Raw genomic sequence first — 57671 nt, 5'->3', positions numbered from 1 at the left:
TGACGATCGCGGAACCGGGGGCCCTCGTCGGATTCCTCGGCCCTCGAGTGTTCGAGGCCTTGTACAACTCACCTTTCCCCGCCGGTGTCCAGACAGCGGAGAACCTTCACGAGCACGGACTCATCGATGCAGTGAGGCCGCCAGACCAGCTCGCCGAAATCGTCGAACGCGCATTGCGCATCATCACCGGGGCGCATCGTGGGTACTTATTGCCCAGTGACCCGTGCTCGTACGATTGCCCACCCGATACGTCGGCGTGGGAATCCGTCGTCGCATCCCGGCGCGAAGACCGACCGGGGATACGGGAAGTGTTGCTCAATTCCGCCTCGGACATGCTCCCGCTCAACGGAACCGGCCAAGGCGAGAACGATCCCGGCATCATGCTCGCGCTCGTTCGCTTCGGCGACATGCCCTGCGTCCTTCTCGGACAGGACCGGCGCGGACAGACTGCTCACTCCCCACTCGGCCCCGGCGCTCTGCGGGAGGCTCGGCGAGGTATGCGGCTGGCCGCAGAACTCGACCTGCCGCTGGTGACGATCATCGACACAGCGGGCGCGGCACTGTCGAAGGAGGCCGAAGAAGGCGGACTGGCGGGCGAGATCGCTCGGTGCATAGCCGACATGATTTCACTCGAGGTCCCCACCATTTCCCTCCTGCTCGGGCAGGGCACGGGCGGCGGCGCCCTGGCACTGATTCCGGCCGATCGAGTGCTGGCGGCCCGCCACGGTTGGCTCTCGCCCTTACCTCCCGAAGGTGCGAGCGCGATCATGTTCCACGACGTCACGCACGCGCCGGACATGGCAGCCAGTCAAGGGATCAGGTCCTTCGATCTGCTCGCGGGCGGCATCGTCGATCGGGTCATCCCCGAATTTCCCGATGCCGCGGACGAATCCGCCGCCTTCTGCACTCGCGTCGGAGCGGTACTGCACTACGAGCTGAGCGTGCTCAGTGCTACCGATGCGACTGAACGGCTCAACACCCGCACCGAACGCATCGACCGTATCGGCCTGGTCGAAGCCAGTACCTCCGTCTGATCGATCAGTACCCAGAACACCGGAAAGGCCGGACATCCTCCGCGGAGGATGTCCGGCCTTCGTCGATCGAGCACACTCAGCCAAGCGTCACGTGAGTTGCTTGGCGGGTTCCTCCCGATCGCCGCCGGGAGTCTTCGAATCCGGCTTGTTCGGTTCCGGATTCTTCGCATTCAGTTCCGGGTTCTTCGAACCGATGAACTGGCACAGGTGGTACATCCCGATCACGACGATGGTGCCGAGCGCGATGCCGCTGAGCGAGAACGTGTCACTGAACTTCAGGGCCGTGTCGCCGATACCGATGATCAGACCGGCCGCGATCGGCATCAGGTTGAGCGGATTGCCGAAGTCGACGCCGTTCTCCTTCCAGATCTTGGCGCCGAGAAGGCCGATCATGCCGTAGAGCACCACGGTGATTCCGCCGAGAACACCGCCGGGCGTCGCCGAGATGACGGCACCGAACTTGGGGGAGAAGCCGAGCATCATGGCGACGATGCCGGCAACCGCGTAGGCGGCGGTGGAGTACACACGGGTCGCTGCCATGACACCGATGTTCTCGGCGTACGTAGTGGTGGGCGAACCGCCGACGCTGCTGGCGATAGCGGTGGCGAAACCGTCACCGGCGAGCGCACGTCCCATGTACGGGTCGAGGTCGTCCCCGGTCATCTCGGCCACGGCCTTGACGTGGCCCGCGTTCTCCGCGATCAACGCGATGACACCCGGAAGGACCAGGATGATGAACGTGAGGCTGAACGACGGAGCGTGGATGCCGACGATTCCGTTGGCCTCGTCCGAGAACGGCGGAAGCCCGAACCACGACGCCGACTGCACCGAATCCCAGTTGACGCGGAAGTGCTCGGTGATCTGACCGGTGCCTGCGTCGTAGGAGGTGATCGTCCCCGAGACCCGGTCGAGGATCCAGGAGAGGACGTAGCCGAAGATCAGCGCCAGGAAGATGGCGATGCGCGCCATGAAGCCGCGTAGCGCGATACTCATGACGATCAGGGCCACCATGACGATCAGAGCCACCCACTGGTCCTGTGGCCAGTACAGCCCCGCGACGACGGGTGCCAGGTTGAATCCGATCAGCATCACCACTGCGCCGGTCACCACCGGGGGAAGAACCTTGAATACGACCCGGCCACCGAGGAAGTGGATCGCGATACCGATGGCTGCCAGGACCAGTCCGGACACCAGGATCGCGCCGGTCACCTCTGCGGATGTTCCGCCTTGGGCACGAATGGCGGCGATACCACCGACAAAGGCCGCCGACGTACCGAGGTAGCTGGGGATGCGTCCCTTGACCACCAGCAGGAAGAAGAGCGTACAGAAACCCGACATCATCACGGCAAGTTGAGGATTGAGCCCCATGATGATCGGGAAGACGAACGTCGCGCCGAACATCGACACCACGTGCTGGCTGCCCAGCCCGATGGTTCTTCCCCAGCTGAGCCGCTCGCCGGGAGCGACCACTTCACCCGGTTTGATGTTCTTTCCATCTCCGTGCAACGTCCAAATCGGCATGATGGGACCTTTCGTGCAGAGGAAGGTGTCCGAACGCTGAGTGTGCTCCAGCTCACAAAACACCGTGACTGGAGTGAAACGCTATTACAGCGCAGGGGTATCGACGTGATGACAATCTGCCAGAACCCACGGACTCGGATTGGCAATATTAGTGATTGATGCCGCGCATCGCGGTTATCTTCAGTGCTAGAGACAGATCCAGCCGTAGCTCGGGTTGCGCCGTGAAGGGTCCCAGCATTTTCTCCAGCTTAACGACCCTGTAACGCAGTGTGTTGTAATGGAAGTGGAGCTTGCGCGCTGTCTCGGCGATGTTGATGTTGGTCGCGAGCAAGACTTCCAATGTCTTGCGCATGTCCTGCGCTTCGGCAGTTTCCTCCGTCAGTTCCCGCAGTGTCTCGCGGGCGAACGTCTCGAGCTCGTTTTCGTCCTCGACCAGACTGAGCAGTCTGTACACGCCGAGATCGTCGAACTGAGTCACCGTCCACGGACCGGAGATCCGTCGCCCGACGGTCAGTGCGGTGCGCGCCTGACTGTAGAGCGCGGGGACTGCGTCGATCGCCGCTGTCGGCCGGGACACCCCGACACTGAACGGCCTTCTCCCGCCGCCACCTTCACCGCGAACGACCGTGACGAGGTCCCGCACCAATGCCATCGTGTCGGTGCCGACGCCCATGACGATCACCGTCTCGCCCGTCAGCGCGGTCACCGCCGCACCGGGATCGCGGTGGGCGATCGCCCCGGAGAACGCCATCGCCTGGCGATCGACAACAGGCAGCCGAGCGGGCGCCGCCGAGGCCGGTTCGTCGACCGGGTCCGGCTCGATCGAGACGATCACCAGCGGGCGATCGAAGTCCCAACCGAACGTCTTGGCGTGGGAGACAACGTGATCGTGGTCCCCGGCACGGCCGAGGAGCAGGTCGTGAACGAAGTTGGCGCGATGGCGTTCTTCCACCGACGCAACGGCCTGCTCACGGGTGATGACCAACGCGCACACCGACGCGGCCCGCTCGACCAGGTACTGGTCGTAACTCGTCATGACGCGCTCACCGGTGAACAACGCGAGACGCCCGTGGTCGATGTGATTGGCGGAAATCGCGGACACCGCGATGAATTGACCGTCGAACTCGTGCAGACCCAATCCGCCCTCGACGGTGTCGGTCCGCAGACGACCGGTGGAATCGACGGCGGGACAGGCAGACAGATGCTTGCGCTCCGCGGCGTCCCCGGCGCGGCAGATCTCGCGTCCGTCCGAGGTGGTGATCAGGGCGGCGCCCTTCATCTCCCGAGCGATGACTTCGGTCAATTGCGGGAGGCCGCCGCCGCCCATCACGACGTCGACCAGCAGCCGTCGCAAGCGCTCGGCCCCGAACATGGCGTCGATCTGGGCCGACTCCGTCTGCTCACGGTCTCTCGCCGCAGGGTGATCACACGCACCGTGAAAAACCAGGAGCGGGAAGCCGGCGCTTTCGGCCGCGTCGACCAGCTCCGGCGCGAGAGTGTCCCCGTCTGCGCCGAATTGGACGGCAAGTGCCGCAACACCTCGCGTCGACAACCGTCCGACAAATGCTTTGAAGGTTTCGGTGACCCTGGCGAGGGTTTCCGGCGTGGTGATCAGCAACTGTCCGTGTCGCAGCCACGGTCCGATGTCCGGAACCGCCATGAATCCCACCCGGGCTACCGTCGGGTCTTCGCAGCCGCCGGCGACCTTTCGAACACCAGGAAGGAGCGGGGTTCGAAGAAGTTCGGAGAGAACAGCATTCACCTCGGATGCCGGTACGGCCGGGTTTGCCACTTGGCAGGCACCTCGATTTCATTCGGATCACGGAAGATGGTTCACGAAAGAAACGATCCTATCCCCACCGAACACAAGATGTCCGAATTCAGCTCAGTCGACTCAGGCCGTTCGATGCAGGGCGGTCGGATTCTCCTGAGGTGGCGGGTGGATCGGCCCCTGCAGATCCCGCAGTTCCAAACCGGAGGCATTGCGAAGGGTCTTGGTCATCTCGGCGAGGATCGACACTGCAGTCTCCTCCGGTGTCCTCGCGCCGAGATCCAACCCGATCGGTGAGTGCAGACGCCCCAACTCGGCGTCGGTGACGCCTCGCTCCTTCAACAGCGCCACCCGACGCTCATGCGTCGCACGACTTCCCATCGCGCCGACGTACGCAGCCGGCGAACGCAGCGCGATCTCGAGCAGGGGGATGTCGAACTTCTCGTCGTGCGTGAGCACGGCCAGGACGGTTTTGTTGTCGATCGGTGCGGTTTCGAGGAACTTGTGTGGCCACATGACGACCAGATCGTGGGCGTCGGGGAAGCGCGCCCGTGTCGCGAAGACCGGCCGTGCGTCCACGACGGTCACGCGATAACCCGCAAAGGCGCCCAACGTACACATCGAGGCCGCGAAGTCGATGGCCCCGAACACGTACATCCGCGGTAGTGGCGCGAAGATCTCGACCAGCAGGTCGTGCTGCGAATCGATGAGAGTTCCCGCCGGCGCGACAAAAGCGACGGACTCACCGGTGTCCATCGTGCGCAGCAGGATGGACACCTCGTCCTCCGTGGCATCCAGATCTCCGCTGCGTCGGCCGTGCTCGACGACGAGGTGCCGTGCCGGTGCTCCCGGACGCACTTCGGTGACCACGACGACGGGCATATCGGCCTCGATCCGTTCACAGACCTGACCGAACTCGGCGAAACCTGCTCCGACCGCCTGGACGAACACTTCGATGGTTCCGCCGCAGGTCAGCCCTACTCCGATGGCGTCGTCGTCGGAGACGCTGAAGACCTCGACGCGACTGGTGCCGTCGGCGAGAACCTCCTGGGCGATCTCGTACAGTGCACTCTCGATACACCCGCCCGAGACGCTGCCGACCACCTCGCCGGAGCGTGAGACGGCCATCGAAGCACCGGGCATGCGCGGTGAGGATCGCCAGGTACGGACAACCGTCGCCAGTGCAAAATCCTCGCCGCGGGCGTGCCACTGCGCCAGCTGAGTGGAAATGTCGCGCATCGCCTCGCCTCCCGCTTGCATCGCCGTCCGTAGAGAGTTCACGGTATCGGCCCACCGCAATCCTGCCTGTCACACAATGCGCCTAAATCCGGGCCCTGCAGTTGTGCAATGTCGCCGTCGCATCACCTTGCGCTCTCGACCAGTGTTGTCACCGAGCCCAGCCGAAAGCAGGCCTGACCTTCATTCTTCCCCTCTCCGACGATCACTGCAGCGGCAATTCACGCAGATGGTGCGACGGATCGAGTGGGCGACGTTGCACACCACAGAACCGAGGTTTCTCCCATGGACCAATTGCTCAGCGGTATCAAAGTTCTCGACCTCACCCGCGCTCTCGCGGGGCCTCTGTGCACGTCGCTGCTCTCGGACTTCGGCGCCGACGTCGTCAAGGTCGAAACCCGTGGCTCCGGCGACAGTTCGCGTCAGTGGCCGCCGTTCGACGGCGATCGAAGCCTCTACTTCGCTTCCGTGAACCGCGGCAAACGGTCGATCGCCATCGACATGCGCAGTGACCGCGGGCGGAAACTGCTTCGCAGCCTGGCCCTCGACGCAGATGTGCTGGTCGAGAACTTCCGTCCGGGAGTACTGGCCGACATGGGGCTCGATCCCGACTCGCTCGAGCAGGAGAATCCCGGGCTTGTCGTGATGAGCATCAGTGGTTTCGGCCCGGTGGGCCCTGACCAGTTCGCGCCCGGACTCGATCAGGTGGCCCAGGGTATGTCCGGGCTGATGTCGGTCACCGGTGCCGGGGAACAGACCCCGATGCGGGTCGGTATCCCCATCATCGACACGGTCTCGGGCATCTACGCGGCGCTGGGCATCACGGCGGCGCTTGCCTCTCGCGGTCGCGACGGTCGTGGGCACCGCGTGCAGACCTCGTTGCTGGAATCCGCGATCTCGATCATGACCTTCCAAGCGCAGGACTACCTGAGCACCGGGCGGGTTTCGACGCCGAACGGCAATACGCACCCGACGATCACGCCGTACGGCGCTTTCGACACTGCCGACTTCCCGATCAACATTGCCACCGGCTCGGACAAGCACTGGATCGCACTGTGCTCGGTACTCGGTGACCCCGAGCTCGCCTTCCGTACCGAATATGCCACGGGTAAAGAACGTTTGGCGCACCGAGACCAACTGACCAAAGAACTCGAGGACCTACTGACCACGAAGGGCGCAGCGCAATGGATCTCCGAGATCCGCGGTGCCGGAATCCCCTGCGGCCCCATCCATTCGATCGATCAGGTGTTCTCCGACCCGCAAGTCGAGGCATTGCAGATGGTCGAGCAGACCCAGAGCGCCGACGGATCGTCGATTCCCGTTGTCCGCGGACCGTTCTGGGTGGACGGCAAGACCCTTCCCGTCAGGAATGCGCCACCCATGACTCTCGGCGGTGACGCCGACGACGTACTCACCGACTTCGGCCTGCGCCCGGAGGAGATCGAGGATCTTCGCGCAAATTCGGTGATCTGACCGCACACTAGTAACAGAGCAGACGCTCTGTTACTGTGCGTTCATGCCTCGGCCACGCGTCCACGACCTCGACACCCTGCTCGACGCTGCCGAAAAACTTGCCGCCACCGCCGGGCCGAGCGCTGTCACGGTCCGGGCAGTCTCCGACGCCACCGGTGTATCCAACGGGGCGATCTATCACGCATTCGGCTCTCGCAGTGGACTGGTCGGTAGCGCGTGGCTGCGTGCTGCGCGACGATTTCTCGCGCTTCAACAATCGAGAGTGGACGACGCTCTCGCGGACCCGTCGCCGACTTCGGCGGTTTCCGCCGTCGTCACGGCCGCCGAAGTTCCGGCTGTCTTCGCGCTCGACTACCCACAATCCGCGTTGCTGCTGTTGACGATCCAGCGCGACGAACTGCTCGGCACCGACGTCCCTGCCGACATCGCCGAGCAACTCACACAACTCGACCGGTCTCTGGTCGAGTTGTTCATCCGGTTGTCGACCGCGCTCTGGGGCCGCAAGGACGGCAGAGCCGTCGAGGCAATCGAGGCCTGTGTTGTCGGCCTGCCTACCGGATTACTCATTCATCCCGCCAAACGCGCCGACGGTTGGCGAGTCCCCGACGCCGCAGCACGCGCGCGGTTGGATGCCGCCGTTCGAGCGGTTCTGCATCTCGACCCACCACTGCCCAAGCCACGCAACAGGAAAGGCCAATCATGACCGCAACTCTGCGCTTCGAAGACAAGCTCGCCGTTCTCGATCTCGGCGAGGACGAGAATCGATTCTCGCCGGAGTGGCTCGATTCCGTCGACAAGCTACTCGACCAGGCTTTGAGCGAAAGCGCACATGCCCTGGTCACCACGGCGACGGGCAAGTTCTACTCCAACGGACTCGACCTCGACTGGCTGGGCGCGAACGGCGACAAGGCGAAGTGGTATGTGCAGCAGGTGCAGTCGCTGTTCGCTCGGATGCTGACGTTCCCGATGCCCACCGTCGCGGCGATCAACGGCCACGCCTTCGGAGCCGGCGCCATGCTCGGCATCGCGCACGATTACCGCGTCATGCGCGATGATCGCGGCTACTACTGCTTCCCGGAGGTGGACATCAACATCCCCTTCACCGAAGGAATGGCAGCTCTCATCCAGGCCAAGCTCAGCCCGGCGTCGGCAATCGTCGCCATGACCACGGGGCGGCGATACGGCGGAAGTGACGCATTCGCAGCCGGTTTGGTGGACTTCACCGCATCCGTCGACGCTTTGACCGCCAAGGCCATCGAAATGGTTGCACCGATCGGCCCGAAGAATGCGGGCACACTGGGGGCAATCAAGTCGACGATGTTCGCTTCAGTGGTCACCGCTCTGAACACCGACGGCTAGAAGCGACGGACTGTGTTCTCGCAGAGCCGCTTCCAGATCGTCGGCAACACTCTCGGGATCGCGGCCTTCGGTGCTCAGAACCACGTCGACTCCACTGAGCGTCGGCATCGAACCGGCCAGCAGTTGTGACGCCTCCACCAACTCGTCCAACCCGGCCCAGCCGGCCGGTTCACGTTCGATGATTCTGGTACGCAACGTATCCGGATCGGCCTCGAGGCGCGCCAGCAGGTGCCCCTCGGCGCCGGTCGCGGCCAGCAGGGCGCGCCCGTAGTCGTCGTCTTCGACGGTCGCCGTGAGAAACAGGAGTCCGTACCCCGCTTCCCGGTACGACGCGGACAGCATCCCGACGTGTGAGATTGCCCGTTCGGCCCCCAGCGGCGGATAGCACCGCTCGAGTTCGTCCACCTCGATCATCGCGTTGCTCACCCCGGCCTCGCCGAGTCGATCGTGAAGCGCGGTCAGCACGGAACTCTTCCCCGCGCCCGGCGGGCCTGTCAGCAGTAGTACGAACACGTCCTCCACTATTCCAGAGCCTTGTGCAGGCGCGGGGCGGCGAGAAGGCTGAAGAAGACAGATTGACGTGTACAACAGCCCTGATCGGAGCACAGCGATGACCACCACGATCACCGAAATCGCGCCGGACATCTACCGACTGTCGACCTTCGTGGACGAAGCGAACCTCACGATGAACCAGTTTCTCGTCGACGGCGAGGAACCCTTGCTCTTCCACACCGGGCAGCGAGCGTTGTTCACCTCGGCTTCCGACGCACTCTCCACGCTGATCGACATCGACCGTCTGAAATGGATCACGTTCGGTCACGTCGAGGCCGACGAATGCGGGTCCATGAACTCCTGGCTTGCGGCGGCCCCCGAAGCGCAAGTTGCACACGGTGCGATGGGGTGCTTCGTCCAGGTCAACGATCTGGCCGATCGGGCGCCACTTCCCTTGCAGGACGGCGACGTACTCGAAACCGGCAGCCGCCGAGTCCGGCACATCGACACCCCACACGTCCCACACGGTTGGGACGCGGGTCTGATGTTCGAGGAGACGACGTCGACGCTGTTCTGCGGAGATCTCTTCACTGCGTTCGGGCACCACCCCGCGACCACCGAGCACGAAATCGTCGGTCCCGCTTTGGAAGCCGAGGACTTGGGCCACGCCACATGCCTCACCCCGGATCTCGAACCCACGATCCGCGCCCTGGCCGACCTCGAGCCGCGGATTCTGGCTACCATGCATGCACCGACGTACTACGGCGACTGCGTCACCACGCTTCACGACCTTGCCGACTCGTACGCAACACGTTTCGCAGCCGAAACCGAAAGATGGAAGTCAGACTAGAGCTTGCGCATTCGACGTGATTCGCGCCGCCACGGACAGCGCAACATACTCGTGGAACGGCCGGGCCACCACTTGCACTCCGACCGGTAAACCGTTGCGGGAGAGTCCTACCGGAACCACGACCGACGGAAGGCCGAGCACACTGATCGCCCGGCAACTCGCGAGCGCGTCCATCCACGTGAGTTTGCGACCGCCCACCTCGAAGCTCTCCACACCGAGCGGCGGAGCGAGCACCGACGCAACCGGCAGAATCAGGACGTCGCCCATCTCGTCGAGGAAGTCGGCGATCAACATCGCACGATCCGCCCACAGCGCTTCCACCTCGGCGGAACTGCGATCACGGCCTGCCGCAAGCATGGCGGTGATGTCCGCGTCGAAAGAGTGCGCTGAACCTGCGGCGAGAGAGTGGATGTCCGCGTGGGTCTCGACCGATCGCAACGCGCCGAAAAGCGCGTTGGCCCGCGGCAGAGCCAGACCGTCGTACTCGCTCGCGTCCAGGCTGATCGCCACCGTCCGAACCGCTGACCGGATTTCTTCGTCGACGGGAATCGTTCCCTCGCCGGTGGCCCAGCGGATGTCGAGGTCGTCGACGTCGACCGAATCAGGCTCGGTCCACGAGAAATGCGGCTTCGACAGGACGCGCAACGCAAGCGCCGCATCACCGAGGTTGCGGGCCAGTGGGCCGATGGTCTGGATCGTGCCGTGCATCGTCGCAGGGTTGGCGAGTACCCGTCCATCCGAAAGCACGCCTGGATACTGACCTTCCGGATCGACACGTCCGAGCGTCGGGCGAACCGAAGTGAGGCCGGTGCAGTGGGCGGGCCAACGCACCGAGCCACCAAAATCCGTACCGAGTCCGAGCACGCTCATTCCGGCAGCAACCGACGCGGACTCGCCGCCACTCGACCCGCCGGGGGACCGGACGACGCCGTCCGGTCGCACCGGACTGGCCGTGGTTCCGAACAGTTCGTTTCGAGTCAGGCCGCACGCGCCGAATTCCGGGGTGTTGGTCTTGCCGATCAGAATCGCACCGGCAGCCTTGAATGCCGCGACGGCCGGGGCGTCGACGGCCGGGACGTTGTCCGCCAGAGTGCGAGAACCGGCAGTGGTGCGCACGCCGGCAGTGGCGATCAGGTCCTTGACCGTGAACGGAACCCCGGCAAGGGGGCCGAGTGTCTCACCGAGAAGGCGTCGCTCGTCCAGGGCATCCGCGGCCGTGCGAGCCTCCTCGGCGCACACGGTGACCAGTGCGTTGAGTTCGACATTGCATTCGTCGACCCGTGCGAGATGTTCTTCGACGACGGTCCGCGCCGACACCTGACCCGACCGCACGGCCTCGGCGATGGATCGGGCATCACGGCCCACCCAGCTCTCACGACTCATCGCACGCCTCTCCTTGCCAGTACCCTCTGCCGAGCGTAAGGACAACGAGCAACCCGAGAAACGACCACAATGCACATACCGACGGCGCCGGCGATGTGAGGTTTTGCCACAACGTTGGCGGCCCCGGAGGGATCGGTCAGGTGCTGGTACCTACAAACCCTGCCTGATGAATGCAGCAAGCTTCTCGATCTGTTGCTCGTTTCGTTTGTAATGCCGCCACTGACCGATTCGTGTGGTGGTCACCAGATCCGCGGCCTGGAGTGCGGCCATGTACTGAGACGCCGTCGATTGCGACACCTTCGCCCTCGCTTGAATGTGCTTGAGGCACACTCCGACCTCCTCGGCAGGCTCGAGCTGAGGGGGAAAGCTCCCGGGGTCTTTCAACCACTGCAGGATTTGCACACGCATCGGGTTGGCCAGCGCCTTGAACGCCGTTTCCCACTCGGTTGTTGCGTCTTCCATGTTCGTGAGCATACCGCTAGATCGCGAAATGCCGATATGTGTGGTTCACTCCCTATATCGCAACATCGCGATATACCAATGGGAGGCTGAAATGGTGCAGCACGACAAAGTGGCACTCGTGGTCGGAGCCCGAGGCGTGATCGGTGGGAACTTGATCGATCACCTCGAGTCGACCGGAGAATGGAAGATCATCGGACTCTCGCGGCGAGGCGGTACGGACACCGACCGGGTCGAACACATCGCAGTCGACCTGCTCGATCCTTACCGGACTGCAGCGGCACTGAGCGGACTGGGCGACGTCACTCACGTCTTCTACGCCGCCTATCAAGACCGCCCGACATGGGCCGAGCTGGTTCCGCCCAACTTGGCGATGCTGGTCAACACTCTCGACGCCATCGAGCCCGTTGCGGGCGGACTCGAGCACGTCAGCCTGATGCAGGGCTACAAGGTTTACGGGGCACACCTCGGACCGTTCAAAACTCCGGCCCGCGAGAGCGATCCACCGCACATGCCACCCGAGTTCAACGTCGACCAACAGCAGTTCCTCGAACGCAGGCAGCTCGGCAAGTCGTGGACATGGTCGGCGATCAGACCCTCGGTCGTCTCCGGATTCGCACTGGGTAACCCGATGAACCTCGCGATGGTCATCGCCGTCTACGCGACCATCTCGAAGAAACTGGGTGTCCCACTCCGATTCCCCGGCAAACCCGGCGCGTACACCAGCTTGATCGAGATGACCGACGCCGGACTCCTGGCCGAAGCGACGGTCTGGGCCGCGACCAACCCCGAGTGCGCAAATCAGGCGTTCAACATCAACAACGGCGACCTGTTCCGCTGGCAGGAGATGTGGCCGAAGATCGCAGCCTTCTTCGACATGGACGTCGCACCTCCGCTCCCGATGTCCCTCGATGTCGCAATGGCGGACAAGGAGTCGGTGTGGGATGAACTCGTCGAGGAACACCACCTTGCTCGGACCCCGTATTCCGATGTCTCGTCCTGGGGGTTCGGTGACTTCGTATTCGGATGGGACTACGACTTTTTCGCTGACGGATCGAAAGCTCGTCGGTTCGGATTTCACCGCCACGTCGACACCGAAGCGATGTTCCTCGACATCTTCGCCAATCTGCAGGCTCGGAAGATAATCCCCTGACTGAAACACGGTCACCCGGATCCTACGAACACTGTCACTGTCGGACCCCACGACTAACGTCGTAGGCGGGGTTTGAAAAGCAGGGGTTTCGGCGAGTCGTCGGTAGGGCCCCATGCGCCCCCGGACCAGAGGAGCGACGATGTCGGACAATACTTTCGATCTGGAAATCCTGAGTGCCTGGACTACTTTCGAGACTCATCTCGCTCGCTACATCTCCGTGATGGAGGACGACGACACCCTCGTGGTGGAGTCGCATTACGACAGCATGGACGAACTGGCCGACGCGCCCGCGTGCATCCAGTTCTTCGCATGGAACCAGACCTCCGTGCGCTGTGAAGTTCCTTCCAACAGGTTTCTGCATCCACTGCGGATGCTCGAACCGGAAGACCATTCAGCGCTGCTCGACATGGGGTTCAACGCTCCCGATCTGTGCGAGCACGAACCCGAGGGCAATGGGTCCATGTCCTTCTACATCGACGTCGACCGCGCTCGTCCCGAGGAACTGGTGACAAAGGTGTTGCGCGTCTTCCGTGAAATGTGGAGCATTGCGCACCCGTCGTTCCTGCGTGCCAGCACCAGTGGGCGCGAGTCGACGCCGGCGTTCGCCACGACGCCGTCTCACGCTCCCTCGGGTTCGGGCGACATGCTGCGGATCCTGGTCGACGGGGCCGTCGAGCGCCTTCTCGGTCATCCGCCCAAGCGTGACGACGACGGCGACATCCCGCTGGTCCGCGGTGAGCAGGTCACCTATGTTCGTGTCCTCGAGGACGACGAGTACGTAGAGGTGTTCTCGCGGGTCGTGCATTCGGTGGAGAACCTCGAGAACGCTGCTGTAATTCTTGCTCAGCTCAATCGGCAATGGCCGACCATCAAGCTCATTCTCGTCGAGCAGAGTGTGCTGGGCGTGGTCCGCGTGGACGGCGCACCCTTCGTCGCCGAGCACCTGCTGCGGGCTCTGCGCTCGTTCGCCGAACTGGCCGAAGCATCCGACGAACTCGCCGAAGAACTGGGCGGGCAACCCATCCGCGCAACCGGAGACACCGCCTTCAACGACGGCATGGCCTCCGAGCACGAAGATCCCGGTGCCGAATACGAGTCACACGAGTGCCACGAATTTCCGCCGGCTCTCATGGCGCTCCTCGAACTCGACGCAGACGGAACGGGCGAGCTCAGCGCCGAAGAGGTTGCCGTGATCTGTGAGCACGACCGCGACACCATTCTCGACTACCTGCGGATCAGCCAGGAGCAGGAGACTGCCTGGCACGAGGCGTTGACCGAGTCCATCCGCCGCAAGGACGACGACACCGACCTGTGTGCGGGCGAGAAGCGCGCGTGGACGCACGCGATCCGCAACCTCAGGCGCGGACTGCGCGTCGTCGTACTGCCCGCCAAGGATGCAGCGCCCACCCAACTCGGTCTCTTCGACGACCAGGCCTGAGAACCGGAAATCGGGCGCTGTTTGTCAGCCTGGTAGTGGGATGACGATGCCCGGCAGGATCTCGATCTGACGCGGCAACTGGGGGAGCGGCGGTACTTCGATCGGCGGTAGGCCGGGCACCTCGATGGGCGCCGGGGGAGCGACCGCGCCCGTCGTGGGCGTGCCCGTCCCGTCCCCCGAGGTCACGCCGGAGTTCGCGGGAACGCCGGCCTGCCCGCCGATGGGGTCCGGCCACGGGAAGCTCTCCCAGTCGGATCCCTTCAGCGCGCCGTCCATCGTGCTCTTCCAGATGTCCGCAGGCACTCCGGAGCCGTAGATCAAACCACCGTAGGAGTTGGTGATGGCCTGAGCGTCGGAAGTTCCGATCCACACCGCGGTGGACAGCGACGGCGTGTAACCGACCATCCACGCATCCTTGTTCTGGCCCGTGTCACCCAACTGCGCGGTACCGGTCTTGGCTGCAGACGGGCGTCCACCGGCAAGCGCGTGACCGTTCGAGTACGACGCGATCGGGAGCATTGCCTGCGTGACGTTGTCGGCAACGGCAGCATCGAGACGACGCTCACCGGGAGAGACCGGGCGATCGAGCAGGACTTCACCTTCGGCCGTCACGACCTTCTGGATGAAGTGCGGCTGCTGGTACACACCGGAATTGGCGAGCGTCGCGTAAGCGGACGCCATGTCGATAACGCGAGACTGATACTGGCCGAGCACGATTCCGTTCTCCGGCGGACCACCCTCCTGTGTGAGCGTCGGGTAGTCGAGTCCGGGAATGTGCTCGGGGATGCCGGCCAGGTGGGCGGCGTCGGCGATCTTCTGGGGACCGCTCTCCATCGAGAGCATCAACCGGTAGAAGCTGGTGTTCAGCGAACGCTTGAGTGCCTCGGCGATGGTGCATCGACCACAGGATTCGCCGCCGACGTTTCCGATGGTCACGCCGTTGATCGTGAGCGGTGAACTGTCGAACCGTGCGGACAGCGGAATGTCTTCCATCAATGCTGCGACCAGACCGAAGACCTTGAACGCTGAACCGGTCTGCAGCGGCGCCTGGGCGTAGTCGAAGCCGGCTCCGTCGTCACCGCCGTAATAGGCGTCGACGCCACCGGTCTTGGGGTCGATGGACACTACTGCGGTCCGCAGGTCTTCCGGCTCGCCCTCGAGATTCCGCCTGACGGCGTTCAGCGCAGCTTCCTGCGCAACCGGGTCGATGGTCGTCGTGATCTGCAGACCAGCGGTGTTCAGCGTCTGATCGCTGATACCGGCCTCGGCCAGTTCCTTGAGTACCTGGGTCTTGATGTGGCCTTCGGGTCCTGGCGCCTGGTTCAGATCGGTCGGCCGATTGGCGGGGGCGACGACCGGGAACTGCATCGCGTCGCGATCCGTCTTGGTCAGGCTGCCCAGTTCCACCATGCCGTTGAGAACGTAGTCCCAGCGCGCTTGCAGCGCGGACAGATTGGTCTCGGGGTCCAGGAACGACGGGCTCTGGATGACGGACGCGAGAACTGCGCCTTCCTCGACGCTCAGCTCACTGACCGGCTTGTCGAAGTACGCGTTCGACGCGGCGGCGATGCCGTACGCACCGCGACCGAAGTAGATGGTGTTGAGATACGCGGCAAGAATGTCGTCCTTGGACCATTCGCGCGCCATCTTGGCGGAGATGACGAGCTCACGCAGCTTCCTGTCGATACTGCGCTTGTCACCGACCAAGACGTTCTTCACGTATTGCTGAGTGATCGTCGAGCCACCGCCGGCGCTTTCCTTGCCCATCACGTTGTCGCGGGCAGCGCGAGCAAATCCGGAGATCGAGAACCCGGGGTTGGTGTAGAAGTTGCGATCCTCCGCCGAGAGCACCGAATCGCGGACGTGAATCGGGATGGCCGACAACGCGACCTCGGTCCGGTTTCCCTCCGGCGGCACTACCTTGCCGAGCACGGTCGTGCCGTCGGCCATGTAGATGGTGGACACCTGATTGGTCTGCATGTCAGAGGGGCGCGGGACGTCGGTCCGGCTGTACGCGACAGCAAAAACCGACGCGGGCACGATGACCATCAGGAGCACGAGCACGTAGATGGTCCGCCGGACGTACCGCCACTTCGAGCGCTGCTTTTTCGCGGGCTTGGTCGACTTGTTCGACCGGGGCGAATTAGCCGACTTGCCCGATCGAGCCGACGACTGATCGCCACCCGTCGCACTCGATCTGTTCGATGGACTCACTCAACACTCCCGGTCGTGGATCCGGACTTACCGGCACCATTCCACCAGGGTGATATCTCGATCAGATAACTCCCGGCAACTGCGATACCGAAATGTCACCCTACCGGGCTGGCTACTCGCGACGTTCTGCTCGGACCGCGTTCCGATATCCGCGGAACGCGAGCCCGAGAGCGACGACGCAACCGAGCAGCACCAAAGACGGCATCACGCCGGGGTCTCCCTTGACGATCGCGACCACAGCGCCGATCAACGCCATGAGGGCGAAGACCGAGATGAAGCCGGCAATCAGCTCCATACGCTGGGCGCGCGAAGCCCGCCTCATCGAAACCGTGCGCAAGCGCGCATCACGACTTGACGCCGCCTGCGGTCAGACCGGCGATGATGCGTCGCTGGAAGATGAGAACCATGATGACCAGCGGGACCATCACGAGGGTTCCGCCGGCCATGATCGAGGTGTACGGCGTGACGAATGGGTCCGTTCCGGAGAACTTGGCCATCGCCACGGTGACGGGTGCGGTCTTGTCACTCGAGAGTTGGAGCGAGAGCAGGTACTCGTTGACCGTTGCGATGAAGGCGAGGATCGCGGTGGTGAACAGTGCCGGCGCGGCGAGCGGAAGCATGATCAGACGGAAGGCCTGGCCACGGGTGGCGCCGTCAATACGCGCCGCCTCCTCGAGCTCCCACGGAAGCTCGGAGAAGAACGACGTCAGCGTATAGACCGTCAGCGGCAGCACGAACGAGATGTTCGGGATGATCAGCGCTTTGTAGCTGCCGATCCAGCCGATGTCGGTGAACAACTGGAACAGCGGGGTCACGAGGGCGACGACCGGAAACATGGACGCGCCGAGGATGATTCCGGTGACGAAGTATTTGCCACGGAAATCGAAACGCGAGAGCGCGTACGCCGTGAACACGCCGATGACCAAGGCGATCAGCGTGGTCGCGCCCGCGATGATGAGGCTGTTCATCAGTGCACGGGTGAAGTTCACCTTCGCGTCGGGATCGAGCGCCGCGGTGAAGTTGGACAGCGTGAGATTGGTGGGCCACAGCGACGTCGAGAACGTGTCCGCGGGGTCGCGCAGCGCCGTCACGATCATCCAGTAGCAGGGAGCGAGTCCCCACACGATGATCAGTACGACGCCGATGTAGGTGCCGATCTTGCCGCGTAGTGCCTTGTTCATACCGGCTCCCCCTTCCGCTGCTTTTCCTGCGTGCTGACCGCATTGGCTCCGAGGAATCGGACCAGGATGAAGGCCACAGCGAAGATGATGAGGAACGTGATGGTGGACAGTGCCGACGCCGAATTGGCGCCGACGCGCATCTGATCGACCACCAGAACCGAGATGGTCGAGGTGGCCGGGTTGGATCCCATCATGATCGCGGGCAGGTCGTACATCCGCAGAGCGTCCATCGTGCGGAAGAGCACCGCCACCATGAGTGCGGGCTTGACCAGCGGAAGCGTGATCATGCGGAACCGCTGCCACGCCGTCGCACCGTCGACCTTGGCGGCCTCGTAGACGTCGGCGGGAATCATCTGAAGACCCGCGAGGATCAGCAACGCCATGAACGGCGCGGTCTTCCAGACGTCGGCGACGACGATCGCGAATCGCGCCGGCCAGGGGTCCGCCGTCCACAGGATGTTGGTGCCGAGGATCTTGTTGGCAATGCCGTCGTTGGCGAAGATGAAGAACCAGAGCTTCGCGGTGACGGCGGTGGGGATGGCCCAGGGAATCAGCACGGAAGCGCGGAGCAAACCGCGTCCGCGGAACGTCTTGGCCATGATCAACGCCATCGACAGACCGATCACCGTCTCGAGCAGGACGGTGACGACGGTGAAGCCGAACGTATTTCCGATCGACTGCCAGAACTGCGATCCGAGTGTGCCGGGCGGGCACGGAATCGAGCCGTTGGCGGTGTTGCAGGACTGGGTGATCCAGTTCTTGTAGTTGTCGAACCACGTGAACTGACCGGTGACGAACATGCCGGTCTCGGGATCGAGCTTCTTGCCGTCGCTGTGCATCGACATCCAGATCGCTCGTCCGAGCGGATACAGAATGATGACGGCGAGAACGATCAGCGACGGTGCGACGAACGCCCACACCGGAACTCGTCGACGCTTCTTCGGCTTGTCGGCCGACGCAGGCGGGGGCGAGGTCGGCGGGGGTGGAGTAGCTGCAAGGTCAGGCAGAACCTTGGTCAGGGATGTCCCTGCTGCCTCGGATGCCGACGGCTCTTCTAGCGGTTCCGGTGCACGGTGTCTCCCACCAACGCCCGAACGGTCGGGACCGGTTGAACCGGCCCCGACCGTGGGGTTGGTAGGCACAGCCGCGGAAGGATCCTGCGGTTCTGCCATTGCTTATTGCTCCTGGTAGATCAGTTACCGGCGGTTTCGATGCCGGCCTTGGTGTCCGCCAAAGCCTGCTCGACGGTCTTCTCGCCGCGAATAGCAGCGTAGGTGTTGTCGGAGATCGACTTCGACACCTGCGTGTAGTACGGCGTGACGGGGCGCGGCTGAGCGGTGGCGAGTGCTTCCTTCAGGGTCGCGAAGTACGGGAACTGAGCGAGCACTGCCGGATCGTCGTAGACAGCCGAGAGGACGGGTGCGCCGCCGACCTCGGTGAAGTACGTCTGCGACTTCTTGGTCTGCATGAACTCGAGGAAGTCACGAGCCGTGGCGGGTGCGTCCGAGTACGCGCTGATGCCGACGTTGTAGCCGCCGACGGTCGAAGCGCCCGGTCCGTCGACACCCGGAAGAACGGTGTAGCCGTACTTGCCGGCAACCGAGGTCTTCTCACCGTCGACCGAGAAGCCGGACCACGTGCGCATGAAGAGTGCCTTGCCGTCGCCGAACGCGGTCTGCGACTCGCCCTCGGAGTAGGTCAGCGCTTCCTGCGGGATCGTGTTGTCGGCGAAGTTGTCGACGATCGACTGAACGCCTGCCTTCGTCTTGTCGTCGATGGCCGGGGTGAGTCCGTCCGGGCCGACCCACGGTCCGTCGAAGGCGTTGGTGATCTCGGTGGTGTTGACCGTCAGGCCCTCGTAGTTCTTGAACTGACCGATGTAGCAGGAGATGCCGGCTTCGACAGCCTTCGGGCAGTTTTCCTTGAGCTCGGCCCACGTGGTGGGGGCCTTCTCGACGAGGTCCTTGCGGTAGTACAGGAACGCTGCGTTGGTGTTCTTCGGCGCTGCGTAGAGCTTGCCGTTGTAGGTGCCCGAAGCGACGGTCGACGGCAGGAGGCCGGACTCGTCGATCGCGAGGTCACCCTCGAGCGGCAGCAGCCAACCGTTTGCGGCGAACTGGGCGGTGTTGACGACGTCGACGCCGATGAGGTCGTACTCGTCGCTCTTGGCCTGCATGCGCTGGGTGATGTCGTCGACCTGCGCGTTGGCTTCCTTCGCCAGCGGCTTGAGCGTGACCTTCTCGTCCGGATGCTCGGCATTCCAGTCGGAGATGATGTTTTCGAGCGCCTCGTTCAGGGCATCCTGCCCCTCGACGATCGTGATGGGTCCGCGGCCTTCGCTCGAGGACGATCCCCCGGATGCGGCCGTGGTGCTGGTTCCGCTGTCCTTGTCCGAATCGGACGAGCAGCCTGCCAGTACCAGCATGGACGCTGCCGTGGCTGCAATTGCAGCGCGGCGCATCGCCTTCGAGTTCAGAACCATGGATTCGCTCCCCGTATGTGTATGACAAATAGACGGTCACCGAGAGCCGGCTCACGGCATGCGCCATGGGTGCCGGCTCCCGGCATCGGCCCCTACTGTGGCACGAGACACCCCTACTTGTGGGTATTACGCCGAACCTGAATCGGTCATGTGTCGTTTGACAGGTCCGCCTAACCCAGGCGACGCCCGTCGGTGGTGGCAAAAATGTGCACCTTCTCAGGGTCGACGCGCAGGTTGACTCGCTCGCCCTTCTGCGGCGGGTTGCGCCAGTCACCACGCGAAACGATCTGCTGCAACCGTCCGCCGATCGTGGTGCGTCCGTAGACGTAGGCGTCGGAACCGAGTTCCTCGACGACGTCGACCTCCATCGGCAGGCCTTCGGCGGCGATCTCGAGGTGCTCGGGGCGAATACCCAGAACAACCTCGGTTTCGACGACACCGTTCATCGTCTCGCGCGGAACGGGAACGATCCCGTCACCGAATGCGACGCCGCCGTCGACGACGGGGAGGGTGAACAGGTTCATCGCGGGTGAACCCATGAAGCCGGCAACGAAGACGTTCTTCGGCTTGTTGTAGAGCTCACGCGGCGAGGCGCACTGCTGCAGGATTCCCTTTTCGAGGACGGCGACGCGGTCACCCATCGTCATGGCCTCGACCTGGTCGTGGGTCACGTAGACCATCGTCGTCGCGAGGCGTCGTTGCAGCTGAGCGATCTGCGTGCGCGTCTGAACACGGAGTTTCGCGTCGAGGTTCGAGAGGGGCTCGTCCATGAGGAAAACCTGCGGCTGGCGGACGATGGCGCGGCCCATCGCCACTCGCTGACGCTGGCCACCGGACAGCGCCTTGGGCTTGCGGTCGAGGTACGGCTCGAGATCGAGCATCTTCGCGACCTCTTCGACGCGGGCGCGGATCTCCGTCTTGTTGGTTCCGGCGAGCTTGAGCGCAAAACCCATGTTCTCGGCCACCGACATGTGCGGGTACAGCGCGTAGTTCTGGAAGACCATCGCGATGTCGCGCTCTTTCGGTTCCTGACCGGTGACGTCGCGGTCGCCGATGAGGATGCGCCCGCTGTGGACGTCTTCGAGCCCGGCGAGCATGCGCAGGGTGGTCGACTTTCCGCAGCCGGATGGTCCGACGAGGACGAGGAACTCGCCGTCCTCGATCTCGAGGTCGAGCTTGTCCACTGCCGGGGTGTTCGATCCGGGGAACAGGCAGGTGGTGCTCTCGAAAGTCACTGAAGCCATGACGGGGTTGATCCCTTCTACCGGCAGGAACGTGCCGGACGATCCAAGTCGAGGGTGAGCGTGTGCGCTAGCAGCATAAACGTCCGTGTCGGCGCCCGAGCGTAGTCTTTCACGGTGAGTTCGGAGAAGATGCTGACCCGCATCGGTGCGCTGCTTCGCCAAGCGGAGTCCACCGACAATCCACACGAAGGTGAAGCCTTCATGGCTGCCGCTCAGCGGTTGGCCACCAGTTCCGCGATCGACCTGGCGGTCGCGCGTGCGCATACCGCGTCTTCGGAAAAGCGTGCGACGCCCACTCAACGGCTCATCACCATCGGCGAACCGGGCAAGCGCGGACTGCGAACGTACGCCCAGTTGTTCATCGCGATCGCCGCTGCCAACGACGTGCAATGCGACATCGCGCAGACGTCGGCCGTAATTTATGCCTACGGCTTCGCCGGCGACATCGACGTGTGCGAGGCCCTGTATTCGAGCCTGCTCTTCCAGATGGTGCGTGACTCCGATGCGTACGTGCGTTCCGGGGCGTACCGCGGCGAAACGTCCGTGCGGACCGTCGTCGAAACTCGTGGACGACGACGCGTCAGCACGCAGGTCCGCAAGCCGGTGGCCGGAGTGACGGCGCGCTTGAACTTCCAGATGGCGTACGCGTCCCGCATCGGCGCTCGGTTGGCCGAGACGAAGCAGGAGACGGAGAGGACCGCGATCGCAGAATCTGCCACGTCGTCTTCCGAAACCGCACTCGTGCTGCGTAACAAGGAAATCGAGCTGAAGGACTACTACTCGTCCAACTCCAAAGCGCGTGGGACGTGGCGGGGCGGCGGCCGCGCAAGCGCCGGGCATTCCTCGCATGCTCGACGAGCGGGTGATCGGGCTGCGCGCTCCGCACGTCTGGGGAACCTTCCGGAGATCGGCGGGGTGCGCGGGCAGCTGGACTCGTGAGGGATACGCAGCGGAGCGCCGTCTACGAGGCAGAGACGTTGGTGCGCACCATGTTCGATCGCGCCGACCAGCGTGGACTTCGGAGCGTCGAAGTCATGGGTTCCACCATCACCTTGCCGGTCGAGCGCAAATTCGGTTCCGTGGAGTCGGTCCAGGCGTACTGCGATCAGCTACTCGGGCTGAATTGGGTACGGGAGACCTGGACTCGCGCAACCATTCCGGTGTCCGTACGCTCCCGCGGCGGCAATGCCGCCGCTCACTACTCGAACGACGTCATCGCCGTCCCGGACGACCGTGACGGCCGGTGGGCGCTACGCGAACTCGTTGTCTTGCACGAACTTGCGCACCACCTCGGCGACCCCGCCTCCGACGAGGCTTCCCACGGTCCCGAGTTCGTCGACCGCTACACGAGCCTTGTCGGCGAGATCATCGGACCCGAGGCGGCCTTCGTTCTTCGAGCGATGTTTCTTGCCGGTGGTGTTCGAACGGACTAGATGTCAGCCCTCGGCGAACCCGGTGGTGTCCGTACCGGTCGGCTGGAATACTCGGCCTATGGATGCGCCGCGCAGACTGGTCCTGGTCAAGGGTGAGTCGGAACTCCCCGATCCGGCTGTTGCCGTGCGCAAACCCCCACTGATTCGTGAAGCCTACGGACGAGTGCTGCGGGAGGTTCGACGCGATCAGGACCGAACTCTCGACGACGTAGCCGCAAAGGTCGGGATGTCGAAGCAATACCTCTCCGAGATCGAACGGGGCAAGAAGGAACCGTCGTCGGAAATTCTGCGCGCAATCTGCGAAGCGCTCGGGATGCCGCTCGAGCACCTGCTGTTCCGAGCGGGCAACCGGATCGTTGCGCTCAACTCCCTCACCTTCGGGCACTCTCCCGCACCGATCTCGGGTCCCGTCTTGATGGCGGCCTAGTCAGTTCCCTTCGATGAGGGTGTCGGCCAGCCCGTAGGAAATTGCGTCGTCGGCGGTGAAGATCCTGTCGCGATCGGTGTCCTTACGGAGCCGCTCGACGCTCTGACCGGTGTGCTTACTCAGAATCGCCTCGGTCTGCTCCCGGATTCTCAGGATCTCGGCTGCTTGAAGCGCGAGGTCCGAGATGGTGCCACTACCTTGCGTCGACGGTTGGTGCAGCAGCACCCGCGAATGGGCAAGAACATGCCGATGGCCTGGAGTGCCGGCGGCCAGAAGCACTGCAGCAGCCGAAGCCGCTTGACCCATGCAGTACGTGGAAATCGTCGGTTTCAAGAACTGCATGGTGTCGTAGATCGCGAGCATCGCCGTGGTGGAACCGCCGGGAGAGTTTATGTACAAACCGATTTCGCGATCCGGGTTGTCGGCTTGCAGATGCAGCATCTGAGCCATCACGACGTTGGCGACGCCGTCGTCGATCTCTGTGCCGAGAAAGACGATGCGCTCGTTGAGCAGCCTGCTGAAGATGTCGAAAGATCGCTCACCCGTTGGTGTTCGCTCGATGACACTGGGAATCGTGTACTGGGACATGACGTCACAATCCGATCTTGGGGAAGGTAGCTTGCGGTGCTATCTCGGCGAAGGACGTCACGACGCGGTCGACGATTCCGTACTCGCGCGCCTGCTCGGCGGTGAACCAGCGATCCCGATCGCTGTCGGTCTCGATCTCTTCGACGGTCCGGCCCGTTTCGGCGGCGAGGATTTCCTGCGATTGACGCTTCATCAGCTCGAGGCTCTCGGCCTGGATCGCAATGTCCACCGCAGTGCCACCGATACCTGCCGAAGGTTGGTGCATCATGATGCGGCTGTGCGCCAGGCTGATTCGCTTGCCGTGGGTGCCGGAGCAGAGAAGCACCTGGCCCATGCTGGCGGCGAAGCCCATCGCGACCGTCACGACGTCGTTGGGGATGAGCTTCATAGTGTCGTAGATGGCCAGACCGGCAAACACCGATCCGCCAGGTGAATTGATGTAGAGCACGACGTCGCGCTTGGGGTCGGTGGTGGCGAGAAGCACCAGTTCCGAACACACACGTTCGGCCATGGCGTCGTTGACCTCGCCGGTGAGCAGAATGGTTCGCTGTCGGAAGAGCCTGTCTGTCAACAGGTCACGGTAGCCGGTATCGGTGGGCGCTTCAGTAGTCATGAATCCATTCCTACCGGCGCGGCAGTGCCGCGGCCCCGCTTGTCTGCTGTGGGCAGACCACCCCTATTGTTACCCGCCCCCTGTTGCCTGCCCCCCCTTTTGTCTGCCCCCCCTTGACTGCCCCCTGTTTGAGCGAACGGCACGTTCAGTCGATCTAAGGCGCCGAAAGTACCGTTCGCTCGAAAAGGGGTGGGCACAAGATCGGGCAAACCCGTCACCGACGGCGGCGGTAGCGGTACCGCGCACACCCGGCCATGATGGGAGAAGACAACCATTCCTCTCGTCAGGAGCGTGGCATGACTCGTCCGGTACGCATCGGTGTTCAACTCCAACCCCAGCACGCACCCGATTACGGGTTGATACGCGACGCCGTCTTGCGGTCCGAGGACGCCGGGGTGGACATCGTCTTCAACTGGGACCACTTCTACCCGTTGACCGGCGATCCCGACGGCGCACACTTCGAATGCTGGACCATGCTCGGCGCCTGGGCCGAGCAGACCGAACGCGTCGAGATCGGCGCCCTGGTCACCGGTGGTGGCTACCGCAATCCGGATCTGCTGGCCGACATGGCGCGAACCGTCGACCACATCAGCGGTGGGCGCCTGATCCTCGGTATCGGTGCCGGCTGGTTCGAGAAGGACTACGACCAGTTCGGATACGACTTCGGCACTCCCGGTTCACGGCTGAAACTGCTTGGCGAATACCTCCCCCGCATCACGGGCCGCCTGGCGAAGGGCAACCCGCCGCCGACGCGCAACATCCCGGTCCTCATCGGCGGTGGCGGCGAGAAGAAGACCCTGCGCTTGGTCGCCGAGTACGCCGACGTCTGGCACAGCTTCGGCGACCGTGAGACACACCTGCGCAAGTCAGACATCCTCTCCGACCACTGCGCCGACGTGGGCCGGAACCCGCTGGAAGTAGAGCACTCGGTTCCGTGGCCTGGGCTCGAAAATGCAGCCGACCTGGTCGCCGACGGTGTCTCGCTCTTCACCGTCGGCGTCAGCGGACCGGACTACGACCTCACGACGCTTGCCGAGGCCATCGGTTGGCGCGACGACAACACACCGCCTGCGTTGAGCGGGCTGGCCTGAGCGGTACCAAGGACTTCGTCGTTGTCGGCGCCGAGAACGGGCGGCGCCGACGTCAGACGTGGCCTCTGGCCGGAGAAGTTGACCGGGAAGGCCACTTGCTTCAACGGTCCGAGCGTCGGATGGTCGACGGTTCCGACCATGCCGAGCGCGGCAGTGTGGGGATCGGAGTAGATCTCGTCGAGATGCCGGATCGGTGAGACCGGTACGGCGCGTTCGGCGAGAAGAGCGCACCAGTGTTCGACGGTCTCCGATGCGAAGGCGCTGGTGAGTTCTCGTTCCAGACTCTCGCGGTTCTCCACCCTGTCGCGGTTGTGGGCAAAACGCGGATCGGTGACCAGTTCACTCCTTCCGATGGCCTCGCACAGCGACGCCCACATCGCGTCGTTGCCGACAGCGACGACGAAGTACCCGTCGCTGGCAGGAAATGCTTGATACGGAGCAAGATTCGGATGACCGGAGCCCAACGCAGTCGGGCGCTCACCGGTGGCGAAGTAACTGGTCGCCCAGTTCACGTGCATCGCGAGTTGGCACTCGTACAGCGACGTGGTCACGTACTGTCCGCGTCCGGTCCGGCCTCGTTCGACCAACGCGGCCAGGACACCGACCAGTCCGAACAGCGCTGCGCCCAAGTCTCCCAACGCAAACCCCGATTTCATCGGAGCACCACCCTGTTCACCGGTGAGCGACATGAGCCCACCCGCGGCCTGCGCGATCATGTCGTACCCCGGTTCGTCGCGCAGCGGTCCTTCCTCACCGAAGGCAGAGATGTGCAGGGTGATCAGATGCGGATATCGCTCGGACAGTGCCTGGTAGTCGAAGATCTTCTGTAATCCGCTGCCCGGCTTGAAGTTCTCCACGACTACATCGGTCTCTTCGAGCATGCGGTGGATGATCTCCTGTCCTTCGGTGGACTTGAGGTCGATCGTGACCGACTTCTTACCGCGGTTGATCGCGAGGTAGTAGGCGGCATCTACCCCGACGAAGGGAGGCCCCCACGAACGCGTGGGGTCGCCGCCTTCAGGGTGTTCGATCTTGGTGACGTCGGCTCCGAGATCGGCAAGCGACATGGTTGCGTACGGCCCGGCAAGGATCTTCGACAGATCGAGCACGCGGACACCGGCCAAGGGTGTGGGTCCTGTTGGAGAATTCACCGATGACCTCCTGCTACGGAGAGGAACTCGGCTATGACGTCACGTGCATCATCCAGCTCGACCTCACCGCCGTCGGTGATCACGTCGAGATTGCCGAGTGCAGCCGACGGCACCTTCCCGGCAAGACCGGCCAGGTAGGAATTAGCCACCAGCAGTGACCGGTACCCATTACCGTGTCGGATGCCGTGATCCGCAAGATCGAAAAGCAGGGTCGCCATGACGGCACGAGCCAACTCGTCGGCATACTTTGCGCTGGCGGCCTGGGCGGCATCGTCAGATCCGGAGATCAGACGATCTCCTTCCTCTACCAGTTCCTCCCAGCGCCGCAACAGAACTCCGGCACCGGCTTCGCAATCCGGTCCGACGGTGGACAGGATGTCCGTCATCGCTCCCGCGACGGTGCGGTGCGAGTTGAACTTGCGTAGGCACCGAAGTACGTCCAGCGCAATGACATTGCTCGACCCTTCCCAGATCGATCCGAGGTGAGCGTCCCGGACGAGCCGCGCGTTGACCCATTCCTCGATGTACCCGTTTCCTCCGCGGACCTCCATGGCCTCGCCGGTGACCACCCGCGCGCGTTTGCAGACAAAGTGTTTGGCGATCGGCGTCAGTACCCTGATCAGCGCGCGCGCCTGTTCGTCCCCTCCGTCTGCAGCCTGAAGACACTGTGCGCTGTACGCGACCAGGGCCAGCGAAGCCTCGGCATCGAGTGCAAGGGGAAGAAGTGTCGCCCGCATCAGCGGCTGGTCGAAGAGCCTCTTACCGAACACGACTCGGCTCTTCGAATGTTCGACGGCTTCACGGACTGCTCGGCGCATGAGAGCGCTCGAACGCATCGCATTGGAGAGGCGAGACGTGTTGACCATCTCCGCCATCTGGCGGAACCCTCGATCGAGTTCACCGACCTGGAGTGCGTGCGCGCGGTTCAGCGTCACCTCGCCGCTCGGCATGGAACGCGTACCCAGCTTGTCCTTGAGACGATCGATCGTGAGGTTGTTGCGCTCGCCGGATCGCAAGGTCTTGGGCACCATGAACATTCCGACTCCACGCGTCGAACCATCCTGTCCGCCCGGGAATCTTGCGAGGGTGATGATCACATCGGCATCCGGGTTGGAGGCGAACCACTTCTTGCCCGTCAGAACCCATCCGTCACCGTCGCGCTCGGCGCGTGTTTCGGTGCAGGCGATGTCGGTGCCTGCCTGAATCTCGGTCATGAACATCGCACCCGTCTTCGCCTGATCGGGGTCCGTCGACGTCAACGCGTCGATCCAGGGCGAGAACACGGCCGGATCACCGAACATACGCAGGGTCCGCGCAGCAGCATCTGTCATCGACACCGGGCAGGCCAGCCCGAACTCGGCCTGCACGAAGATGTACGACGCGAGGTACTTCGCGAGTGGCGGATGCACGGAGTCCCATCCGTGCAACCCTTTTCGGTGCGACATGGCGGACAGGCCGTACTCGTTGTACGCCGCCCGGCACAGTTCCAGGTAGGCCGGGTGATAGGAAATCCGGTCGACGCGGTCACCGGCCTTGTCGAATTGCTGCAGCACCGGCGGGTTCTTGTCTGCAATGTCGGCAAGCTCGGACAAACGGCCGGCGGCATCTCGGCCCAGTCGGTCGAGCAATCCGTTCAACGTCTCTCGGTCCGCCCCGGCGGTCCATCTGTCCACTACCGCTGCCAGAGCGGGGTCGGTGTGTGCAAAGTTCATCAGTGGTCAACGCCTTTCAGGGTGGAAGCATCGGTCATGTTCGAGGAGCTCGTCGAATCCGGCCCTTGCGCGTGCAGCGCACTCCTGCGCAACAAAGCCGTCATACAGACAAGGGAGAGAACGACATACACGAGCCCTAGAGCTACGACCGGCCAGATCGAGTTGGTTCGCGTCAGCAGATACTGGCTGACCATCGGGGCCGTTCCGGCAAATACGGCGGTCGACAATTGGTACGACAGAGAGATGCCGGTATACCGAACATTGGTGGGGAAAACCTGCGCCAGGATGCCGGCCAACGCGGCGTAATACATTGCGTGAGGCGCCGTCGCGAGGACCATCCCCAGAATCGCCAAGGGCACGGAGCCCGTCTGAACCAGCACGAACATCAGTGGTAGGAGCACGATCTCCGGAAGCAGCATCCAACGGACCGCTTTCGACGGATCGATCCGCGTGGCCAGCACAGCGCCGAAAGGCTGTACGAGCGCCTGGGCTACCAGTGCCACGGTGATCACGAGGAGGAAGTCACTGCGCTCGAAGCCGAGATCCGTTGTCGCCCAGGAGAGCGCAAAGGTTGTCTTGACGTACGTGATGGCAACACCGGCAACCACAGCGCCGACGCCGAGAGCAAGTTCGACGGGATGCGAACGCAACACTTCGACCAGCGGCATCCGTGTACGTTCCTGTGCCGCAACAGCCTTCTTCATCTCGGGTGTCTCGGAGATGTGCAGTCGGATGTAGAGAGCGACGATCACCAAAGCTGCGGATCCGAGGAACGGCAGACGCCAACCCCACGACTCGAACACGGAATCCGACATCAACGTCAGGCCGAGGAAGGCCAGCGTCGCGAGCAGGTTGCCGACCGGTGAACCCTGCTGCGCAAACGCACCGTAGAGCACCTTTCTCTTCGGGGGAGCGAACTCTGTGGCGATCAATACGGCGCCACCCCATTCGCCGCCCATGGCAATGCCCTGGAGAACACGCAGTGCCACAAGCAGTATCGGTGCCCAGATCCCGATCTGGGAGTACGTAGGGAGGAGGCCGACACCGACGGTTCCCAACCCCATGAGCGCGAGGGTGATGATCACGGCGTTCTTGCGACCGAACTTGTCTCCGAAATGACCGAACACCACTCCGCCGACCGGACGAGCCACGAATCCCACGGCAAAAGTCGCGAAGGCTGCGAGTGTCCCCACCGCCGGCGACGCATCCGGGAAGAACAGCGGGCCGAGCACCAAGGCGGATGCGGTTCCGTAGATGTAGAAGTCGAACCATTCGATGGTCGTTCCGACAAACGCCGTGATTCCGGCCTTGCGTGCCTGTTTGGTGTTGTATTCAGGCGGATTGGTGTCTTGACCTGGGTTTTGATCCACGGTTCTCCCTGATTCTCGCGTCGGGCATCACCAAGGGATGCAATGTGAGGCGTGAATCACTATCGTCCGAAATCCATGTAGAGTCCAAGACTTAGTTCGACTCATTTATGTGGGAGAACCACATAATGAAGACCGGGAGGAGCGACATGGAATTGCGTCAGCTGCGCGCGTTTCTCGCAGTCGCCGACGAACTTCATTTCGGCCGGGCCGCCGAGCGACTCCACATCGGGCAGTCCCCGCTCAGCCAGACCATTCGGGCGCTCGAGCGCGAACTCGGCACCGACCTGTTCGTCCGGACCACCAGATCAGTGCAACTGACCGCAGCCGGCGAAGCCTTGGTCACGCCCGCACGAATCATCGAAGCGCAGATCGCCGTGGTACGAGAAATCGCATCGGCCGCGTCGACTGGCGAGACGGGCCGTGTCACAGTGGGTTTCGGCGGAACAGGCGGCTACACCGTCCTATCGGCCCTCACACGGTCCTTGGCCGACTCCCATCCGGGAATCGAACTGGAACTACGGCCGCAGATGTACTCGGGTGAGGTGCTCGACGCTCTCCGACGCGGAGCACTGGACATGGGCATAGTCGGCCTGCCCATTCCGCGCGGATTCGAGACTCACACTGTGCGGGAGGAAACCTTGATGGTCGCGGTTCCGGCCAGGCATCACCTCGGTACGCATGACTCGGTGTCACCGGAAGACCTGGCAACCGAACGATTCGTGATGTATCCCGCCGAGCACGGCTCGGTGGTGCGCGATGCAACGTTGTCCGTTTGCGCCACAGCAGGTTTCACGCCCACCATCGCACACGAAGCCCCCGATCCGTACAGCCTGTTGGCCATGGTCGGAGCGGGGGTCGGGATCGCCGTCGTCGTGGAGTCGACGGCGCATCTGTCCATGGACGGGGTCGTGTACCTGCCGATCGCCGGGGCCACGCCCACGCTGAAAATCGCGATGGCATGGCGACCCAACAATCCGACGCCGGCAGTACACACCGTCACCAGGGTACTGAGGGAGCAGCCTTAGGCTCTCGCGAGAATTCCGGCGAAATCTGTTCCCACAGGCAGAGTTCCGTACTCGTGACCACGGTCGGCGCTGAGGCGAGCGGCAATGAACGCATCGGACGAGGCGGCCGGGGAGTGGCGCACCATGAGCGAAGCCTGCAGTGCCAACGCCATAGCCTCGACGACGGTCCGAGCGCGGAGTTGAGCGTCGGCAGGTGCCATCGTGGCGAGCTCACCGAGTTGGCGTCGTACCCGATCGAGGTGCTGATCGAGGACCGGGTTGTTGCCGCGGGCGAGGTTGATCTCGTGGTCGAAGGCGGCAACGGAGTCGGGTTCACGGGTCATCGCGCGCAGGACGTCGAGCGCGATGACGTTGCCCGACCCCTCCCACACGGCCATGACGGGCTGCTCACGGTAGCGACGGGCAAGCGGGAAGTCCTCGGTGTAACCGTTGCCGCCCAGGCACTCGAGGGCTTCGTAGGAGTGGTGCGGGCCGCGCTTGCAGATCCAGTACTTCGCAACAGCCGTCGCGAGTCGGCGGAACGCCTTTTCCTGCTCATTCGCGTCCTCGTCCTGCGCACGGGCCAATCGCAGTGCGGTGATGGTCGCGGCTTCGGATTCGAGAGCCAGATCGGCAAGCACCGAGGTCATCGCCGGCTGATCTGCCAGGACGGCACCGAAAGCGCTGCGGTGCCGTGCGTGCCACACCGCTTCGGCGACCGACTGACGCATACCTGCCGTGCTGCCGAGGATGCAGTCGAGTCGCGTCTGGGACACCATTTCGATGATGGTCCGCACGCCACGTCCCGGTTCGCCGATCATGGTGCCGACGGTGCCGTCGAGCTCGATCTCGGACGACGCGTTGGACTTGTTGCCCAGCTTGTTCTTCAGACGCTGGATGCGGAAGACGTTGCGTGTGCCGTCGGGCAGGATGCGGGGGAGAAGGAAGCAGGAAAGTCCCTCGCCGGCAGCACCTTCGGCCTGAGCGAGAACCAGGAAGGCGTCGGACATCGGCGCGGAGCAGAACCACTTGTGTCCGGTGAGGAGGTAGTCCGCACCCGGGCCGCCACGTCCGGCCGGCTTGGCGATGGTCGTGTTGGCTCGCACGTCGGAGCCACCCTGCTTTTCCGTCATCGACATTCCGAAGATCGCGGATGCCTTTCCGGGAGCATCCAACTCGGGGGTGTAACTCCGAGAAAGGGCACGCGGGGTCCAGATGGCGGCTACATCGGGTTGCAGCTCGAGCGAGGGGATCACAGCGTGCGTCATGGAGATCGGGCACGCGTGGCCCGGTTCGACCTGGGAGAAGAGCATGAATGCCGCGGCCCGAGCCACGTTGGCACCCGGCTTCGGGTCAGCCCAGGCAGAGGTGTGAGCACCGTGCGCAACGGCGGCAGAGATGATCCGGTGATACGACGGATGGTATTCGACCTCGTCGATGCGGTTTCCCCAGCGATCGAAGGTCTTCAATTCGGGGATCACCGTGTTGGCCAGCTCGGCGTCGTGCTGGAACCCGGCACTGCCGACCAGTTCACCGATATCGGTGAGTTCACTGGTGGCCCAATCGGCGTCGTGACGCGCGACGCCTTCGGCTAGGACCGTATCGAGCAGGAACTCGTTGACGTCCGTGCGCGGTACCGACTGGTTGAGCACTGCATGGGTGCGATGCGGAGCCGGGTGGGTGACGGTCTTCTCGGAAATATCAGTCATGACAGGCCTTTCAGCTCGCTGCGCGGATGAGGTGCTTCTGGATCTTGCCGGTCGGTGTACGCGGAAGAATCGTCGCGAACACCACTTCACGCGGAATCTTGTAGCGCGCCAACTTGTCCGAGAGGTAGTCCTTGATGTCGTCGGCGCTGATGACATCCGGTTCACGCCAGACGACGTGCGCGACGACGGTCTCGCCCCATTCTTCGTTGGGTTTTCCGACAACGGCGACGTCGACGACGTCCGGGTGGCCGGAGATCACGTCCTCGACCTCCTTGGAGTAGACGTTCTCGCCGCCCGTGATGATCATGTCCTTCGCGCGGTCGACGATGAAGAGGTAACCGTCCGCATCCTTGCGCGCCAGATCGCCGGTGCGATACCAACCGCCGTCGGCAAAAGCAGCCTTCGTGGCAGCGGGGTCGTCGAGGTACCCCTGCATGACGGTGTCGGCGCGCAGCCAGATCTCACCGATCTGATCGGGCTCCGCGTCGGTGCCGTCATCGGCAACCAGGCGCAGGTCGACGCCGGCCAGCGCGACGCGGCCGATCGAGCCCGCCTTGCTCAACTGCTCTTCGGGGTACAGCACGGTGCCCACTGGCCCGGTCTCGGTCATGCCGTAGACCTGCCGGAATTCGGTGGTGCCGTACGACTCCACCAGTCGCCGAGCGACATCCGCGCCGATCGGTCCCCCGCCGTACAACCACGCACGAACGCTTCCGAGGTTGTAGTCGGCAAAGTTCGGCACGAGGTTGAGTGCAGTGGTGTAGATGACCGGCGGGCCGAAGCAGAGGGTAATGCGTTGTTCCTGAACTGTTTCCAGGAATTTGACGGGATGGTACTCGCGCAGCAGCACGACGGTTCCGCCCATGTAGAGCATGGACATGAACCAGTTGTTGAGCGGGGAAGCGTGCCAGATCGGGACGGCCATGAGCAGTCGCTCGTCCCGAGTCGTCGACACGGCGAGGGCCGCGGTGACGGCAACACCGACGACGTTGCGGTGGCTGTGGACGCAGCCCTTGGGCGAGCCGGTAGTCCCCGAGGTGTAGAGGATTTCGGCCGGATCGTTCTCGTCGATGTCGATACCGTCAACGCCGTCCTGGCGGGTGATGGCGTCGTCGAAGAAGTCGAAACCGTCTGCGACAGAGTCCGTGCTGATCAGCTTGGCCGTTGTCTCCAGTCGACCGACAACCGGCGCCAACTCACCGTCGAAGACGCACACCGACACCTTCGCGTGTCCCAGCACGTAGGCAACTTCCGGAGTCTGCATCTTGTGGTTGATGGGGACCACGACGGCGCCCAAGCGCCAGGCACCGAGCATCGCGTACACGAATCCCGGAGTGTTGTAACACATCAGCGCGACGCGGTCGCCCGGCTGCACGCCCAGCGACTGCAAATAGCCTGCGGCGCGTCGACTTCCGTCCTGAACCTGGGAGTACGTGTGATCGTGACCGTCGAATATCAGGAAGGGTTTGTCCGGGGTCTTGGTGACGTTGCTGTCGAATACGCGAACGATATTCATCGAAGTCCTTGTCGGAGAATCACGCTCGAAGAGAGTTCATTCCATCGAGCTGTTGAGTACGGCGTCGGGTATCTGGAGGGTGGCGAAGATGACGGCAACCGCCTCCTCGAGGGAGTAGCCGAAGCTCTCGCCGGTGGCAGTCTTCTGGATGACGAGGCCGAAGATCGCAGACCAGAAGGCCTTGGACTCGACGTCGATGCCCGCGCGCAGCTGCCAGCCGGTGCGGATCAAGGTACGGAGGAGGGCGGTTTTGCCCGAGGAGTGCAGAGTGCGAAGCGTTTCGGAGATCAGGTCGCGGAGTTCACCACGACGACCCGTCATCATCATCGCTTCCACGAAGAGTTCGACGCTGGGAGCGCCCGAGCCCAGGAGGGATCCGACCAGCTTCTCGGTGTAATCGCCGACCGTGTCGGCGTCGGCGGCATCGACCTCGGCACGCTTGCCTGCGCGCAGAACGGCCGCGCACGCCACCTCGACGAAGAGCTTTTCTTTGGAGCCGTAGTAGTAGGTCACCTGGTTGGGATGGGCGCCGGCGGCCGTGCAGATCTGCGCGATGGAGACGCTGTCGCCGTGCTCGAGGAACAGCTCGGTTGCGGCGTTGAACAGCGCCATGCGCGTCTGCTTGCCCGACTCACGCGTCGCGCGCGCTGCGGGAACTGCCTCGGTGGCCATCACGAACTCCTACTTGTTTGTACGACAAACAATAACTCGGCGTTGTTTGTATGGCAAACAATTTCTTCCCGACGCGATGACATGTCGACTTCTATCGACATGTCTGATGTGCGGGATTACTCTCTGAACATCGAGCACCCGAGAACTTCGGCTTTTCTGCGAGGAGGCGCCCTGCAATGCTCGCGCGATCCGGCTTCTCCCTGCCCACACGCACGACTCTCACGGGCGACTGGGCAGATTTGTTGCGCGAGCATTTTGTCGCGCTCGACGTATCCGATATCGGAGACGGCGATCGATTCAGCGGGGCCGTCCACTCGGCCCAACTCGCACACGTTCGGGTATCCGCAGTTCAATCGATGGAACAACGAATAGTCCGTAGCAACAGCCTCATCAAAAGCGACGGCGCGGACTATCTGCAGATCGGGATGATCCGCCGCGGTAGCGCGGTAGTGCGCCAAGACGACCGCGAATGCGTCCTGCGACGTGGCGACTACGTCCTGTACGACACCACGCGCCCCTTCGATTGGCAGATCGAGGGACACGCACACGACGGCATCTGGGGACTCGAGGTGTTCACCTGGCCACGGTCGTACCTGTCGCTCAGCGACGCGGAGGTCACGAGCCTGACCGCCATCGCCTTCGACGGACACGCGGGCCTGAGTGGCCTGCTCGGTCGCTTTCTTCACGATCTTGCCTCCGTCCGCATGACGTCCGACGCAAGCGGAGACGAAGAGGAAGTCGTCAACGAGATCGGCAACCTGGTCAAGTCCGTTCTTCACACAACTGCGCGACCGATCACCTCGCGGCGAACCAGCCTCTACGAATCCGCCCTGTCGGTCATAGACGCCCGCATCGCAGACCCGGCCCTGTCTCCGGTGGACATCGCGGGATCGGTCAAAGTCTCCATTCGGCAGTTGCACCGAGCCTTCGCCGAACACGGCACGACGGTGTCACGGTCGATTCGCAGCCGTCGACTCGACGGTTGCCGTCGTGAGATCGTGCAACGACACGGAGTAGAGCGGTCGCTGACCCAGATTTCTCACCGCTGGGGATTCACCGACCTGGCCGCCTTCAGTCGAGCCTTCAAGGCGGAATTCGGGATCAGCCCGCGGCGGTACCGGTCGCAAGCAGCGGCCCCCACAAGTACTACCCGCTGATCTGTAACATCTTCGGACACTTACCCATTGAACATGGTGTTCAAAATTTTCTGTCGCCGAAGCGTATCCACAATTCTTGGCACGGTAGGCCAAGCATCGGGCGCTGACGGCCAAGTTTGCTCGGCTGAGCGGGCGTAGATTTTCGGCACGGCGTTGCCAAGTGCCAGGCACCCGATTCGACCACCTACATCACAGGGAGCACTCATGGAATCTGCAATCGGCGAACACCTTCAATGCCCGCGCACTCTGACCAGGCGGGTCCCGGATACCTATACGCCACCGTTTCCCATGTGGGTCGGGCGCGCAGACGACACATTGCACCAGGTCGTGATGGGCTATCTCGGCGTGCAGTTCCGCGGCGAGGATCAGCGCCCGGCAGCACTGCGGGCGATGCGGGATATCGTCGCCGGCTTCGACTTGCCGGACGGACCGGCACACCACGATCTCACCCATCACATCGACAACCAGGGCTACGAGAACCTGATCGTGGTCGGTTACTGGAAAGATGTTTCTTCCCAACATCGTTGGAGCACATCACCTCCAGTGTCCTCCTGGTGGGAGTCCGAAGACCGCCTGTCGGACGGATTGGGGTTCTTCCGCGAGATCGTGGCACCGAGAGCCGAACAATTCGAAACGCTCTACGCGTTCCAAGACGACCTCCCCGGGGTGGGAGCTGTCATGGACGGTGTCAGCGGCGAAATCAACGAGCACGGCTACTGGGGTTCGATGCGCGAGCGGTTTCCGATCTCCCAAACCGACTGGATGCAGGCCTCGGGCGAACTGCGGGTCGTCGCCGGTGACCCCGCCGTAGGTGGACGCGTAGTAGTGCGGGGACACGACAACATCGCACTGATCAGGTCCGGGCAGGACTGGGCCGACGCGGAAGCAGACGAGCGCAGCCTCTACCTGGACGAAATCCTGCCCACTCTTCAATCGGGCATGGACTTCCTCCGCGACAACGGCTCGGCCGTCGGGTGCTACAGCAACCGATTCGTACGCAATATCGACATCGACGGAAACTTCCTCGACTTGAGCTACAACATCGGCCACTGGGCCTCCCTCGACCAACTCGAACGGTGGTCGGAATCCCACCCGACCCATCTACGGATCTTCACGACGTTCTTCCGGGTGGCCGAGGGCCTGTCGAAATTGCGTCTCTACCATGAGGTCTCGGTATTCGATGCCGCCGATCAGCTCTACGAGTACATCAATTGCCATCCCGGGACCGGAATGCTGCGCGACGCGGTGATCACCGCCGAGCACTGACCGAAGTCGCCGGCAATCTTCGGCCACATTCTTTCCCTCGGAGGCAACTCGAGATATGTTGACGGGTGTCGACATATCTCAGTAGAGACCATCGAGGAAGCGCGGACAGCAGACAGTGACTACTCAACGAAACGAAGAGTTGGCGTTTGCTGTGCTGGCCGACCAAGTGCGTCGACAGATTCTCGACACGCTGGCTACACACGGCGAGTGCAACGCGGGCTTCATCAGCGATCAAATTTCGACGGTCGGTCGCACCACGGTATCCACACATCTCAAGGCGCTGCGGTTGTCCGGCGTGATCGTCGAACGGCGTCAAGGACGTCATCGCCTGTTCTCGATAGATCCATCGGGGCCCGCCAACGATGCACTCCAGTTCCTGCGCGACGTCCTCGGGCGAGCGCTGGAAGCAGGTTCGAACGCCTCCGAGTTGCCGGCCACTGCGACTGAGGATTCAGACGTCGCATCGGTGCGTCGCCGAGCGTGAGGCCTTGTTGAGCCCCAGCACCTATTTCAGGCAGGAAGTAGAACGTGCCAGGTCTCTCCGTAACGGCACAGATCGTAACGACCGACCCACCAGGGTCAGCCTTCGAGCGCCTCGAAACGGGGCAACTGCTCGAACTCGAATGTGAGCAACTGACGGTCGGGGCCGCTGCCGCCATCTCCCTTCCCGTCGGCGACGGCGCACGCGCAGATCCAGTCGGAATGCCGATCACGCTGTTGGGATACGTCGCCGGCGTGAAGCGGGGCCGATCGGTCGTGATCGTGCACCACCAACCGTGGCGCGGCCGCCTGACGATCCGGTTCTTTCCCGACGGCGCCGGGACCCGGATCGTTCTCGAGTCCAGCCTCGATCAGGACGGCATTTCCTGGCTTGCCAACAAGCGCGGATTCGCTCCACCCGAACCTCCGCGTTCCGACCGACATCGGATCGGGCTGCTGGTCAGCAAATCCGGCCCGGCAGCTGTATTCGCCCAGGCGACAGAAACACTCGCAGCCCTGGCCGTGGAAGAAATCAATGCCGACGGCGGCATCGGCGGCGTTCTCGTCGACTTGGTGATCGGCGATGACGCTTCCGACTCGGCGGCCGGAGCGGCGACCGCACTGCGATTGGTGAAAAGCGGATGTCGCGCCGTTTTCGCGTGCGTGACATCGTCGACCTTCAATGCCGCTGCATCTGCATTGCAGAACACCGGTGTGCTGTTGGTGCACACAGTTCTCAACGAGGGAGGTCGATCGCGTCCGGGAGTCCTTCGATTGGGTGAGCGACCACTCGACCAGACGCGAGCAGGTATACCCGCAATGATGTCCGAGACCGGTTCTCGCACTTGGTTCCTGGTCGGCCAGCAGTATTCGTGGTCGTTCGGAGCGCATTGGGCGGCCCGGCGTGTGATCGCCGAATCCACAGGTTCGGTGGCCGGCGAAGTCTACGTACCGTTGGGGACAACCGACTTCTCACGCATCATCGAGTCGATAGCCGACTCCGGGGCCGAACTGATTCTTTCCACCCTGGTGGGCCATGACGAGGTCTTCTTCGAACGACAATGCGCCCAGCACGGACTGCGGGCCACCACGCGGACGTTTGCATTGGTCCTCGACGAGGCCACTCAGCAGCTCATCGGCAATTCCGATGCCGACGGAGTCTGGGCGGCATTCGGCTACTTTCAATCCGCAGCCGGCGATCACGACCTCGAAAAGCGATACAGCGCGAGCTCGAACGAACTCCTGCCTCCGCTCAGTTCCCTGTCGGAGACAACATACGAAGCGATCGTCGCTTACGCACGCGCAGTCGAACGAACGTCGGCAGGCGATCCGGAAACAGTACTTCGGCAGCTTGTCACGACATCGAAAAGCTCTACGAACAACGGCGTTCCACTGCATCGACCGATTCTGCTCGCTGAATCACGCCGTGGGCGCCTGTACCCCCGCTCTCTCTGAGCGCGCGTAACCCGAACTTAACGAGTCAATATGTCGATACCTATTGACGCAATTATGGATCCGGCCCTAGTCTGAAAGACAAGTGAAGCCGATCACATCAGGAGCACACTTCTCATGGCGACAATCCGACCTGACGACAATGCAATAGACACCGCCGCAAGGCATTACGGCATCACTTTCGACCAGTCAGCCCGGCTCGAGTGGCCGGCACTGATCGACGGAGCACTGGGCTCCTACGACGTCGTCGACCAGTTGTACGCCGACGAGGCAACCCCGCCGACCACGTCACGTGAGCACACGGTGCCAACAGCGAGCGAAAATCCCTTGAGCGCTTGGTATGTGACCACAAGCATCCCGCCGACGTCGGACGGCGTCCTGACCGGCCGACGCGTGGCGATCAAGGACAACGTGACCGTGGCCGGAGTTCCGATGATGAACGGGTCTCGGACAGTAGAGGGGTTCACTCCGTCTCGCGACGCGACTGTGGTCACTCGACTACTGGCGGCCGGTGCAACCGTCGCGGGCAAAGCTGTGTGTGAGGACCTGTGTTTCTCCGGTTCGAGCTTCACACCGGCAAGCGGACCGGTCCGCAATCCATGGGACCCACAACGTGAAGCAGGTGGATCATCCGGTGGCAGTGCGGCTCTCGTCGCAAACGGTGACGTCGATTTTGCCATCGGCGGGGATCAGGGCGGATCGATCCGGATCCCGGCGGCATTCTGCGGCGTCGTCGGACACAAGCCGACGTTCGGGCTCGTCCCGTATACCGGGGCATTTCCCATCGAGCGAACAATCGACCATCTCGGCCCGATCACACGCACGGTCCACGATGCCGCACTGATGCTCTCGGTCATCGCCGGTCGCGACGGTAACGACCCACGCCAAGCCGACAGCGTCGAAGCAGGTGACTATCTGTCCACCCTCGACTCCGATGTGGATGGTCTGCGAATCGGGATCGTTCGAGAAGGTTTCGGGCACGCGGTCTCACAGCCCGAGGTCGACGACGCAGTCCGCGCAGCGGCACACAGTCTGTCCGAAATCGGTTGCACGGTAGAGGAAGTAAACATCCCGTGGCACCTACATGCTTTCCACATCTGGAACGTGATCGCCACGGACGGTGGTGCCTACCAGATGTTGGACGGCAACGGATACGGCATGAACGCCGAAGGTTTGTACGATCCGGAACTGATGGCACACTTTGCTTCTCGACGCCTTCAGCACGCCGACGCTCTGTCCGAAACCGTCAAACTGGTGGCTCTGACCGGCCACCACGGCATCACCACCCTCGGCGGCGCGAGCTACGGCAAAGCCCGGAACCTCGTACCGCTCGCCCGTGCCGCCTACGACACTGCCTTGAGACAATTCGACGTCCTGGTGATGCCCACACTGCCCTACGTCGCATCCGAACTACCGGCGAAGGACGTGGATCGTGCAACCTTCATCACGAAGGCTCTCGGGATGATCGCCAACACAGCACCGTTCGACGTGACCGGACATCCGTCCCTGTCCGTTCCCGCCGGCCTGGTGAACGGGCTTCCGGTCGGAATGATGATCACCGGCAAGACCTTCGACGATGCGACGGTCCTCCGGGTCGGGCGCGCATTCGAAAAGCTTCGCGGCGCGTTTCCGACGCCTGCCGACCACATCTCCGACTCTGCACCACAACTCAGCCTCACCTAGTTCTGTATCCGCACTTGCACAACAAATTCCACCGATTCACACATGATCAGCCCGCATAGAAAAGGTGAACCAGATGTCAGTAACGATCGACCACACAACGGAGAACGCCGCACCGGCCCAGGCGCCGGTCTCCGACCGGGCGTGGGCCCTGTTCCGCGCACTCGACGGTAAGGGATTGGTACCCGACGGTTACGTCGAGGGATGGAAGAAGACCTTCGAGGAGGACTTCAGTCCAAGGCGCGGAGCGGAATTGGTCGCGCGGGCGTGGACCGACCCCGATTTCCGGCAACTGCTTCTCACCGACGGTACCGCCGCGGTTGCCCAGTACGGATATCTGGGCCCCCAGGGCGAATACATCGTGGCAGTCGAAGACACCCCGACCCTCAAGAACGTGATCGTGTGCTCGCTGTGTTCATGCACCGCGTGGCCCATTCTCGGCCTGCCCCCTACCTGGTACAAGAGTTTCGAATACCGTGCGCGAGTGGTGCGTGAGCCACGGAAGGTTCTCTCCGAGATGGGAACCGAGATCGCGTCGGACGTCGAGATCCGCGTCTACGACACCACCGCCGAAACTCGCTACATGGTTCTCCCGCAACGTCCCGCAGGCACCGAAGGCTGGAGCCAGGAACAACTGCAGGAAATCGTCACCAAGGACTGCCTGATCGGCGTCGCAGTCCCGCAGGTCCCCACCGTCTGATCACCCCGACAAGAAAGAAGCACACCATGGATGGAGTACACGATCTTGCCGGAGTTCAAGGCTTCGGCAAAGTCCCGCATACCGTCAACGCCGACATCGGCCCCACCTTCCACGCCGAGTGGGAACACCTGCCGTACAGCCTGATGTTCGCCGGTGTCGCCGAACTCGGGGCATTCAGCGTCGACGAAGTTCGATACGTCGTCGAGCGGATGGAACCACGCCACTACATGATGACCCCGTACTACGAGAGGTACGTCATCGGCGTCGCGACACTGATGGTCGAAAAGGGAATCCTGACGCAGGAAGAACTCGAAAGCCTTGCAGGGGGACCGTTCCCACTGTCGCGGCCCAGCGAATCCGAAGGGCGTCCGGCACCCGTCGAGACGACCACCTTCGAAATCGGTCAGCGAGTACGCGTGCGCGACGAGTACGTTCCGGGGCATATTCGAATGCCTGCGTACTGCCGCGGACGAGTGGGAACCATCTCTCATCGGACTAGCGAGAAGTGGCCGTTTCCCGACGCAATCGGCCACGGGCGCAACGACGCCGGCGAAGAACCGACGTACCACGTGAAGTTCGCCGCCGAGGAATTGTTCGGTAGCGACACCGACGGCGGCAGCGTCGTAGTCGACCTTTTCGAGGGTTACCTCGAGCCTGCGGCCTGATCGTCCAACATTCCGGGCGGCGGTCACGCGATCACAGCGTTTCGCGTGACCGCCGCCTGATCACAGCAATTCTCTCATTCGGAAGGACACTGGAAATCATGGTCGACACACGACTTCCGGTCACGGTGCTGTCAGGTTTCCTGGGCGCCGGGAAGACGACACTACTCAACGAGATCCTGCGAAATCGAGAGGGTCGGCGGGTCGCGGTGATCGTCAACGACATGAGCGAAATCAACATCGACAGTGCAGAAGTCGAGCGTGAGATCTCGCTCAGTCGCTCCGAGGAGAAACTGGTCGAGATGACGAACGGCTGCATCTGCTGCACTCTGCGAGAGGATCTTCTCTCCGAGATCAGTGCCTTGGCCGCCGATGGCCGATTCGACTACCTACTCATCGAATCTTCGGGCATCTCCGAACCGCTTCCCGTCGCAGAGACGTTCACATTCATCGATACCGACGGCCACGCCCTCGCCGACGTCGCCCGACTCGACACCATGGTCACCGTCGTCGACGGCCACAGTTTTCTGCGCGACTACACGGCTGGGGGCCGCGTCGAAGCCGATGCCCCGGAAGACGAACGAGACATCGCGGATCTGCTTGTCGATCAGATCGAATTTGCCGACGTCATCCTGGTGAGCAAGGCCGATCTCGTCTCGCACCAGCACCTGGTCGAATTGACCGCAGTCCTGCGCTCTTTGAACGCATCCGCTGCGATAGTTCCGATGACGCTCGGTCGCATCCCACTCGACACGATTCTCGACACCGGTTTGTTCTCACTCGAAAAGGCTGCACAGGCCCCCGGATGGTTACAAGAACTCCAAGGTGAACACATCCCCGAAACCGAGGAGTACGGAATCGGTTCGGTGGTGTACCGCGAGCGCGCACCCTTCCACCCCCAACGGCTGCATGATTTCCTCAGCAGCGAGTGGACCAACGGAAAGTTACTTCGGGCCAAGGGCTACTACTGGAATGCCGGCCGGTTCACCGAGATCGGGAGTATTTCTCAGGCCGGTCATCTCATTCGCCACGGATACGTCGGCCGTTGGTGGAAGTTTCTACCCCGTGACGAGTGGCCGGCCGACGATTACCGTCGTGACGGAATCCTCGACAAGTGGGAAGAACCCGTCGGAGACTGCCGACAAGAACTCGTCTTCATCGGCCAAGCCATCGACCCGTCTCGACTGCACCGAGAACTCGACGCGTGTCTACTCACCACAGCCGAGATCGAACTCGGGCCAGACGTGTGGACCACCTGGAGCGACCCCCTGGGCGTCGGCTATACCGACCAGACCGTTTGATATTGGTCCGGTTTGCCGTAAGTTGTGCGCAATGGGGGTATCACGCAACCGAACTCGGGCGTTGTTGATCGTCGCGGCGATCGCAGCCGGGACCGTGGCCGCAGCTACGCCGGCGGGGGCCACCTGGACAGTCGCGCCGATGTGCGGCGAGTGGCGGGTCGAAACCGTAGCGCAAGGGTTGGAACAGCTCGAAAACCTCGAGCCCGATGACAACGGCGGGTTCTACCTCTCCGGCGAGTCGAAGATCTATCACGTCGACGCCGCAGGACAGGTACGAACTGTCCTCGACGACATGGCTGCCCCTGGCGGTTTGCAACTCGACGGTTCGAGGCTGTCCTTCCTCACCAGACAGGACGGCAAGCTGTGGCACCTGGACACCTCGACGGATCAGCTGTCCGCACCCGTCGACTTCGCGGGCAACGGCCTGCTCCGGCTTCCCGACGGCGATCTGCTGACCACGTGGGTCGGAACAGAAGGAGGTCCGCCAAAGGGCGTCTCGCGCTATCTGCACGACTCCGGAGCCGTCGTGCCCAATTGGTCGACAGTGCCGCGTTCGGAGGGACTCGCGCTCAGTCCGGATCATCGAGCCGTGTACACCGATGACCTGTTCACCGGTCAGATCATTCGAGTGCCCTTGGATACCCCTGACGCGTGGACAGTTGTAGCGACGGTCCCGAGCCTGATACCCGGCCTCGACGATCTGACCATGTCGCAGGATGGAATGCTCTACGCCGCTGCTCACGTCGAAGGCTCGATCTATCGCGTACACCCTGAAACCGGCACTTCCTGCGTCGTCGCTTCGGGTCTGTCGAGTGGGTGGAACGGGCCGAGTTCAGTGCGTATAGGACAGGACGGCGACGGCTGGGCGCTCTACGTCACCGGCTTCGACGGAACGCTGCGTCGCCTGGTACCTCCGTCGGGCGTCGAACTCGCACCCGTCCGCTGACGCCGATCTCTTCGGCACGAGATTCCCCGACCTGGCGATACTTAAAATCACGCTGATTTGAAGGCATGCCCGCAGCGCAACGGCCCCTTGTCCGAAAACTGTCAACAGTTCTACACGGAGAAATGGCTACCCTTAGGATTACGCTGCACGCATGTTTTCTTCCGTCGCAGCGAAGATCCGCCTGGTGGTGGCACTGCTCCTCACTGCCCTCCTGGCGCTGACTCTGTCATCGTGCTCGAGTGGCTCGGATTCGTCGGCAGCCCCCACAGACCTGTGTGCACCTCCAGGAGTGGGAGCTGCAACCGCGGCGCCCACCAATCTGGACGCGGCAGCGGGTGCGGGCGCCGAAGACCGCTACACCACGGCCACCGTCACCCCGGTCGATCAGATCGACACCTCGAAGCTGAATCTGATCAAACCCGGGGTCATCACGGTCGGCACGCTCGGTGACGCGCCCCCGAGCATCTGCGTCAACTCCGAGAATCAGTACACCGGATACGACAACGAGCTGCTGAAGGCCGTCGCGGACAAGCTGGGCCTGAAGGTCGAGTTCGTCGGCACCGAGTTCGCCGGGCTTCTCGCCCAGGTTGCCGGTCGACGCTTCGACGTCGGCTCGTCGTCCATCACCACCACGGACGACCGTCGCAACACCGTCGGCTTCACCAACGGTTACGACTTCGGATACTTCTCCCTCGTCGTGCCTAACGGCAGCCCGATCACCGGCTTCGGAGACCTGGATGCCTCCAAGCGCATCGGCGTCGTGCAGGGAACCGTGCAGGACGACTACGTCGTGAACACGCTCAAGCTCGATCCCGTGAAGTTTCCCGACTACGCCACGGCGTACGCGAACCTCAAGTCCGGACAGATCGACGCCTGGGTAGCTCCGTCTCAGCAGGCCGAAGGTGCAATCGCTCCCGGTGATCCGACCTCGATCATCCAGAACACCTTCTCGGTCAACAACTTCGTCGGCTGGGCGGTGAACAAGGAAAACCAGCCCCTGATCGACGCCCTCAACTCCGGCCTCGACGCAGTCATCGACGACGGAACCTGGTCTCAGCTGTACGCCGACTGGGTACCGCGCCAACTCCCTGAAGGCTGGAAGCCCGGATCCAAGGCCGCGGCCACTCCGGAACTGCCCGACTTCGCAGCCATTGCCGCAGAAAACGCAGCAAACGGCGACGGTGGCGATACCGCGTCGTACCAACCGAAGTCGACGCTCGAACAGCTCAAGGACACGTTCTTCGACTGGGATCTGTACAAGAAGGCATTCCCCGATCTCCTCAAGACCGGTCTTCCCAACACCCTGATCCTTGCGCTCGCGTCCGGCATCATCGGCACGATCCTCGGCATGCTGCTCGCTGTCGCCGGTATCTCGCGCACCCGTTGGCTGCGCTGGCCGGCCCGCGTCTACACCGACATCTTCCGTGGCCTGCCCGCAGTCGTCATCATCTTGATCATCGGGCTCGGCGTCGGACCGATCGTCAAGGGAATCACCGGTAGCAATCCGTACTGGCTCGGTGTCGCGGCGCTGTCACTGCTCGCGTCGGCATACATCGGTGAGATCTTCAGATCCGGAATCCAGAGCGTCGAGTCCGGACAGCTCGAGGCTTCACGTGCCCTCGGTTTCAGCTACCGAAAGTCCATGTCGCTGGTCGTCATCCCGCAGGGTGTACGACGCGTTCTGCCGGCGTTGATGAACCAGTTCATCTCGCTGATCAAGGACTCGTCGCTGATCTACTTCCTCGGTCTGCTCGTCACCCAGCGGGAACTCTTTGCCGTCGGACGTGATCTCAACGCCCAGACCGGCAGCCTGTCCCCGCTCGTTGCGGCAGGCTTGTTCTACCTTGCTCTGACCATCCCGCTGACGCACCTCGTCAACTACATCGACAACCGACTCCGGACCGGACGCGCCGACACTTCAGGCACGTTGGATCCGCTCGAGCAGGCCATCGTCGTGGAAAGGGGCTGAAGACATGACCACCAGCTCTGAACTGAAGTCCGTATCGCTCACCGGCAAGGACCTGCATCTGTCCTTCGGCACCAACAAGGTGCTTCGCGGCGTCAACCTGCACGTCGACGCCGGAAACACCGTCACCGTCATCGGGCCCTCCGGTTCGGGCAAGTCGACGCTCCTGCGCGTGCTGAACCGTCTGCACGAGCCCGAGCAGGGTGACGTGCTGCTCGACGGGAAGTCCGTCCTGAAGGACAACCCCGACGAGCTACGCCAGCGGATCGGCATGGTGTTCCAGCACTTCAACCTGTTCCCACACAAGACCGTCGCCGAGAACATCGCACTCGGGCCGAACAAGCTCAAGGGTTTGTCGAAGGAGCAAGCTCGGGCGCTCGCGCTCGAGCAGCTGGATCTGGTGGGGCTCAGGGAGAAGGCCGACTCGCGGCCCGGCAACCTTTCGGGTGGTCAGCAGCAGCGCGTCGCCATTGCCCGCGCCCTGGCGATGAAGCCCGAGGTCATGTTCTTCGACGAGGCGACATCAGCTCTCGACCCCGAACTGGTCAAGGGTGTTCTGGCATTGATGGCCGATCTCGCGAAGTCCGGCATGACCATGGTCGTCGTGACGCACGAAATGGGTTTCGCGCGTTCCGTTTCCGACAAGGTGCTGTTCATGGATCGCGGCGCCGTTGTCGAAACCGGTACTCCGGAACAGCTTTTCGACGATCCCGAGACAGATCGACTGCAGGCGTTCCTGTCACAGGTTCTCTAACCCAGGACGCTTCAGAGATCGACGGGCGTTGATCCTCGACGCCTGAAGCATCAGATGGTCACGTTCGGCGAGGTTGGATGCCTTGTGCGCTGCATCGGCATACAACCTCGCCGCCGTCTCCAGGTCTCCGTCGCGTTCACGCAGATAGGCCTCGACTGCGGCATGGCGTGGAAGTGAATCGTCCAGCGCTGCAAGAGCTGCCAATCCGGCGCGTGGTCCGTCTGCCTCGCCGACGGCCACCGCTCGGTTGAGCCGGACGATCGGGCTGTCGGTCAAGGCTGCGAGTTCGTCGTACCACTCCACGATCTGCACCCAGTCGGTCTCGTCTGCTGTGAGAGCGTCGGCATGGAGTGCAGCAATGGCGGCCTGGGCCTGGAACTCACCGAGCCGGTCGCGGGCGAGAGCTGACTGGAGGATTGCGACTCCTTCGGCAATCGAATCGGTGTCCCACCGGCTGCGATCCTGCTCGGCTAGCGGAACCAGACTGCCGTCCGCGGCAGTTCGCGCGGCTCGACGAGCGTGATGGAGCAGCATCAGTGCGAGCAACCCTGCGACTTCGGGGTGATCGATCGCGGCCGCCAACTGCCGGGTGAGCCGGATGGCCTCGGCAGCCAGGTCGACGTCGCCGGAGTACCCCTCGTTGAAGACCAGATAGAGGACACGCAGGACGGTGGCGACATCGCCGGGTTGCTCGAACCGGACGCCGGAGACCGTGCGCTTGGCTCGGCTGATGCGCTGAGCCATAGTCGCCTCGGGCACCAGGTAGGCCTGCGCAATCTGGCGGGTGGTCAGCCCGCCGACAGCGCGCAGCGTGAGTGCGACGGCGGACGACGGCGTCAACGACGGGTGCGCGCACAAAAAGTAGAGCTGGAGTGTGTCGTCCACGCCCGGCACCGACCCGCTGACCGGCCGCTCGCCTGGCTGCTCGCCTGGCTGCTCGTCAGCCCGAAGCTCCCGCCTGCGGCGAGCCGCATCCGACCGGATCCCGTCGAGGAACCGCCGCCAGGCCACCGTGACCAGCCAGCCCTTCGGGTCCCGCGGCGGGTTGTCCGGCCAGACCCTGACCGCCTCGAGCAGAGCGTCCTGCACGGCGTCCTCGGCCGACGCGAAATCTGCTCCGCGGCGGACGAGGATGCCGAGCACGCTCGGAGTCAGACTCCGAAGCAGGGCGTCGTCCATGACAGGTTTCAGTCCGTGATGGTCGGCGGCTCGGTCAGGAACGGGCGCAGTTCGAGCCATTCGTGAATCGGCTTCCCGCCTGCGCCGGGCGCGGCCGAAAGCTCGCCGGCCAATTGGACGGCACGGTCGTAGTTGTCGACGTCGATCACCATCCAGCCGGCAATGAGGTCCTTGGTTTCCGCGAACGGACCGTCGGTGACCGGCGGGCGACCCTCACCGTCGTACCGGACAAAAGTGCCCTCAGGAGCGAGAGCCTGACCGTCGACGAACTCGCCCGCCTTCTCGAGCCGATCCGCGAACTCCTGCATGTACTTCACGTGGGCAGTGATCTCGTCCGGCGTCCACTGGTCCATCGGCACGTCGTTGACTGCAGCCGGAGCGCCGCGGTAGTGCTTGAGCAGCAAGTACTTGGCCATCGTGAATCTCCTCTGTGTCGGTGCCACCCATTCTGGTCGCACTTCACTACAGGGACGAAGCAAGTCGGGGATTCTCGACATCGCGGGGCCTTCGGCCCTGTGCGCCTTTTTGGTAGTGCCCGCAACCAGAAAGGCGCACGGGGCCGGAGGCCCTAAATCCACCCCTGCCGGCGGGCGATCACTGCGGCTTCGTGCCGATTGGCTGCACCGAGTTTGGTGACAGCTGACGACAGATAGTTTCGGGTGGTACCCGCAGACAGGTGTGCCCGGGAAGCGATCTGCTCGATGGATGCTCCGTCGGCCGCGTACTCGAGTACGTCCGCTTCGCGCGGAGTAAGCGGTGAGTCGCCGGCGCCGATTGCCTCGGCAGCCAACGACGGATCGACGTACCGCCCGCCCGCGTGGACGCTGCGGACCACCTCGGCGAGCGTCGCCGCAGGCGTCGTCTTCGGCAGAAATCCTCGGACGCCTGCTGACAGTGCCTTCTTCAGATACCCGGGACGCCCGTGGCTCGTCACGATGATCGAGACGCACCCCGAGACCGTCTGCGCAATCTGTTGCGCCGTCTCGATGCCGTCGATACCTGCCATTTGAAGGTCGAGCACGGCTACGTCAGGTTGATGTTTTGCAGCAGCGACCACGGCATCCTCGCCGGATTCGGCTTCCGCGACGACAACGATGTCGTCCTCGAGCGACAACATCATGGCCAGAGCCGAGCGGATCAGGTTCTCGTCGTCGGCCAGCAGTACCTTGATCGGCTCGGTCACCGAGACTCCTTCGTTCGGGACGGAAAGTGGGCGGTGAGGGTGAAGCGATCTTCGTCCTGCACGGTTTCGACAATTCCTCCGACGGCGCCGACGCGCTCGCGCAATCCGTTCAGGCCGGTTCCGTTGTTCGGCTCTGCGATCCGTGCGCCGTCGTTGGCGATCACGACGCCGTCCGCGAACACTTCGATGCTGCAATTCTCGGCACTGGAGTGCCGGAGAATGTTGGTGACGCCTTCACGGACGACCCAGGCGGCAGCTTCGGCCAGTTCCACCGGCAGCTGATCTGCCGATCCACGTATCGCAGTGGAGATTCCGGCGGCCTCGAGCAGAGACTGCGCACCGGCCAGCTCGGACGCCAAGGCGATGGACCGGTATCCCCGAACCAACTCGCGCGCTTCGTCGAGTGAATCTTGCGCAAGTTCGCGTACTTCGTCCATCTGCGCGGCGGCACGATCGTCGCCGCGCCGTGAAAGAGTAGCTGCAAGTTCACTTTTCACCGCAATTGCAGACAGTGCCCGCCCGACGACGTCATGGAGATCGCGTGAAAATCGCAACCGTTCCTCGGCGACGGACAGAGCGGCAGCGGCTCCGCGTGCCTCGTCCAATTCGGTGACCATCCGCAGCAGCCACACCGACATGTAGACGGTCAGCCCCATGAAGGCGGCGACGATTCCGACGGACACGCCGCTTTCCGGACCCGCAAGCAGTCCCAGTACAACCCCGGCGGCCACCGAGCCCACGATCAGCCAGCGCAACGACGTCAACCCCGCAAGGGGCACGACAAGGATTGCCGCCAGCCAGAAGTACGGGCCGTTCTCGCCATTGCTTCCCAAGGCAATTCCCGCCGAGCAGAACGCCGACAACGTCATCACGGCAAGAGGAATCTGGACGGGCTTGGCCACGACTCCGCCCAGATCAGGCATCCGAGACACGGCGATGACGCACGCAACGGCACTGATTCCGAGGAAGACACCCGACAGGTACCGATCCGCAACGACCTCGGTGACCGCACCGAAGCCACCGAAAACCACTGCGACCATGATGAACGATTGCCGCGTGTAGAGGCGAACCTTGTCGACGTTCGACGCGGTTCGCCACGTCCGTCTCGGATTCCAGCGTCCGAAGTTCTGCGCGATCATGCCCACTACCTTCTCAGAGTTCTACGAACGCTTCTCAGAGTTCTACGAACGCGGTTCCCAGCGGAAGTGGACGTTCGCGATCAGAACCGAACCGACGATCCACGCCAGCATGACCAACAGCGGTTGCGCAGCCGAACCGAAGGTGTCGACAAATCCCGCTGCCGCACCGGGCGCATCGCCCAGATCAGCCAGTTCGCCAGTGGTCCGCCCCAGCCATCCGAGATTGAGAAGGTCCACTACTGCGGCCAGCGGAGTGAAATCGAGAATGCGAGCAACGTTGTCCGGCACGACATTCCTGATCGAGGACATACCTGCCGTCGCCAGAATCAGAATCGGCATGCAGGTGATCTGCGCCGCCTCTGCATTTCGCGTGACAGCCGAAGTGATCAACGCCAGCGCCGTGAAGAGCGCGGCGCCGCCGATCACCGCGACCAGCACCAGGACCGGATTGACCGGAGCACTACCGCCCAGAACCATCACGGCGATTCCGATCACCACCGTCAACAGGCCGGTGAGAACCCACGACGGCACTGCCGGGCCCGCGAGGATCTCGGCGTCGCTGCATTCCCCTGTCCGTAGTCGCTTGAGAACCAACTCGTCACGACGCGTCGCGTACACCGACAGGAGGTTGTAGAAGACCACGAACACGAGCAGGAAGAGTGCAAACACCTCGAGGCCTGCCGACACCGACTTGTCGGACAACCCGCCATCGCGCGACAGGTACAGCATCCCCACGGGAAAGATCAACGGGAGGACGATTGCGTTGAAGAGCAACAGTCGATTTCGTCCCAGGAGCGTGAACTCCGAACGAGACAGGGTTGCTATGCGGTTCATGCTGACGCTCCTTCGAGAGTTGCGTGATGATCGAATTGGTCTGCAATGGAGAGGAATACGGTCTCCAGGGATGCCGCGCGGGCATCCAGGCCGGTCAGCAGGATGTTGTTGTGCTGTGCCCACAGCAGCAGTTCCGTCAGCGTCTCCTGCACTGTGCGAGTGGTGATCACCACCAGATCGTTTTCGACGCGTACCTCCGCGCCGGCCAGGGCCGGGAGCGGAAGACCGGGACGGTGCAGTTTGATCTGGGCAGGATGATCCGCGACGACGTCCGCCACGGTTCCGCTGCGCACCACCGATCCTCGGTGCATGATCGCCAACTGGTCGCACAGGGACTCGGCTTCGTCCAGGTAATGCGTCGTCAACATGATGGTGACGCCCGACGCTTTCAAGTCAGCGATCAATTGCCAAGTGTTACGTCGACTTTCGGGATCCAAACCAGTAGTCGGCTCGTCGAGAAACAGGACGAGTGGCCGGCCGATGATCGCGCACGCCAGATCCAGTCGCCGCGCCTCACCTCCCGAGAGGAACTTCACGCGGGTATCACCACGGTCACGCATGTCCACGCGCTTGAGCACCTCGTCCACGGGCAGCGGATTCGAGCAGGTTCCGGCCCACATCGCCAAACTCTCACGAGCAGTCAGGTCTTGGGGCAAGCCACCCTTCTGAAGCATGATGCCAAGCGACGGGCGAATCTGCTTGCGGTTGCGCACCGGATCCATGCCCAGAACGCGCACCGTTCCGGCACTGGCTCGTGAAAGACCCTGAATCACTTCGAGGGTGGATGTCTTGCCGGCACCATTGGTTCCGAGGAGGCCGAACAGCTCGCCTTCCTGAACACTCAGATCCAGATTGCGAACAGCATCGAACGCCTCCTTACCGGAGCCGTAACGCCGCGACATTCCGACTACGTCGATCACGGGATCGCCCTTCATCGCTGCGCCTCCGCTCGGTTCCAGCCGCGCAGTCCGATCACGAATCGGATACCCGCATAGACAGCGAGAGCGGCAACAAGAATCCAGAACACGGGATTGGAGCCGATGATCACGAACAGCACTCCGATGATCGCGATATTCACGACGATCACAACAAGTTCGCGGCCCATCGTGGGTGCGGGTCCGATGTCCATCAGGTCCGTCAGGAGGCTTCCCTCATGTGGTTCTCTCATGCATCCAAGCTTCGCGGGAAGTCAGAGCCGAAAACAGTGCACAGCGTCATCACCTGCGGTGACACCGTCACGGATCAGCGATGACAAATGTCATGCGACGTCCCCGCGGGGACGCGTCGTAAACCGCGGGTAAGGGTCACCTCGTTGTTTTGCCGTTCATTTTTACGTTCCTTTACCCTTGCTTAGAGCTTCTACGGTTCCCGAAGTCCGTACATCGAATCTCGGGAGTTCACGGTGGCTATCAAGCCTTTGGCCTTGTTCGTCAAACACGACGGCGTGTCTGCGCGCGCGTCGATCACCTGCCAGTACAAGTGCGGAAACGCGTGCTCTCACGAGGTCCCCAACACCTCGGGCGGCGAGTACTTCCGCGACATCGCACGCACAGCGCTGAGTCGTCGCGGCTTGCTCCGGGGCAGCGGCATGGCAGTCCTCGCGGTGGGAGCGGGCAGCGCCCTCGTCGCGTGTTCGGACGAATCCGCAAGTGCGGAACCGGGAACCGGTTCGACGAGCGGCAGCAGCGGCGGATCGACACCAACGGGGACGAACTTCAGCGCTGTCGCGCCCAACAAGGAAGACAAGGTCACCGTCCCTGACGGATACGATCAAGCCGTCGTGATTCGCTGGGGTGACGCCGTTCTCGCCGGCGCCCCGGCTTTCGACTTCGACAAGCAGACTGCGGCAGCGCAGGAACTGCAGTTCGGATTCAACAACGACTTCGCCGGATTGCTCCCGGTCGACGGGCAGCCCAACACCTACCTACTCGTGGTCAATCACGAATACTCCACCGAGCCGGCGATGTTCCGCGGCTACGATGCGGAGAACCCGACCGAGGAGCAGTTCAAGATCGGCCTCGCCAGCCACGGACTGTCGGTCGTCCAGGTCAAGGGCGAATCCGACAACGGCAAGCTCGTACCGGAGATCGGATCGAACAACCGCCGCATCACCGGAACCACGGAATTTGTCGTGACCGGCCCCGCTGCAGGCAGCGACTTCCTCAAGACGAGTGCCGATCCCACGGGAACCAAAGTGCTCGGCACCCTCAACAATTGCGCCGGCGGCGTCACCCCCTGGGGCACAGTGCTTTCCGGCGAAGAGAACTTCAACCAGTACTTCGCGAACGCCGAGGGTGTCACCGATCCCACGGTCGCAGCGCGACTGAAGCGCTACGGTCTTGCCGGCGCCGCTTCCGAGCGCAAGTGGGAACGATTCGACAAGCGGTTCGATCTGGTCGCAGAACCCAACGAGGTCAACCGATTCGGATACGTCGTCGAGATCGATCCCTGGGATCCGTCGTCGACTCCGATCAAGCACACAGCGCTCGGACGTTTCAAGCACGAAGCCGCCACCATTTACATCACGTCGGACGGCACCGTCGTCGCCTACAGCGGCGACGACGAGCGCTTCGACTACATGTACAAGTTCGTCTCCAGCCGAAAGATGCAGGACGGCAAGAGTCAAGCAGCCATGCGCCACAACATGACTCTGCTCGACGCCGGAACACTGTACGTCGCAAAGCTCAGCGGAAACTCCGCCGGCGAGATCGACGGCAGCGGCAAACTTCCGTCGGACGGCACGTTCGACGGAACTGGCGAGTGGGTAGCCATCCTGCGCACCGGCGAAGACGGCAAGGGCGAATCGCTGGTAGACGGTATGAGCGCCGAAGAGGTCGCCGTCTTCACCCGCCAGGCCGGTGACAAGGTCGGGGCAACGAAGATGGATCGCCCCGAGGACTTCGAGGCAAACCCGAAGAGCGGCAAGGTTTACGTCGCACTGACCAACAACACCAAGCGCGGAGTCGACGGTGGCGCCGCGGCCGACGAGGCGAACCCGAGGAACAACAACAAGAACGGCCAGGTCCTCGAAATCACCGACGACCACGCCGGCACCACCTTCGGCTGGAATCTTCTTCTCGTCTGCGGAGATCCGGCCACAGCCGATACTTACTTCGGCGGGTTCGACAAGAGCAAGGTCAGCCCCATCTCATGCCCGGACAACCTTGCCTTCGACCCGCACGGCAATCTGTGGATCTCCACCGACGGCAACGCACTCAAGTCCAACGACGGGCTGTTCAGCGTTGTCCTCGAAGGCGAAAACCGCGGTGAGACAAAGCAGTTCCTCACCGTTCCCGTCGGCGCCGAAACCTGCGGCCCCATCGTGGACGAGAAGCGCGTCATCGTCTGCGTCCAGCACCCCGGCGAGACCGACGACGCCAGCATCGAAAGCCCCGCATCCCATTGGCCCGACGGTGGTTCCGCCCAGCCTCGCCCGTCGGTAGTTGCAGCCTGGAAGAAGGACGGATCTCGGCTCGGCTCGTAACACACATGAAAACGACGTGGGGCAGATCGCATACTCTGCGATCTGCCCCACGTCGTTTACCTCAGATTCTCAAGAGAATCAGTTGTCACCGTCCTCGCGACGCTTACGCGTCAGGAGAACAACACCCGTTCCCAGCGCCAGCAGCAGAACCAATCCACCTGCTGCGAGCAACCCGGTGTTCACGCCACTCTCACCAGCGCCACCACCCGAGTTGATCGTCCCGCCCTGAGGAGCAGACGGCTTCGGCTGACCCGGCTGACCCGGGTTTGCTGTCGGCGGCTTCGGCTGTCCCGGAACCGTGCTCGGAACCGGCTGACCCGGAACCGTCGGCGGTACGACGATCGGAGGCACAACGACGATCGGGGGAATGATGATCGTCGGTGTAACCGGCACCGTCGTGTTCGGAACCGTCGTGGTCGGCGGAACTGTCGTGACCGGCGGCGTTGTCGTCGGCGGCGTCGTTGTCGTCACGCCACACGGATCCACAATCTCTTCCGCGACAACTTCTTCTGTCGTGGTCTCCTCTGTGGTGGTCTCCTCCGCGGTGGTGGATTCCTCCGTACCGGTCACATCAGCGTCACCGGCAGTGATCGCGCTAGCCGTCGTCGTCGCAGCTGTTGTGGTCGGAACCATCCGCGTGGTCGTTGTCGGAGGCACACAGGGCTCCGTCGTGACCGGCGGCGTCGTGGTGGTCGTCGGCACCGTAGTGGTGGTCTCCGGCGGGTCTATCGGGTGTTCGGTGCAGAGAGCGTCGCCCGGGACACAGTCCACTGGCGGGTTCTCGCCACCAACCACCAGGTAGTTGTTCAGGACACCCGGAGTGAATCCGGGACCTGACAACGTTCCGATCTCAGGATTGACCTTGACGGTGTACGTCACTGTCGCGGTCTCGCCCTTGGCCAGCTTTCCGGTGACCGTGAAGACGTTGTCGACGACACCCGAAACAACCAGCGTGGAAGTGGTAGCCGGATCCTTCGTCATTACTGCATCGTCGAGAACATCGGTGAGATCGTCGTAGAAGCTGATCTCACCATCCGCGGTACCCACATTCTTGAACGTGAGCGTGTACGTGATCTCCTGGCCGCCAACCACACGGTTCGTGGTGGACGGAACAGAGGACTTCAGTACCTCGATCGCGGGTGTGCCATCCACCGGATGCTCGGTCGTCACCGGCGGAGGAGTGATCTCCGGACCGGTCGGCGGCTTCGCAGTACCGGTGACCTTGTTGTTGATCAGAACCCCGCCGGCAACACCATCGTTGATCTTCACCTGATAGGTCAGGACAACCGACTTACCGGCCTCGAGCACACCAGTCCACGAGAGCGTCGTCCCCGACAGGGTCGGAGCAGCACCGTCGACACCGTCAACAGTCGCCTTCAGCGAACCGTCCACCAACGTCGCGTTGTCGAGAACCTTCGACAGATCATCGGTCAACACCACCGGATCAAGAGTCGTGTTACCCGTGTTGGAACCGGTCACCGTATACGTGATCGTCTGACCCGCAGCAACATTGGTACCCGACGCCGGATCCGCAGCCTTCGCGACCGTGAACCCCGGAACCTTCACCGGGTGTTCGGTCGTCACCGGCGGAGGAGTGATCTCCGGACCCGTCGGCGGCTTCGCAGTACCGGTGACCTTGTTGTTGATCAGAACCCCGCCGGCAACACCGGCATTGATCTTCACCTGGTAGGTCAGAACAACCGACTTACCGGCTTCCAATCCACCGGTCCAGGTGAGCGTCGTACCCGACAGGGTCGGAGCAGTCCCGTCGACACCGTCGACCGTTGCTTTCAGCGAACCGTCCACCAACACCGCGTTGTCGAGAACCTTCGACAGATCATCGGTCAACACCACCGGATCAAGAGTCGTGTTACCCGTGTTCGCACCCGTCACCGTGTACGTGATCGTCTGACCCGCAGCAACATTGGTACCCGACACCGGATCAGCAGCCTTCGCAACCGTGAACCCCGGAACCTTCACCGGATGCGTCGTGCACAGCTGCGTCACCGGATCACACACCTCCGGAGGATCAACCGGCGGAGTCGTCCCCGGAACAACGAAGTTGAGCACCGTGTTGTCGGCATTCGCCGCAACGCGATCGGCATCAGCCTTGACCGTGACGGTGTACGTCACCGTCTTGCTCTCACCGGCCGCAAGGGATCCCGTCACCGAGAAACCATCCGTGCCGACCATCGCAGCAGTCAACGGAGCATCAGCACTCAAGCTGCCCGCAACCAGATCAGCATCATCGAGCAGACCACGCAGATCATCGAAGTGCGCGACCTCACCCGCACCGTTACCGGTATTCGAGAACGAAAGCGTGTACTTGATGTCCTGACCGGCAACAACATTCGAACCCGACACCGGATCAGAAGACTTCACCACAGCAATCTTCGGAGACAGAACCGGATGCTCCGTCGTCACCGGCGGAGGAGTGATCTCCGGACCCGTCGGCGGCTTCGCAGTACCGGTGACCTTGTTGTTGATCAGAACCCCGCCGGCAACACCGGCATTGATCTTCACCTGATAGGTCAGAACAACCGACTTACCGGCTTCCAATCCACCGGTCCAGGTGAGCGTCGTACCCGACAGGGTCGGAGCAGCACCGTCGACACCGTCGACCGTTGCTTTCAGCGAACCGTCCACCAACACCGCGTTGTCGAGAACCTTCGACAGATCATCGGTCAACACCACCGGATCAAGAGTCGTGTTACCCGTGTTCGCACCCGTCACCGTATACGTGATCGTCTGACCAGCAGCAACATTGGTACCCGACGCAGGATCGGCAGCCTTCGCGACCGTGAACCCCGGAACCTTCACCGGATGCGTCGTGCACAGCTGCGTCACCGGATCACACACCTCCGGAGGATCAACCGGCGGAGTCGTCCCCGGAACAACGAAGTTGTTCACGA

General features: G+C 62.9%; 52 protein-coding genes (1 of these 52 running past the window's edge). 24 read left to right on the top strand and 28 right to left on the bottom strand.

The features are described from left to right. Positions 1 to 1034: the 3' portion of a carboxyl transferase domain-containing protein gene (locus ABH939_RS30220; RefSeq protein ID WP_007735211.1), read on the top strand. It extends 478 nt beyond the left edge of the window; the window shows 1034 of its 1512 coding nt (coding positions 479-1512); its start codon lies beyond the left edge, outside the window; the stop codon is at positions 1032 to 1034. Positions 1035 to 1121: 87 nt separating this feature from the next. Here ABH939_RS30220 and ABH939_RS30215 read toward each other — a convergent pair whose 3' ends face one another. From ABH939_RS30215 to ABH939_RS30205, 3 genes are all read right to left on the bottom strand, one after another. Next, entirely contained in the window at positions 1122 to 2555 is a 1434-nt protein-coding gene (locus ABH939_RS30215; RefSeq protein WP_003946008.1) for a uracil-xanthine permease family protein, read from the bottom strand. A 148-nt stretch (positions 2556 to 2703) separates the two neighbouring features. Further along, entirely contained in the window at positions 2704 to 4347 is a 1644-nt protein-coding gene (locus ABH939_RS30210; RefSeq protein WP_092765792.1) for a PucR family transcriptional regulator, read from the bottom strand. A gap of 102 nt (positions 4348 to 4449) precedes the next feature. Further along, positions 4450 to 5565 carry an XdhC family protein gene (locus tag ABH939_RS30205; RefSeq protein WP_404650614.1) on the bottom strand — a complete coding sequence of 372 codons (1116 nt, stop codon included), beginning with the start codon at positions 5563 to 5565 and terminating at the stop codon, positions 4450 to 4452. Positions 5566 to 5847: 282 nt separating this feature from the next. On the opposite strand from ABH939_RS30205, the gene ABH939_RS30200 reads away from it, so the two are divergent. From ABH939_RS30200 to ABH939_RS30190, 3 genes are read left to right on the top strand one after another with little or no spacing between them, the layout of a single operon-like run. Then, positions 5848 to 7035 carry a CaiB/BaiF CoA transferase family protein gene (locus ABH939_RS30200; protein ID WP_404650613.1) on the top strand — a complete coding sequence of 396 codons (1188 nt, stop codon included), beginning with the start codon at positions 5848 to 5850 and terminating at the stop codon, positions 7033 to 7035. A 43-nt stretch (positions 7036 to 7078) separates the two neighbouring features. Beyond that, entirely contained in the window at positions 7079 to 7738 is a 660-nt protein-coding gene (locus ABH939_RS30195) for a TetR/AcrR family transcriptional regulator (RefSeq protein WP_277377739.1), read from the top strand. Further along, positions 7735 to 8394, top strand: a complete 660-nt coding sequence (locus ABH939_RS30190; protein WP_404650612.1) for an enoyl-CoA hydratase-related protein — start codon at positions 7735 to 7737, stop codon at positions 8392 to 8394. Before ABH939_RS30195 ends, ABH939_RS30190 begins: the two co-directional genes overlap by 4 nt. On the opposite strand, the gene ABH939_RS30185 is transcribed toward ABH939_RS30190, so the two are convergent. After that, positions 8362 to 8907, bottom strand: coding sequence for a hypothetical protein (locus tag ABH939_RS30185; protein WP_230691665.1), 546 nt, complete (start codon positions 8905 to 8907; stop codon positions 8362 to 8364). The genes ABH939_RS30190 and ABH939_RS30185 overlap by 33 nt on opposite strands. 97 nt (positions 8908 to 9004) lie before the next feature. On the opposite strand from ABH939_RS30185, the gene ABH939_RS30180 reads away from it, so the two are divergent. Continuing rightward, positions 9005 to 9736, top strand: a complete 732-nt coding sequence (locus ABH939_RS30180) for an MBL fold metallo-hydrolase (protein WP_003946042.1) — start codon at positions 9005 to 9007, stop codon at positions 9734 to 9736. Here the strand turns inward: ABH939_RS30180 and ABH939_RS30175 are convergent. Together ABH939_RS30175 and ABH939_RS30170 are read right to left on the bottom strand one after the other, a co-directional pair. Next, entirely contained in the window at positions 9728 to 11119 is a 1392-nt protein-coding gene (locus ABH939_RS30175) for an amidase (protein WP_404650611.1), read from the bottom strand. The genes ABH939_RS30180 and ABH939_RS30175 overlap by 9 nt on opposite strands. Before the next feature lie 150 nt (positions 11120 to 11269). Beyond that, positions 11270 to 11581, bottom strand: coding sequence for a helix-turn-helix transcriptional regulator (locus ABH939_RS30170; RefSeq protein ID WP_007735219.1), 312 nt, complete (start codon positions 11579 to 11581; stop codon positions 11270 to 11272). A 91-nt stretch (positions 11582 to 11672) separates the two neighbouring features. On the opposite strand from ABH939_RS30170, the gene ABH939_RS30165 reads away from it, so the two are divergent. Continuing rightward, a complete protein-coding gene (locus tag ABH939_RS30165) occupies positions 11673 to 12731 on the top strand; it encodes an SDR family oxidoreductase (RefSeq protein WP_007735220.1) in 1059 nt (352 codons plus the stop codon). Between the two features lie 139 nt (positions 12732 to 12870). Beyond that, on the top strand, positions 12871 to 14169 hold the full coding sequence (locus tag ABH939_RS30160; RefSeq protein ID WP_003946055.1) for a T3SS (YopN, CesT) and YbjN peptide-binding chaperone 1: 1299 nt from the start codon (positions 12871 to 12873) through the stop codon (positions 14167 to 14169). A 24-nt stretch (positions 14170 to 14193) separates the two neighbouring features. Here the strand turns inward: ABH939_RS30160 and ABH939_RS30155 are convergent, their stop codons facing one another. From ABH939_RS30155 to ABH939_RS30130, 6 genes are all read right to left on the bottom strand, one after another. Further along, on the bottom strand, positions 14194 to 16383 hold the full coding sequence (locus ABH939_RS30155) for a transglycosylase domain-containing protein (RefSeq protein ID WP_404650610.1): 2190 nt from the start codon (positions 16381 to 16383) through the stop codon (positions 14194 to 14196). Between the two features lie 112 nt (positions 16384 to 16495). Beyond that, the gene (locus ABH939_RS30150) at positions 16496 to 16705 is read right to left on the bottom strand and encodes a hypothetical protein (protein WP_019746112.1); all 210 of its coding nucleotides are present in this window, start codon (positions 16703 to 16705) and stop codon (positions 16496 to 16498) included. Between the two features lie 22 nt (positions 16706 to 16727). After that, positions 16728 to 17564, bottom strand: a complete 837-nt coding sequence (locus ABH939_RS30145) for a carbohydrate ABC transporter permease (RefSeq protein ID WP_003946046.1) — start codon at positions 17562 to 17564, stop codon at positions 16728 to 16730. Then, positions 17561 to 18736, bottom strand: a complete 1176-nt coding sequence (locus tag ABH939_RS30140; protein ID WP_007735224.1) for a carbohydrate ABC transporter permease — start codon at positions 18734 to 18736, stop codon at positions 17561 to 17563. Before ABH939_RS30140 ends, ABH939_RS30145 begins: the two co-directional genes overlap by 4 nt. Before the next feature lie 20 nt (positions 18737 to 18756). Next, entirely contained in the window at positions 18757 to 20046 is a 1290-nt protein-coding gene (locus ABH939_RS30135; protein WP_007735225.1) for an ABC transporter substrate-binding protein, read from the bottom strand. A 170-nt stretch (positions 20047 to 20216) separates the two neighbouring features. Continuing rightward, a complete protein-coding gene (locus ABH939_RS30130; protein ID WP_003946073.1) occupies positions 20217 to 21290 on the bottom strand; it encodes an ABC transporter ATP-binding protein in 1074 nt (357 codons plus the stop codon). Between the two features lie 114 nt (positions 21291 to 21404). On the opposite strand from ABH939_RS30130, the gene ABH939_RS30125 reads away from it, so the two are divergent. Genes ABH939_RS30125 through ABH939_RS30115 form a run of 3 tightly spaced genes read left to right on the top strand, consistent with a single transcriptional unit; the run spans position 21405 to position 23150 of the window. Next, positions 21405 to 22229, top strand: a complete 825-nt coding sequence (locus ABH939_RS30125; protein ID WP_218680509.1) for a DUF2786 domain-containing protein — start codon at positions 21405 to 21407, stop codon at positions 22227 to 22229. Continuing rightward, the gene (locus ABH939_RS30120; RefSeq protein ID WP_218680510.1) at positions 22226 to 22723 is read left to right on the top strand and encodes a TIGR04338 family metallohydrolase; all 498 of its coding nucleotides are present in this window, start codon (positions 22226 to 22228) and stop codon (positions 22721 to 22723) included. Before ABH939_RS30125 ends, ABH939_RS30120 begins: the two co-directional genes overlap by 4 nt. A 58-nt stretch (positions 22724 to 22781) precedes the next feature. Beyond that, positions 22782 to 23150, top strand: coding sequence for a helix-turn-helix domain-containing protein (locus tag ABH939_RS30115; RefSeq protein ID WP_003946041.1), 369 nt, complete (start codon positions 22782 to 22784; stop codon positions 23148 to 23150). Here the strand turns inward: ABH939_RS30115 and ABH939_RS30110 are convergent, their stop codons facing one another. Both ABH939_RS30110 and ABH939_RS30105 read right to left on the bottom strand, forming a co-directional pair. Further along, positions 23151 to 23738 (bottom strand): ATP-dependent Clp protease proteolytic subunit, encoded by a 588-nt coding sequence (locus ABH939_RS30110; protein ID WP_003945993.1) that lies wholly within the window; start codon positions 23736 to 23738, stop codon positions 23151 to 23153. A gap of 4 nt (positions 23739 to 23742) precedes the next feature. Continuing rightward, a complete protein-coding gene (locus tag ABH939_RS30105) occupies positions 23743 to 24351 on the bottom strand; it encodes a ClpP family protease (protein ID WP_007735229.1) in 609 nt (202 codons plus the stop codon). Between the two features lie 296 nt (positions 24352 to 24647). Here ABH939_RS30105 and ABH939_RS30100 point away from each other — a divergent pair, with 296 nt between their 5' ends. Further along, positions 24648 to 25442: an LLM class F420-dependent oxidoreductase gene (locus ABH939_RS30100; RefSeq protein WP_030537640.1), complete on the top strand. Its 795-nt coding sequence runs from the start codon at positions 24648 to 24650 to the stop codon at positions 25440 to 25442. Here ABH939_RS30100 and ABH939_RS30095 read toward each other — a convergent pair. From ABH939_RS30095 to ABH939_RS30085, 3 genes are read right to left on the bottom strand one after another with little or no spacing between them, the layout of a single operon-like run. Further along, complete coding sequence (locus ABH939_RS30095) at positions 25364 to 26593, bottom strand: CaiB/BaiF CoA-transferase family protein (RefSeq protein WP_065351658.1); 1230 nt, start codon at positions 26591 to 26593, stop codon at positions 25364 to 25366. The two genes, ABH939_RS30100 and ABH939_RS30095, sit on opposite strands and share 79 nt — an antisense overlap. Beyond that, positions 26590 to 28305, bottom strand: coding sequence for an acyl-CoA dehydrogenase family protein (locus ABH939_RS30090; protein WP_260646937.1), 1716 nt, complete (start codon positions 28303 to 28305; stop codon positions 26590 to 26592). The genes ABH939_RS30095 and ABH939_RS30090 overlap by 4 nt, the downstream gene beginning before the upstream one ends. Beyond that, positions 28305 to 29675, bottom strand: a complete 1371-nt coding sequence (locus ABH939_RS30085; RefSeq protein WP_218696009.1) for an MFS transporter — start codon at positions 29673 to 29675, stop codon at positions 28305 to 28307. Before ABH939_RS30085 ends, ABH939_RS30090 begins: the two co-directional genes overlap by 1 nt. A gap of 146 nt (positions 29676 to 29821) precedes the next feature. On the opposite strand from ABH939_RS30085, the gene ABH939_RS30080 reads away from it, so the two are divergent. Then, positions 29822 to 30700 (top strand): LysR family transcriptional regulator, encoded by an 879-nt coding sequence (locus ABH939_RS30080; protein WP_030537644.1) that lies wholly within the window; start codon positions 29822 to 29824, stop codon positions 30698 to 30700. Here the strand turns inward: ABH939_RS30080 and ABH939_RS30075 are convergent. Genes ABH939_RS30075 through ABH939_RS30065 form a run of 3 tightly spaced genes read right to left on the bottom strand, consistent with a single transcriptional unit; the run spans position 30697 to position 34576 of the window. After that, positions 30697 to 32388 carry an acyl-CoA dehydrogenase family protein gene (locus ABH939_RS30075; RefSeq protein ID WP_260646938.1) on the bottom strand — a complete coding sequence of 564 codons (1692 nt, stop codon included), beginning with the start codon at positions 32386 to 32388 and terminating at the stop codon, positions 30697 to 30699. The two genes, ABH939_RS30080 and ABH939_RS30075, sit on opposite strands and share 4 nt — an antisense overlap. A 10-nt stretch (positions 32389 to 32398) precedes the next feature. Further along, complete coding sequence (locus ABH939_RS30070; RefSeq protein ID WP_404650608.1) at positions 32399 to 33904, bottom strand: class I adenylate-forming enzyme family protein; 1506 nt, start codon at positions 33902 to 33904, stop codon at positions 32399 to 32401. A gap of 36 nt (positions 33905 to 33940) precedes the next feature. Continuing rightward, positions 33941 to 34576, bottom strand: a complete 636-nt coding sequence (locus tag ABH939_RS30065; protein WP_404650607.1) for a TetR/AcrR family transcriptional regulator C-terminal domain-containing protein — start codon at positions 34574 to 34576, stop codon at positions 33941 to 33943. A 176-nt stretch (positions 34577 to 34752) separates the two neighbouring features. Between ABH939_RS30065 and ABH939_RS30060 the strand changes: the two genes are divergently transcribed. The 11 genes from ABH939_RS30060 to ABH939_RS30010 all read left to right on the top strand — a co-directional run bounded on the left by ABH939_RS30060 (position 34753) and on the right by ABH939_RS30010 (position 46940). Next, positions 34753 to 35733: a helix-turn-helix domain-containing protein gene (locus ABH939_RS30060; protein ID WP_047270147.1), complete on the top strand. Its 981-nt coding sequence runs from the start codon at positions 34753 to 34755 to the stop codon at positions 35731 to 35733. 204 nt (positions 35734 to 35937) lie between these two features. After that, entirely contained in the window at positions 35938 to 36999 is a 1062-nt protein-coding gene (locus ABH939_RS30055) for a phenylacetaldoxime dehydratase family protein (protein ID WP_050655939.1), read from the top strand. A gap of 115 nt (positions 37000 to 37114) precedes the next feature. Beyond that, positions 37115 to 37483: a helix-turn-helix transcriptional regulator gene (locus ABH939_RS30050; RefSeq protein WP_007735244.1), complete on the top strand. Its 369-nt coding sequence runs from the start codon at positions 37115 to 37117 to the stop codon at positions 37481 to 37483. Between the two features lie 44 nt (positions 37484 to 37527). Continuing rightward, complete coding sequence (locus ABH939_RS30045; RefSeq protein ID WP_054187255.1) at positions 37528 to 38934, top strand: substrate-binding protein; 1407 nt, start codon at positions 37528 to 37530, stop codon at positions 38932 to 38934. Positions 38935 to 39048: 114 nt separating this feature from the next. Then, complete coding sequence (locus ABH939_RS30040) at positions 39049 to 40614, top strand: amidase (protein WP_404650606.1); 1566 nt, start codon at positions 39049 to 39051, stop codon at positions 40612 to 40614. A 73-nt stretch (positions 40615 to 40687) separates the two neighbouring features. Then, positions 40688 to 41311 (top strand): nitrile hydratase subunit alpha, encoded by a 624-nt coding sequence (gene nthA, locus ABH939_RS30035; RefSeq protein ID WP_003946052.1) that lies wholly within the window; start codon positions 40688 to 40690, stop codon positions 41309 to 41311. 26 nt (positions 41312 to 41337) lie between these two features. Further along, positions 41338 to 41976, top strand: coding sequence for a nitrile hydratase subunit beta (nthB, locus tag ABH939_RS30030; RefSeq protein ID WP_042450645.1), 639 nt, complete (start codon positions 41338 to 41340; stop codon positions 41974 to 41976). A gap of 98 nt (positions 41977 to 42074) precedes the next feature. Continuing rightward, positions 42075 to 43274, top strand: coding sequence for a zinc metallochaperone GTPase ZigA (gene zigA, locus ABH939_RS30025; protein ID WP_075835027.1), 1200 nt, complete (start codon positions 42075 to 42077; stop codon positions 43272 to 43274). 31 nt (positions 43275 to 43305) lie between these two features. Beyond that, positions 43306 to 44220 carry an SMP-30/gluconolactonase/LRE family protein gene (locus ABH939_RS30020; RefSeq protein ID WP_063315374.1) on the top strand — a complete coding sequence of 305 codons (915 nt, stop codon included), beginning with the start codon at positions 43306 to 43308 and terminating at the stop codon, positions 44218 to 44220. Positions 44221 to 44371: 151 nt separating this feature from the next. Then, on the top strand, positions 44372 to 46189 hold the full coding sequence (locus tag ABH939_RS30015) for an ABC transporter substrate-binding protein/permease (RefSeq protein ID WP_003946057.1): 1818 nt from the start codon (positions 44372 to 44374) through the stop codon (positions 46187 to 46189). A gap of 4 nt (positions 46190 to 46193) precedes the next feature. After that, positions 46194 to 46940 (top strand): amino acid ABC transporter ATP-binding protein, encoded by a 747-nt coding sequence (locus ABH939_RS30010; protein ID WP_003946070.1) that lies wholly within the window; start codon positions 46194 to 46196, stop codon positions 46938 to 46940. Here the strand turns inward: ABH939_RS30010 and ABH939_RS30005 are convergent. The 7 genes from ABH939_RS30005 to ABH939_RS29975 form a co-directional block, all read right to left on the bottom strand. Continuing rightward, positions 46926 to 48119: an RNA polymerase sigma factor gene (locus ABH939_RS30005; RefSeq protein ID WP_404650605.1), complete on the bottom strand. Its 1194-nt coding sequence runs from the start codon at positions 48117 to 48119 to the stop codon at positions 46926 to 46928. The two genes, ABH939_RS30010 and ABH939_RS30005, sit on opposite strands and share 15 nt — an antisense overlap. Positions 48120 to 48127: 8 nt before the next feature. Beyond that, the gene (locus ABH939_RS30000; RefSeq protein WP_338926780.1) at positions 48128 to 48535 is read right to left on the bottom strand and encodes a YciI family protein; all 408 of its coding nucleotides are present in this window, start codon (positions 48533 to 48535) and stop codon (positions 48128 to 48130) included. A 152-nt stretch (positions 48536 to 48687) separates the two neighbouring features. After that, positions 48688 to 49302: a response regulator transcription factor gene (locus ABH939_RS29995; RefSeq protein WP_003946002.1), complete on the bottom strand. Its 615-nt coding sequence runs from the start codon at positions 49300 to 49302 to the stop codon at positions 48688 to 48690. Next, the gene (locus tag ABH939_RS29990; protein ID WP_054782137.1) at positions 49299 to 50441 is read right to left on the bottom strand and encodes a sensor histidine kinase; all 1143 of its coding nucleotides are present in this window, start codon (positions 50439 to 50441) and stop codon (positions 49299 to 49301) included. The genes ABH939_RS29995 and ABH939_RS29990 overlap by 4 nt, the downstream gene beginning before the upstream one ends. A gap of 42 nt (positions 50442 to 50483) precedes the next feature. Beyond that, positions 50484 to 51275, bottom strand: coding sequence for an ABC transporter permease (locus ABH939_RS29985; RefSeq protein WP_003946064.1), 792 nt, complete (start codon positions 51273 to 51275; stop codon positions 50484 to 50486). Continuing rightward, a complete protein-coding gene (locus tag ABH939_RS29980; protein ID WP_218696004.1) occupies positions 51272 to 52210 on the bottom strand; it encodes an ABC transporter ATP-binding protein in 939 nt (312 codons plus the stop codon). The genes ABH939_RS29985 and ABH939_RS29980 overlap by 4 nt, the downstream gene beginning before the upstream one ends. After that, positions 52207 to 52443: a hypothetical protein gene (locus tag ABH939_RS29975; protein ID WP_225320212.1), complete on the bottom strand. Its 237-nt coding sequence runs from the start codon at positions 52441 to 52443 to the stop codon at positions 52207 to 52209. Before ABH939_RS29975 ends, ABH939_RS29980 begins: the two co-directional genes overlap by 4 nt. 234 nt (positions 52444 to 52677) lie before the next feature. On the opposite strand from ABH939_RS29975, the gene ABH939_RS29970 reads away from it, so the two are divergent. Next, positions 52678 to 54759, top strand: coding sequence for a PhoX family protein (locus ABH939_RS29970; RefSeq protein WP_404650604.1), 2082 nt, complete (start codon positions 52678 to 52680; stop codon positions 54757 to 54759). 78 nt (positions 54760 to 54837) lie between these two features. Here the strand turns inward: ABH939_RS29970 and ABH939_RS29965 are convergent. Then, a partial coding sequence (locus ABH939_RS29965) for an isopeptide-forming domain-containing fimbrial protein (protein WP_404650603.1) occupies positions 54838 to 57671 on the bottom strand: 2834 nt, incomplete at its 5' end.

It is taken from the genome of Rhodococcus sp. 27YEA6 (genome assembly GCF_044908235.1).
In the GTDB taxonomy this organism is placed as follows: domain Bacteria; phylum Actinomycetota; class Actinomycetes; order Mycobacteriales; family Mycobacteriaceae; genus Rhodococcus_F; species Rhodococcus_F qingshengii.
The sequence above is the reverse complement of the archived record's forward strand: the minus strand, read 5'-3'. Positions and strand labels throughout refer to the sequence as shown.

Coding starts and splice junctions, on each gene's coding strand:
- ABH939_RS30215 (WP_003946008.1), bottom strand. CDS start 2,555: ATGCCGATTTGGACGTTGCACGGAGATGGAAAGAACATCAAACCGGGT.
- ABH939_RS30205 (WP_404650614.1), bottom strand. CDS start 5,565: ATGCGCGACATTTCCACTCAGCTGGCGCAGTGGCACGCCCGCGGCGAG.
- ABH939_RS30200 (WP_404650613.1), top strand. CDS start 5,848: ATGGACCAATTGCTCAGCGGTATCAAAGTTCTCGACCTCACCCGCGCT.
- ABH939_RS30195 (WP_277377739.1), top strand. CDS start 7,079: ATGCCTCGGCCACGCGTCCACGACCTCGACACCCTGCTCGACGCTGCC.
- ABH939_RS30190 (WP_404650612.1), top strand. CDS start 7,735: ATGACCGCAACTCTGCGCTTCGAAGACAAGCTCGCCGTTCTCGATCTC.
- ABH939_RS30180 (WP_003946042.1), top strand. CDS start 9,005: ATGACCACCACGATCACCGAAATCGCGCCGGACATCTACCGACTGTCG.
- ABH939_RS30175 (WP_404650611.1), bottom strand. CDS start 11,119: ATGAGTCGTGAGAGCTGGGTGGGCCGTGATGCCCGATCCATCGCCGAG.
- ABH939_RS30170 (WP_007735219.1), bottom strand. CDS start 11,581: ATGGAAGACGCAACAACCGAGTGGGAAACGGCGTTCAAGGCGCTGGCC.
- ABH939_RS30165 (WP_007735220.1), top strand. CDS start 11,673: ATGGTGCAGCACGACAAAGTGGCACTCGTGGTCGGAGCCCGAGGCGTG.
- ABH939_RS30160 (WP_003946055.1), top strand. CDS start 12,871: ATGTCGGACAATACTTTCGATCTGGAAATCCTGAGTGCCTGGACTACT.
- ABH939_RS30150 (WP_019746112.1), bottom strand. CDS start 16,705: ATGAGGCGGGCTTCGCGCGCCCAGCGTATGGAGCTGATTGCCGGCTTC.
- ABH939_RS30145 (WP_003946046.1), bottom strand. CDS start 17,564: ATGAACAAGGCACTACGCGGCAAGATCGGCACCTACATCGGCGTCGTA.
- ABH939_RS30140 (WP_007735224.1), bottom strand. CDS start 18,736: ATGGCAGAACCGCAGGATCCTTCCGCGGCTGTGCCTACCAACCCCACG.
- ABH939_RS30135 (WP_007735225.1), bottom strand. CDS start 20,046: ATGGTTCTGAACTCGAAGGCGATGCGCCGCGCTGCAATTGCAGCCACG.
- ABH939_RS30130 (WP_003946073.1), bottom strand. CDS start 21,290: ATGGCTTCAGTGACTTTCGAGAGCACCACCTGCCTGTTCCCCGGATCG.
- ABH939_RS30115 (WP_003946041.1), top strand. CDS start 22,782: ATGGATGCGCCGCGCAGACTGGTCCTGGTCAAGGGTGAGTCGGAACTC.
- ABH939_RS30110 (WP_003945993.1), bottom strand. CDS start 23,738: ATGTCCCAGTACACGATTCCCAGTGTCATCGAGCGAACACCAACGGGT.
- ABH939_RS30105 (WP_007735229.1), bottom strand. CDS start 24,351: ATGACTACTGAAGCGCCCACCGATACCGGCTACCGTGACCTGTTGACA.
- ABH939_RS30100 (WP_030537640.1), top strand. CDS start 24,648: ATGACTCGTCCGGTACGCATCGGTGTTCAACTCCAACCCCAGCACGCA.
- ABH939_RS30090 (WP_260646937.1), bottom strand. CDS start 28,305: ATGAACTTTGCACACACCGACCCCGCTCTGGCAGCGGTAGTGGACAGA.
- ABH939_RS30080 (WP_030537644.1), top strand. CDS start 29,822: ATGGAATTGCGTCAGCTGCGCGCGTTTCTCGCAGTCGCCGACGAACTT.
- ABH939_RS30075 (WP_260646938.1), bottom strand. CDS start 32,388: ATGACTGATATTTCCGAGAAGACCGTCACCCACCCGGCTCCGCATCGC.
- ABH939_RS30070 (WP_404650608.1), bottom strand. CDS start 33,904: ATGAATATCGTTCGCGTATTCGACAGCAACGTCACCAAGACCCCGGAC.
- ABH939_RS30065 (WP_404650607.1), bottom strand. CDS start 34,576: ATGGCCACCGAGGCAGTTCCCGCAGCGCGCGCGACGCGTGAGTCGGGC.
- ABH939_RS30060 (WP_047270147.1), top strand. CDS start 34,753: ATGCTCGCGCGATCCGGCTTCTCCCTGCCCACACGCACGACTCTCACG.
- ABH939_RS30055 (WP_050655939.1), top strand. CDS start 35,938: ATGGAATCTGCAATCGGCGAACACCTTCAATGCCCGCGCACTCTGACC.
- ABH939_RS30040 (WP_404650606.1), top strand. CDS start 39,049: ATGGCGACAATCCGACCTGACGACAATGCAATAGACACCGCCGCAAGG.
- nthA (WP_003946052.1), top strand. CDS start 40,688: ATGTCAGTAACGATCGACCACACAACGGAGAACGCCGCACCGGCCCAG.
- nthB (WP_042450645.1), top strand. CDS start 41,338: ATGGATGGAGTACACGATCTTGCCGGAGTTCAAGGCTTCGGCAAAGTC.
- zigA (WP_075835027.1), top strand. CDS start 42,075: ATGGTCGACACACGACTTCCGGTCACGGTGCTGTCAGGTTTCCTGGGC.
- ABH939_RS30020 (WP_063315374.1), top strand. CDS start 43,306: ATGGGGGTATCACGCAACCGAACTCGGGCGTTGTTGATCGTCGCGGCG.
- ABH939_RS30015 (WP_003946057.1), top strand. CDS start 44,372: ATGTTTTCTTCCGTCGCAGCGAAGATCCGCCTGGTGGTGGCACTGCTC.
- ABH939_RS30010 (WP_003946070.1), top strand. CDS start 46,194: ATGACCACCAGCTCTGAACTGAAGTCCGTATCGCTCACCGGCAAGGAC.
- ABH939_RS30005 (WP_404650605.1), bottom strand. CDS start 48,119: ATGGACGACGCCCTGCTTCGGAGTCTGACTCCGAGCGTGCTCGGCATC.
- ABH939_RS30000 (WP_338926780.1), bottom strand. CDS start 48,535: ATGGCCAAGTACTTGCTGCTCAAGCACTACCGCGGCGCTCCGGCTGCA.
- ABH939_RS29990 (WP_054782137.1), bottom strand. CDS start 50,441: ATGATCGCGCAGAACTTCGGACGCTGGAATCCGAGACGGACGTGGCGA.
- ABH939_RS29985 (WP_003946064.1), bottom strand. CDS start 51,275: ATGAACCGCATAGCAACCCTGTCTCGTTCGGAGTTCACGCTCCTGGGA.
- ABH939_RS29980 (WP_218696004.1), bottom strand. CDS start 52,210: ATGAAGGGCGATCCCGTGATCGACGTAGTCGGAATGTCGCGGCGTTAC.
- ABH939_RS29975 (WP_225320212.1), bottom strand. CDS start 52,443: ATGAGAGAACCACATGAGGGAAGCCTCCTGACGGACCTGATGGACATC.